Genomic DNA, 54,385 nt, shown 5'->3' on the forward strand with positions numbered 1-54,385 from the left:
CCGTCTGCAAGGCCTGCAAGGCCAGGCTCAGGTCGGTGCGTACCGCATCGAACTTGGCCTCCAGCGCACAGAAGGGATCGACAATAAGGCACTTTTGGGACTGCTTGGCCTGCTCCAGCGCATCCTCGCTTTTCTCCTTGACCGCTTCCAGCCGATCCACTGCCTGATCCACGTAGGCGTTGACCTGGTTGACCGGGCGGTTGATACCGATCTCCACCGCCGCCTTGAACCCCACCGGCAGCAGAACCACGATGAGCAGGGCCCCCATCATGGCCGCCACCCACTTGCCAAACCAGTCTGCCGCCGAGCCCTTGGGGAAGACCAGCAGCGCCGCCGCCAGCGGGAACAGCGCCACCCCCACCTCCACCGTGAACGAGGCCACCACGATCAGGATGAAGAAAAACAGCATCAGCGGAATGAGCAGCAGCGTGGCCCAGTTGAGGTATTGCAGCACCTTGGACGAGCCCGCGCTGGTGCCCGAGGCGACGGATCGGGTCGTAGCGTTCTTGGCCGCATTCTCGGCGGTTTTCGCGGTCATTACCTTGACCGCCCCCACCGCACCCATGAAGGGTACCACCCGCATCGCCAGCGCATCGAGGCTATCCCCCGCATCGGACAGGGTAGCCGCCACCGAGTCGGTGCCCCGCTCCCGCGCTGCGGTCATGGCCGCATCCAGGGTGTTCCCCACGAACCCACTCGTCCACAGCGAGAGCATCAGCCCTGCCACCGCCAGCCGCACGAAGGCCCCCTTGATGGCCTCCAGGCCTCCGCCCAGGATGCCCTGCACGATGCCGTAGACGAAGCCCAGCATCACCAGGGCCAGTGCCAGGGCGGAAATCCCCCGTTCCAGCCGGGCTATGTCGCGGCTGATGCTGTTGAGCCAGCGCGAGATGTCGAAGACGGTCTGAAGCAGGTTTTGCTGCTGTGCCGTGCCGCTGGGGGGCGGCACCTGCGGCTGCTCGGCCAGGGCCGGCCCGCTCACCAGCAGCAGCACCAGGGTCAACAGAACAGGAATCCAGCGCACAAAAGCCCTCCTATGGACGCAAGCAGGTGATGTTCCCATCCGCCCCCGGCCCCAGCACCCCATCCGGGCAGGCCACCGTGCGGGAGAGGGTTGCCAGCATCCGCAGGTTGGCGGTCTGGCTCTCGGCTTCCTCGCTGACCTGGGCCATCGTGCGCTCAACCTCGGCTTTCCAGGATTCGATCTCGTCGGCGCGACGCTCGAGCTCAATCTCAATCAGGTTGGCGATTTGCCGTGTGGTGTAGGCCTGCTGGGCGGCGCTCTGCCGCACCGCCCCCACCACGTCCTGGGTGTTGGTGAGGTTCTGCCGCATGATCTTGGCCTGGGCGTCCACCAGGATCTCCAGCACCTCCCGGGTGGAGTTGGCCTCCCGCGCCCGCCGCACCACCTGCTCGGCCTCCCCCTCCTGCGAAGGCAGGGGGTTGGTCACCTGGAGCGCCTTGGCCAGGTCATCCTGGGTCTGGTTGGTGGCGGCTTCCACCTGCTTCTCCGCTGCGGCGTTGTTGGCCTCTACCTTGGTTCGTAGCTGGAGAAGCTGCTCCTTCCGTTGCAGGCTGCCGAGCTCGGCCATCAGCAGGTTGGGGTTGAGCTTGATGGCCTCCACCGCCCACCACGAGGGGCTGCCGTTGGGGTAGGGGTTGTTCCTGATGGCGTCCACCTGTTTTTCCCGCACCCGGGTCATCCAGTTGGACACCTTCGCCACCATCTGACGGTAGCTGCGCCTGATGGCAAGGAAATCCTGCTCGAGTTGATCCGCCTCGACGTTGCCCCTGGCCAGCCCCATCTCCGCCCCCAGCCCGTTGACCAGGTAGCTCACCCCGGTAATGAAGCCCTCTCGCTTGAGCATGTCAAAGTCTTGCCGTACCTCATCCCACATCCCCACCGCCCGATCCAGCGTGCGGTAGAGGGTGCACACCCAGCGCACGCTCTCCAGGCTGAAAGCATTGACGGTGGCGCAGGCGGTGCTGCCCCACTGCTGCACCTGGTTCCACAGGGCCTCCAGGGCCGGTGGGTTCTGCGAGGGCGGCTCCGCCGCCGGATCTACCACCACGCTGAAGAAGATGGTCTTTGCCCCCACCGTAAGCCGGGCCGGGCTCGAGCCGCTCGGGGTGTTGGCCGCTGCCGTGAACACCACCTCCACCGTGGCGTTTTTCCGGGGGTCGCTCACGGTGATGCTGGTGGGGCTGTAGGTCACCCCGGCAGGCAGGCCGGTGATCCCGATGGCGAGCGTGCCGGTGAAGCCCTCCGACAGCACCGCCAGGGTGGACTTGGCGCTTTTCCCCGGTGCCACGCTCACCGGGGTCGGGGAGAGGTCAATGTAGTAGTTCTGCGCCAGCCCTATCCCCGGAAGAAGGAAAAGCAGGTTCAAAAACAGCCTTCTCATGTTTTCTCCTCCCCATAAGCCAGCGCCCGCACCGCCCGAATCACGTCGCCGTAGCGCTGCACCGCCGCCCGCCGCCGCGCCACCTCGCCCTTGTCCGTGGTGAACATCCAGTAGTCCACCGGGTTGGGCCGCACCACGATCACCTCGCCCTCCCGGCCCTCGCCGGTGCGAATCCAGGCCAGGCCCTCCGAGTAGACCCCCTTCACCCCGGTCAGCCTGGCGTGTACCGCAATGGCCCGGTCGGGCATCCCCAGCACGTCGCGCATCACCGCGTGCTCGGCATCGCTGCCCGAAAGGCGCAGCAGGAAGTGGAAGCTGGTGTTTTGCAAAAGAGCCCTGGGGCCTTCCCCGGCGAAGTCTGCGAGGCTCTGGGTGATGCTCCAGATGCCCCCGCCCAGAAAGCGGAAGCGCCGGTAGAGCTCCTCGACGAGGGCGGAGGCGTAGGGGCTCTGGAAGACCTTCCAGGCCTCGTCCAGCACCACCAGCACCCGCCGCCCCTGCCCCTTCTTGGCCCGCTTCCACACCAGGTCGGCGATCAGGAGCGTGCCGATCACCTCCAGGTCGTCCTTGAGGCCCTCGAGCTCGTAGCACACCACCCGCGCCCGGGCCAGGGGGACGCTGGTAGGCCGGTCGAGAAACTGCCCCTTGGGGCTGTCACCTACCCAGGACTGAAGCCGCAAGGCCAGCTTGCGGGCGACTTCCTTCTCCGAGGGAGAGGCCGGGCGGCTGCCCACCTCGTCCAGCAGCACCAGGGTTTGCACCAGGTCAGAGAGTCGGGCCCCCTGGTAGACCTTGCGGTACGTGCCGTCCGGCTGGGGCAGGTCGGGGCTGGCCCGCTTGTAGGTCTGCTCGATGGCCGCTTCCAGGATGGCGTTCTCCACCGCCTCCTCGGTGCGGTCGTCCCCCGCCGGGAGGATGGCCCGCAAAAAGCGCAGCACGTCCTGGAGCTTCTCCGGGCTGGGGGTGTGTTCGCCCTCGTCCAGGTCGAACATATTGACCGCCGTCTCCCCGCCGGGGCGGATGTCAATGAAGGCCCCTTCAAAGGCCTCCACCAGCGCCTCGTAGTTGCGTCCCCGGTCGAGGATCACCACGTCCACCTCGTTGCGGCGCAGCAGTTCGGAAAGAATGTATTGTGTGAAAAAGGTCTTCCCCGAGCCCGATCCGCCCGCAATAATCCCGTTCCAGTTGTTGGTGGTAGGGGTAAAGGGGTCTATGCGGGTGAGGGAGAGGAAGCGGTTGTGGAAGAGCGCCACCGGCTTCTCGTGCCCCTTCCAGGCCCCGGTGAGGGGGATCAGGTCGGCGGCGTTGGATTCCAGCAGGCTCACCACCTCGTCGCTCATCCCCCCGCTAAACGGGGCCCGGCTCTTCCAGGGCTCGAAGAGGCCGTTCTTGAGCTGCCGGAAAGGGTTGCCGGGGATTTCCGACAGCCGCCCCACCACCTGACTCGCCCGGCGCTCCAGGGCCTCCCGCTCCTTTTCGATCAGGATCAGGGCTACCCCCACCCGGTACACGTGGTCGCCCGTCTGGGAGATGTGCTGGATGGCCCCCTCGGTCTCCCGCTGCCCGACCAGGATGTTGGGATCAACGTAGGTCTCGGTGTTGGCGCTGGCGGCGTAGAACCGCCTGGCCCGCGCTTTGAGGGCTTTCAGGGCCTTCTCGTAGGGCTCGTGGTAGACATCCACCACCAGGTAGAACTCACCCCCTCCGGCCAGGGCCAGCACGTCGCCCATCTCGGTGTAGGTCTCGTCGGGGATGGTGTAGAGGGTGAACATGCTGGCCCACTTGCCCCCGATGTAGAGGGCGTCGCGGTAGGAGTTGTCCACCTCGCTCCGCACCAGTTGGGTGCGTAGGGTGGGGGGCTTGAGTCCCGGCATCTTCTCCACCGCACTGCGGGGGTAGCGCTGCCAGGTGGGGCGGTAGCGGGGCACCCCGGCCTGCCGCATCCCGGGGTTGAGGTAGCGGTAGGCCAGGCCGAAGACCTCCTGGGAGTCCATCTCCTGCACCGCCACCCCCCGCCCCTTGGCGATCATGCGGATTCGCTCGCGGATCTTGGCCCCTTCCTTGACCCGCTCGGCCAGTTCAGCCTTGCCAAACGGCAGCCGCCGGGGGCGCTTGTTGCCGTAGAGCACGGTGAGGAAGGCCCGCCGGGTCATCACCTGCCCTCTGGCCCACAGGTCGCTCCAGAACTTGTAGCGTTCGTTCTGCAAGAAGCGGGCGGTGGGGTGGGATGGGTCGAAGGCCCTCCCATACGCCTCCACGGTTTCCTGGGGAGCCGGGGCCGCCTCCACCACCAGCCGGGCCCGCGCCCCTTGCGGCACCCCGTTCCTGAGCACACTCCGCACCATGTAGAGGAGCCCCTCGAGCTCGTTCTGGGATAGGAGCAGGGTGGGGCGGAGCAACAACTCCACCCCCACCTCGCACCGCCCATCCTCAAGAAACATCGCCCCGTCGTGGATCTCCCAATACGGAAACTCCTCGGTGAGCGAGCGCTCCCGAGGGCGGTTGAAGAGATTTACATTACTCGCGGTCATGGCCAATGACGAGCGGCGTGGTCTCCCGGTCTCTTCCCGGCGTATAGCGGTCGCTCTGGGTGAGCCACAGCGCCTCGTGCAGAAGCGAAGCGCCCGGATAGCGCTCCCGCAGCTTCTCCGCTGCTGTCAGCGCCAGGTAGCCGGTCAGGGCCCCCGAGAGGAGCCCTGCCGCCGGATGCACCCCTTCCATGAGGCGCAGGCCGATCACGAACCCCAGCCCGATGACCGGGAGTTGCCAGAGTTCCAGCCCCACGATGGTGATGGGCTGGTAGAGGCGGTACACCCGACGACGCATCAGGCGCAGCCCGTACCGGAAACGAAAATCCGCGCAAACGAAGGGGCCGCCGCCAGGATCACCCCGCCGATAGCCGCCCCGATCATGAGGGGCACGGCCTTTTTCCCGCCGATCATCAAGCTGATGCCGCCGATGGCGAACATGATGATCACCAGCGCCAGGCCGAAGGGGCCTTTCATCGCGTTGTAGATGTTGCAGATGGCGATGGTCAGGTTGTTGAACGCTTGTTCAGCCTGGGCGTGGGCCACGTTGCCCATCCCCACCAGCACCAACCCCATCAGCAACCCGCGAACCTCCGGCAGAGCCGCCAACCGTTTAGCCAAAATCGCCGCTTTGTGCATTCTCTCACCTCAACGATTTTTTATTACCCATTGTGGGCAATATAATATTACCATATGCGCCTTGACCCAGAGGTAAAAAAGCAGGTGGAGGCTGCGCTGAAAAATCCAGTCCCTCCGCCCACCGACCCGGCCTTCGACGAACTGCTGCTCCGCTTGCGTAAAGAGAATCCTGAACTGGCGGATCTGCTCGAGTCGGGGGTGCTCTTCGACGACCTGCCCACCCCGGAAGAGGAGACCGCCCGGGCGGTGGCACGACGTAGCTTCTTCCTCTCCCTCAAGCACCGGCTGCTGGATCGCTACGACGAGCTCACCGGGGAGTGGGTGCCCTCCCGCCCCAAGCAGATTGCGGTGGGCTTTCTGGGCCTGGTGGTAGCCACCTCCCTGTGGTTTGCCCTCTCCACCCGGGAGACCAAGGCCGCCCAGGGCGGCCTGCCGCTGCCGGTGGCAACCGCACCCAAACCGACCCCCGCTCCAGAGGCTCCCTCCGCACCGGAAACCACCCAGACCCAGGCCGGGAGCACCGCTGCCCAGGACAGCCCCACCGCTCCCGGAAGCGAGCCGGGGAACGCTCAGGGGAACGCTCAGTCGTCCGCCTCGGACTCCTCCAGCGTGCCCCCGCCTCCCTCGGGCTACTCTGAGGTGCCACCCCCTCCTTCAGGGTATCCGGCTTCCACCCCTCCGACGGGTACTTCAACCACCGGCGGCGTAACGCAACCGGCCCCGCCCCAGCCTCTCACCCTCTACGCCGCCAGCCCTGGGGCGGTACAGCCTGCATCCGGTGGTAGCACCACCGCACCCACCACCGGCTCCAACACCAACACCGCCACCCCTGCGTCGTCCCAGCCCCTCACCCTTTACACGGGTGGGGGGAGCCAGGGAGCGCAGCCCCTCACCCTGAGCCGTCCGGCGGCTCCATCCGCCTCCGGGCCCTCCTCCCGCCCCATCACCGGGAGCGTGGCCGAGGATGTGGCGGCCAGCCTGCAAGGCCAGCCGGTGCCGTCCGCCTCTGCCAGCGCCAGCAGCACCGGCGGCAGCCTGACCCTCAAGAAGGAAACCCAATCCACCTTCGCGGTGCGCTCGGTGGAAGGCCAGGGGGGGCAGGGTGGTAGCTTCTACCTGGTGGGAGGGCCCCAGGCCCAGGCCCCGGTGGGGACGCCTCCAAGCGCGGCTGCGCCCTCCTCGGTGCCGGGCTTCCCGGCGCAGGCCCCGGCTTTCCCTCCGGCCCAGCCCTCCGCCCCGGCGGCTGCGGCCACCCCTCCAGCGGCTCCCTACACCCTGGGCACCCGCCTCAAGGGCCGCCTGGGGGTGGGGGTGCTCATCGCCGAGGGGACGCCGGGGGCAGTAGCGATAGACGCCGAGGACGGCTCGACCTGGGTGGGGGAGGTCACTCTGGATGAGACCCGCCGCCTCAAGGGGAAGCTCACCCGGGTCATCAAGGATGGCCGGGAGTACGCGGTCAGCGCAACCCTCCTCGACGCCGAGGGGACGCTAGGGGTGGCAGCTAAAGTGCGTGAGGAAGCCCCCTCCATCGCCGCCGACCTGATCCGGGGGTCGTTGCGCGGGGTCAGCGATTACGTCACCGCCGCCTCCCAGGCCAAGAGCGTGACTGTGCTGCCGGGCGGGGGTGTGGCGCAGTCCTCGCAAACGCCCCCCCTCGAACTATTCATGGCCGGAAGCCTGGCCAACCTGTTTGCCCTTCAGCAGGACAAGAAGGCGGTAGTACGGGTCGCCCAGGCCGAGAAAGGAACGGAGGTGGTGATCCTTGTTGTTCCAGGTCAAGACGCCGCTACGGGGAAGTGAGCGCCGGGAGATCCTCGAGCGCATCCGTGCCGCCATACGCTGCGACCTGGCCCTCAGTGAGGGCCAGTTGGTGCGTCACTACGGGGTGGTGCCCTCGGAAAAGGAAGCCGATGGGATGGGCCTCTTCGTAGTGCGGGCGGTGCTGAACCCCTCGCACCACGCCAACCGACTCATGGAGGTACGCTTCTACACCCCTTACCTCTGGGTCAGCCGCCTGGGGCCGCCCCTGCTGCGCCACCTGGCCGGGGTGGGGGAGATGCGCCACCTCCTGGGGGCTGCGGTGGGCGACTGGCGTACCGACACCCACCGCATCCACTACCGTGAGCAACCCGATGCCTACTGGTACAGCAGGCTGGGCCCCTTTGCGATTGAATACGACGCGGGAAGCTACTCCCTGGGCCTGCTCCAGCGCAAGGTGCAGACCTTTGCCCTGCGCTTCGTGGGGCAGTATTGGGGCGCTCCCACGGAAAGGAAGGCCGCCAGCCTGCGGGAGAGGCTGGCCCCCTTCGGGCTGGATGGACGGTTCGTGCTGGCTGCGCCCTGGTGGTAGTCCCTTGCCCCCTTCGGGAGCCTGGGGTCACGCGGGCGGGGGCAAGATTCAGGCCCCCGCCTCCGCCCACACCAGGGGGCGGGGATCGTCAAAGGCCAGCATCACCGGAATCGGGCCGCCCACGTCCACGACCGCTACCGCCTGGGGGCACTCCCCCTCCTCCTTCCACCGGGTCATGGTCCGCTCCACCACCAGCCGGGCGCTCTCCTCGAGGGTTCGCCCCTGGGCAATGACCCGCAGCCGGGGCGTCACCACCTCCACCAGGCGATGGGGTTCTGGGGGGAGCAGCCTCGGTTCCTCTCGCGGGGTATAGCCCTCGGCTTTCAGTATGTGCACCACCTGCCGCAGGGTCTCGCCCGGCGTGAGCAGGGGGGGTGCATCCCTGAAGCCCTCCTTCAAGGGCCTGCCGCGCACCCACGGCAGGCGCTCCACTTCGAGCATATCGACTATACCGGTGAGCCAGACCAGCGGCTCTTCCAGGCTCCACACCACCAGCGCCGCTTCCGCCCTCTCCTTCTCCAGTACCGATAGACGCCGCCGGTAATAGTCCAGATGTTCCTGCATAAAGCGTTGGTGCGGTGGGGGGACTGCTTCCAGGGCAGCTTCCAGCGTGGGCCGGGTGAGGGCTCCGTCTGCTGCTTCCGCCTCGAGCCCATACCGCTCGGCCACCATCCGCACACCGCTGGACAGGCTGCGATCAAAGAGGTCAGTTAATTCTGCTCGCATCTTTGCTATCATCTTACTTGAGCGGGTCAGCTCGAGCACATTGAAAACCGGTTCTGGCCGTCCGGCGTTCCAGGGAATCCGTCGCCTTCGCGCGAGGGTTCCCTGGGCCAGGGGGAGCTTTTCGCGCAAGAAAGGAGCAACAATGCGCCTTGTCATCCTTGCCGAAGAGCCCCCGGCGGAGCTGCGGGCTCAGTTAACCTTCTTTGAGGTATGCACCGAAGAAAAACTTCTGAGCCTCACCAGCCTCTACCCGGTCAAGGCAGCGCCCCGGGTCCTGCCCTTCCTCCGCCTTTGTGGCATCGAGGCGAGTGAGGTGGGGAAGTCTGTCCGCTCAGGCGACCTCGTTGCCTGGCCCCTGCCAGAGCGCCCTGGCCGGAACTCTCGCTGGATGCTGATGCTGGCCTAGCTCGTCCGTCCTTCCCTTCCGAGGATAGTCCTTATCTTCGGGAGGTTCTTTTTTGCCCTTTCTTGCCCCCCCTCACTCCTCACCATTAACTTCCGGGGGTAAGATTTCGCTCACCGGTCTTACTTCCAGACCCCCCTCCCGCTCCATCCGGTCAAACCGCTTCGGGTAGGGGTGGTAGACCCGCACCCATTCCGCCTCTCCCTGCTTCCTGCGGCTGTACCATCCCATGCGCTTGAGGGTGTTTCTGAGGCTGCGGGTGCTGTACGCTCGCAAGCTCGTTATCAGGATCAACCGTTCTCCGTCCCGGCGCATGAAGGCGATGCGCCCCCTATTTTGCCCGAAGCTCCCGCAGCTCTTCCTTCCCCCAGCCCAGAGCCTCCCGGCTGCGCTCGAGCAGCGCTTCGGGTAGCTCCGGCAGGCGTTCTTTGAGTGCGGCAAAAGCCCGCTCGAAGGGTTCCTGCCGCATTCCCAGGTCGAGCCCTACCCGGCTTCCAAACCGCCAGGCTGCCAGCCAGAAGACCCAGGCGTTCTCCGGGGTGGGTTCGGCGCGGCAGAGCGGGCCGCCATCTTTGGCAGCCCCCAGAAGCCCGGCCCTGTCCAGCAGGCCAAGTCGCGCAAGGTCGGCCTGCCACGCTGCCCACGCCGCCTCGGGAAGTTGCAGGGGCCGCCACAGGTAGAGTGGGGTATCCTCCAGGTCGAACTGGCGGGCTATCTCCTCCCGGGATACCGCCACCCGCACCGGCAGCCCTTCATAGGTTCCTTCGACAACCAGGACACCTTCTTCAAGACCTACCAGCCGCCCTTCCAGAACACCCCCGGCCTCCTCGCCTTTATAAACGGGCAGCCTCACCGGCCTGGGAGAAGGGTCGCTCACAGTGGCCCGGTCAAGTTCCGCCGTGACGCCTCGAGCGAGCCATGCTTCAATCTGGTCACCTGTCAGGAAGCTGGGAAACACTGCCACTCGCACTGTATTCCTCCTATTTAGTAACTCACCTTACGCGGTCAGTTGTGTTTTGATCTGCTGTAGTTCTTGAAAAGCAGCCCGGCTGGCAGCCAGATAGAGCTTGGCCTTGAGATCCTTTGCAACTTGCATTGCCCCTCCTTCTCCGGGGGGTTCTTTTTTGCTGTGCAGGCCTATGCCACCGCCCCTCCCCACACGAGGGGGCGGGGATCGTCAAAGGCCAGCATCACCGGGAGGGGGCCTCCCACGTCCACCACTGCCACCGCCTGCGGGGCCTCCCCCTCCTGCTCCCAGCGGGCCCGGTTACGCTCCACCAGCAGCCGGGCGGTGTCTTCCAGGCTCCGCCCCTCGGCCACCAGCCGCAGCCGGGCCGCTACCTCGACTGCCAATTGGTCGGATTCAGGGGGCAGCAGCACCGGCTCCTCCTGTGGGGTAAAGCCCTCTGCTTGCAGGATATGGGCAATCTGTCGCAGGGCCTCCTGCCGCGTGAGCACCGGCGCATCCCGGAAGTCTTTCCGCAGGGGCCGGCTCCCGACCCAGGGGAGCCGCACGAGGTCAGGCATCTGGCCCAGGCCCATCATCCGAACCAGCGGCTCTTCCAGGCTCCACACCACCAGCACCGCCTCTGCCCCTTCCTTTTCCATGACCGAAAAACGCCGCCGGTAGTAGTCCAGGTGCTCCTGTACGAAACGTTGGTGCGGTAGGGGCAGCACCTCCATCGCCGCCTCGAGGGTGGGGCGGATGATGGCCCCGTCCGCCGCCTCGAGGCCGTACCGCTCACCCATCATCTTCACCCCCTCGTTGAGGGCGTGGTTGTGAAGCTGGTCTAGCTCCCCTCTAGCCATCCAGGTTGATCATCCCGCTCACGTTCTGTCCCTCCCACCGGCCCGCGACCCCTACCAGCCGCAACCCTGCGTGGGTATCCGTCAGGAGCCTTGCCCCTTCCAGGAAGCCTACCGTCTGTCCCTCCTGCACCACCGCCACCGGCGGCAGGGGCTTCCCATCCTCAAACGCCTCGAGCGGAAGCTGCGCTTGCAGCCTGCCCGCCGCCCACTCCTCGGCCTCGGCCCCGCTCATGGGCCGGTCAGGGTACAGGGTTACCAGCACCACCTTATCCGCAACTTGCATTGCCTTTCCTCCTCCTCTTACCATGATAGGCGAGGGATTGCCTCAGCGTACCTTGAAAGCGTGACCTTGGAACGGGTTCTCTCCGCAAGACCCGGCCCAGGCACATCGGCAACAGGTCTCTTGTCCAAAAAGACGAAGAGACCCTGTGCTTGGCGGCCCGGGCCTCTTCGTCGGAAAGGAAACTGCGTGTACAAGGTTACCACGTTCAGGCTGCTCAACGCCAGGGGTGTAAAGGTCATCAGATTTACCGACCTCAGCGACAGCGCTGGCAGGAAACTGCTGGATCGTGGAGCGATCTTTGACCGCTCCACCGCCGACCTTGCAGAGGAAGTGAGCGTCTCCGCCATCGAGCCGGTAATAGTGGAGGAACACGAGTTCCTCCCGGGCGATGAGATTCTCATCCCAACCGCTAGAGGTTGGTTTCTAGGCCGAGTAGCTGAGTAGCCCTCAGTCCTTCTTCTCCTCAGAGACGATCCTTTTCTCTGGGGGGTTCTTTTTTGCCTGCTCTTACCCCTCCCTTACTCCTCAGCATCCACATCCGGGGGCAAGATTTCGCTCAGCGCCCTCACCTCCAGCCCCCCCTCCTTCACCATCCGGTCAAACCGCCTGGGGTAGGGGTGGTACACCCGCACCCCCTCGGCCTCTCCCTGCTTCCTGCGGCTGTACCATCCCATGCGCTTGAGGGTGTTTCTGAGGCTGCGGGTGCTGTACGCCCGCAAGCTGGCAATCAGCATGAGCCGCTCCCCGTTGCGGCCCATGAAGGCGATCCGCCCCCGGGGGTTTCGCCCCACGAAGCGCCAGCCCTCCCGCTCGGCAATCCGAATCGCCCGCCGCAAGAGCACCGCATCCGCCACCGCCGTGGCCCTGGGGCGGTAGAAGCGGGTCATGGAGAGCACTTCGACCCGCCCCCTGGGGCCCACCACCACCGCCCGGCCAATGACCGTAGGGACTATCACCAGATACTTCCGCTTGACCAGATCGTAGAAGGTGGCGCGAGGTATTCGCTCAAGCACCTCCTCCACCAGCATCGGCCCTCGTAGGTGGAGACTACAGATGAACCGCCGGTGCTTCTCGGCCAGACTCATCGCCCCTCGAGCTCGATCCGCGTACCCGCCATCACCGAGCGCTTGAGGGCGAATTGCCGCCCGCTGCCGATCTCCACCAACCCCCACTCCAGCCCGATCTCCCCGGCCCGGGCCCCCTCCAGCGTGATGAGGCCCGAAAGGGCCTCACCGGGGTTGACCAGGGTCTTCAGAGGCTCTCGCTTGAGGCTGTAGGAGAGCCGGTTGCCGCCCTGGGTGATCACCAGCCTTCCGGGGTCCGCCGCCAGCGTGCGGTTTCCCCGGTTCTCCAGGGTGAAGAAGATCGTCACCGTGCCCTTCCCATCCGAGGGCACCTGGGCGGTGGTGGTAAACCGCACCGCCTCCGGGTTCAGAGGTGCGCTCTGCGGCGGCTGTGCGGCCTGCGGGGCCGGGCTGCTCGGGGCCGGGCTCGCCGGTGGGACGTAGGCGCTCGCCGGTGCGCTCACGCTGCTGCGCCGGGAAAGCTCGATCACATAGCGCCGGGGCCCCACCCCCGGCCCGATCTTGAGGGTGAAAAGCAGGGTGCGCCCGGCCACCTCCACCACCAGGTCGGTCTGCCCGGCCTTCTGGGTGGCCGAAACCAGGATGCGCGGCCCGGCGCTCTCCACCCGCAGAAGCTCGCCCTTGGCCGAGGCCAGGGTGCTCACCGTGTCCCAGAAGTCCAGCACCGTGGTAAAGCCGGGGCTGACCTCGATCACCCCCGGAACCCGCGTGAGGTCATCGGCGTAGTAGGTCTTGAGCACCGACTGGCCCATCGCCAGCGGCGTGAGCAGCATGAACACCAGGGCCAGTTGTTTGCAATAACTTATTACCTTCATACAGGCATTATATGACAACATCCTGTTACCGAGAATGCCAACACACTCTGTCACCAAAAAATGAACCGCCCGGCCTCCCGGGGCGGCCTCAGCTTGTTGCGACGTTATCTTAGGATCGCCCGCTAGAACGGCAGGCCATCCTCCGCTTCCCCAACGAACTCCTGGTGGGCCTCATCCGCTGCCCGATCCGCCGCCCAGAAAGCCTCGTCAAAGCTGGCGTAGCTTCCGATCACCGTTTCCCTGCCGTCCTCAGCGCGGTGCACCGCCTGGAAGGTGTGAATATTCGGCTGGCGCACAAACCATTCACCCAGGCCCCGATACGACCGGAACACCTCACGCTCGCCAATCATCCCGTTCAGCTTCAAGATCAAGCCCGTCCACCTCCTTATCGCTCACCCCACGCGGTCGGCCCAGCCGCCACACATAGTAGACCCTGGAACCTTCTTGTATTTTCTCGAACTGCACCCGGCTCTTCAACAGCCGCTCCTCGAACCTGCCCTCGGCCACAAGCTCGTAGAGGGTACGAAAGCCCTCCCGCTCCCGCACCCGCACCTCCCGCCACACCTCCCCCCCGGCCTCCACGGGCCTCGAGAGGAAAAGCTCGGCATCGTGGCAAGCCCTTACCACGATAGCCCCTGGCGGCATCCTGAGCGAGAGCGCCACGATTTTAGCCCGAGGACGGATCAGCATAGCATTCCTCGGAAAGGGAAACCCCCGGCCCCTTTGGGAATACCCGCACCACCCGCTCCAACCGGTCAGGCCAGACCCCCAGGATTTCCACCACCCGGGCCTGGGGCCAGCCCGCCTCGAAGCGCTCGAGCAACTCCCGCAACCAACCCTCCAGGCTGCACTGCGGCATCCCCGGAAACCGGGCGTGGGCCTCCAGGTCGGCCTCCTCCGGCACCAGCAGCGCCCAGTAGACCACCTCCCCGTCCACCAACCACCGCAGCCTGCGACACCCCAGCCCCTTTAGCTTCGCCGTTACCTCCGGCACCATCCGTAGCAGCACCCCCCAAGGACTCATCGCACCCTCCGTTCAGAACTCCCAACACTCCCAACACCTCTTCCCGCCGAACCGCCCTTTCCACTTCCTGAACAGCATTTTCCCACCATCTGCCGATGTAGGGCCAGTCCTCCCCCCACCTCCCACTTCATCAGCCTTTTTTCCCATGCTGGACGTGATTCCGGTGCGTTGGGAGAAAATCGCCGTTTTTGCCTCTGCAAGCGGCCCCTTTTCCCAACGCTTTTTCGTCGTCCAGCACGCAAATCCATCAACCTGTTGGGACTGTTGGGACTCCTGGCGATAGGACACCCCACTAGAGTTCCACCTCATACGCCCCCACCTCCCCCTCGCCGTTGGGACAAACTGAACTCCCAACAGCCGGTTTTCTCCCAACGTCTTTTGTGTCGTCCAGGACAGTATTTTGCCCCATGTTGGGACTGTTGGGAGTTTTGGCGAGGACACCCCCTGGAATTTGCACCACGTCACGGGTCGTGCCCTGAATCCGCACCCCCACCCCGTAGCGCACCCGCCCACCCCGCTGTTGCGAGCGGATCACCCCCCGCTCGCCCAACCGCTTCCACAGGGTGCGGGGGGTAGGAAGCGGCTCCCCGCTCTCCACCGCCAGACGGTTCAGCGCGGCGTAGGCGGCGGTGGGTTCCAGGTATATGCCCTGGGCATCCACCCAGCCCACCAGCGGCCCCTGGGGCACCCACCCGTCCGCCCGGGCCTGCCAGCCCCACCGCTCGGGTTCGGCAGGGGGGGTCTGGGCGTCATGGCGGTTGCCCAGGTGGGCCCGCCCGCTGCTCAGGAGCCCCAGCACCAGCGGGATGAAGCGCTCCACCGGGTTCATGTCGCTCTGGTAGCCCTGCTGCGCCTCCCCCACCTCATGCAGGACGGCCTCCACCTCCCGCGTGAACCGCTCCGCCTCCGCCGGGGAGATGACGCCCACCTCGAGCCAGTAAGCCCGCACGATCTCCCACACTGCCTGAAGCCGGGCCAGGGCGTCGGTGGTGCGTCCGTGGGCGGCTGGATAGCATGAGCGCAGCTCGCCGGTGCGAAGCCGCACCTGCTGCCGCACCCCCTCCAGCCGCCCGGCCAGCCAGCGCACCCAGGCGGCCAGGGCCAGGGGAAACCCCGCCGCCTGGTTTTGCAGCCGGGTGAGCGCCTCCAGGTTCACCTCGCCCGGGGTTAGCTCGAGGATCAGGCACCGCGCCCGCACGCTGTGGCCGGGGGGCAGATCCTCGCCGGTGACCAGCAGGCTGCCCCGGGGGGCCCGGTCGGGCTGCATCCGTCCGTCCGAGCGCATCCGCGCCCGCCCCGTGGCGTTGCCCTGGTTGCGCAGAATCCGGGCGGCCTTACCCTGGAGCTCCTTCTGCTTGCCCTCATGTCCGGTGGGGGCGTAGTCGTCAATCAGCAGCAGGGCATCCTTGGCCGCGAAGGCCAGGGCCTCCAGGGCGTTCGCCGTGCCCTCCCAGTTCGTCGGCGGGTGCGGGGCAGTGTGCCCCCACAACGCCTGCACCAGCAGGGCCAGGCTGGTCTTGCGGGCCCCGGTCAGCCCGGCAACGTACAGGCTGCCCAGCGGGTGGTTGATGGGTGCTCCCAGGGCATAGAGCAAAAGGGGCCAGGTGACCCGCCGGGGGCCTGCCTCCAGCATTGCCAGCAGCCGCCGGTGCGCCTCCGGTTCGGCCTCGCCGGTGGGCGGTTGGGGCAGGGCGAAGCCGCTCAGTTCGGGGGGGAGATCCACCTCGAGGCCCTCCACGCTGCCCTCCGGCCCGATGCCGCCCCCGGCGTGCAGGTACACCCAATCCCCGCCCTGCCGAACCCAGCCGGTGTGGGCGTAGACCGTGGCCTGCTCAGGGGTGCTCAGGTGTTGGATGGCGGCGCGAAGATGGTCTTTGACCCCATGTCCCGGCGTCACGATGGCCCGGGCCCCCCACTCCCGCACCGGCCAGTGCATCGCAGCAAACTCGCTCGAGCGCACCCGGGCGGACGGAAGGGGGCCGGCTGCGGTGGAGCCCTCGAGCTCGAACAGCAGCTCGTCCTGCACCCCATCCGTGTAGCGCACCTCCCGCCGGATGCGACAGGCAAAGTTGCAAAGCGGCACGTAGACAACAGTCCGATGCTCACCCCGCCCTTCCAGCCGGGCCATCTCAATGCGCCCTTGCTGGATGCGGTAGCGGGGATGGCCGGGCAGAACCTCCTCAAGCTCTACCGGGCTTATAAAGTCTTGATGTACGGGTGGTATACTCTTGACCATACAGAACTCCTTTGCATCCCACCTGGCGGGGTGGGGTGTATTTTTTATTCCTGCAACAGTTGCCCGGCCAAACCCTGCTGCCCCCACCGGGCGGCGTATTCACAGGCGTCGAGTCCGCCCTCCAGGGGTTCCAGGACAAACATCGCAACCTTCACGGCCTCCCCTTCCTCCTTCCAGCGCCCTATCGCCCTGCGCCCGCCAGGGTCTCCGTCGGCATAGAGGTAGACCCGGCGGCCTGTCAGGCCCTCCCAGGGCACCCGGCCCTCCACGCCGGGAATGCCCAGCAGGTCGGCCCGACCCTCCAGGGCAAACCAACTGGTGATGGCGTTGAGCTCCCCCTCCATCACGATCACGGGTCGGCCTGCATCCTGCCCGAAACCGGGGGAGTACCAGGCGGGCGCCCCTCGCTCGGGGGTCAGGTAGCGGTAGCGGAAACCCTCCCTGGGCTCGCGCAGCCTGGCCTTGATGGCCTGCACCTCCCCGGTGGGCCCCAGGATGGGGATCACCAGGTCGCCCTGACGGCTCTTGCCCAACCCCACCTGTCGGGCCTGCTCGAGGGTGATGCCCCGTCCGCGTATGGCCTCCTCGTCGAGGCGCTGCTGGGCCGCCTCGAGGGCCCTCTTCTCCGCCGGGGTAAGGCCCCGAACGGGGCGCAGGCTTGCGCGGTGTTTGATGCTGGCCTCATGGGCCACAGTCTCACCGCTACCTGCCCGGTTCTTGAGCAACTCCGCTGCTGCATCCTTGCTCATCCCCGCCTTGAGAAGCAGGTGAAAGGCGTTTCCGCTCTCCCCGCTGCCATGGTCCTTCCAGAACCACATCCCCCGTGCCTGGAATAGCGAAAGCGAGGGGTGCGTGTCGCCTCGCCACACCGCCCGGCATACCCCGGCTCGCCCCGGCCTGGCCCCCGACTCCGGCCAGAGTTCGCACACCAGTGCAGGCAGGTCAACCCTCTCGATGGAGCGCGTCAGGGCGTCCTTCGTCATCGGTGTCTTCCTCCAGCTCATGGCAGAGCACCTCCAGGCTCTCCCCGCGCCAGACCTTGACCTCGAGCCAGGCCAGCCCCCTACCCGCCACCACCAGCCGCCACCCGGCTGCCTCCATGCCGGTAGCCCGCGAGGCGGAACGGGTCCTGCCAGCCATCTCCAGCACGTCCTGGAGCCGGTCGGGCAGCAGGGACAGGGGGTGCAGTAACGCTCCCACCCCCTCCAGGTCGAAGGCGATCTCAGGTTGGGGCCTCTCCTGCGGCAGCAGACTCAGTATCTCCTGGGCAGAGCACAGCAACTCTCCAATCGCGCCCACGGGGAGGCTCAGCACCAGGCTCTTGTGGCGGGGTGTCAGCAAGAACAGGTCTCTCTCCATTTGCATAGTGTTCTGGTGCGCCCTGTGCACCCTGGTTATCTCCTGACGCTAGCACAATTTCCAGGGCTCGCCGGACAAATGATGAGAAATCGTCACTTTCGCTGTAGTGACGCACTAAGCGGATGCGTCGTCGCTGGGCTGGCATTCGAACTCCTCCGCGATCCGTATCAGCAGGCGTTCCTCGCTCACACCCAGCCGCAGTGCCAGCACCCTGGCCAGCTTGCGGCTGCACACCAGCGAGGGCCGTCGCACCTCGCCCCGCTCGTACTTCGTCAGCAGCGAAACGGTGATCCCTGCTTCCACCGCCAGCGCCTCCTGGCTGAGGCCTGCCTGCTTCCTCAACCGGCGAATGATGTTGGGGCGCTCCATAGCTTTGATAGTAATATATTACCTATTATAAGACAATATATTACATGCAATAAAATACTCCCATGCCTAAGAAAAGCTTCCGTACTGCCTCCCTTACCCCTGAGAACGTCACACCTGACTGGGGACGACTATTGCAGTCCAGGCGAGAAAAGCTGGGCCTCTCTCGTGAGGCGTTGGCCCTGGCTGCTGGTGTATCTCCTTCCCTGATCGCCAAACTCGAGCAGGGCAATCACGACCTCAGGGACGTGAGCGTGGGCCGTTTGCACGCGTTGTTGCGCACGCTTCACCTCCCCTCCATAGACTTTTTGTTGGGGGAGGGCCCGACCGAGGAGTTCACCCCTTCCGCCCCCGGCATCACCCCGCTGCCCTACTACTCATCGCTGACCCTGGCCTGTGCTGGGGAGGAAGCGTCCACGCGCAGCCATTTCGACACCCGATTGCTTCCCACCCGGCCCAGCTACACCAACTTCTTCCTGGCCATACTGGAGCAGGACGTACTTCGATCTGAGGATCTCAGCCTGGTCGAGGGCTCGGTGCTGGTGGTGGAGCGGAAACCCGCCCGGGAGAGAGGCATCGCCCTGCTCGGTTTCGTCGAGGAAATCCGACGACCCCTGCTGTACCGCCTACCCCCGGAGCCCCGGCTGGTGCGGCCAGTCAGCGGGATGGGGGCGGTGTACTGGCTCCTGCCGGACGGCTCTCTCCAGCCCCCCTCCGGTAAGAAAGCCGCTATGTACCCTGTCCCGGTGGGTGTCATCCACGGGGAGTTCCGTCACGTATGAAGCTTTGCGCTCTCTATACCCGTGTTTCCACCGAGGAGCAGGTCGAGCGCTACTCCCTCGAGGCTCAGCAGGAGGTGCTCACGCGCTGGGCCGAAGCTCTGGGGTATGAGGTGGTCAAAACCTACACCGACCCCGGCTACTCAGGAGCCCAGGAGGATCGGCCTGCCCTGACCCGCCTGCTCGCGGATGCTCAGGAGAAGCGTTTTATGGTGGTGCTGGTCTATCGCCTTGACCGCCTGGCCCGCAAGGTGCGCCTGGCCTACGACCTCATCGAGCGGCTGGAGCGGTGTGGGGTGGGACTCATGAGCTACTCCGAGCCGAATATCAACACCACCACCCCCATCGGCAAGGCGGTGCTGGGGATCATGGCCGTCTTCGCTGAGTGGGAGCGCGACACCTTTGCCGAACGCAGCCGCCTGGGCATGCACAAAGCTGCCCGGATGGGAAAGTACCTCGGTGGCATCGTGCCCTATGGCTACACCGTCGAAGACGGTCGCCTGGCTCCTTTGCCCGAGGAGGCGGCGGTGGTGCAGCAGATGTTTGCCTGGGTGGCCGAACGGGGCTGGAGCACCGAGCGGGTAGCCCAGGAACTCAATCGACTGGGAATCCCCCCCAAGTACCGTCGAGACGGTCGAGGGGTACGTGGTAAGCGCACTGCCGGAGTCTGGCGCGGTGGTGGGGTACTGAGAATCCTCAAGAACCGCACCTATATTGGCGAGTACACCTATGGTAAGCGCACCACCAAACCCCAGCCAGAGTTGGTGAAGGTGGCAGTGCCTCCCATCGTGGAACCTACCCTTTTCGAAGCTGTACAGGAGCAGCTAACCCGTAACGCTCTCTTCGCTACCCGCAACGCGAGGAGCGTGTACCTGCTAAAGGGGCTTATCCGCTGCGGGATGTGCGGGCGCGCTTACGTCGGATCAGCCGACTACTACGCGTGCGTGGGGCGAACCAACCGTCAGGCGTCTCCCATTCCTGAGATGAGATGTACCGCTCCGCACGTGCGCAGGGCAGACCTGGAAGAGAGGATCTGGCACGACATCCGCTCCTTCCTGCTCAACCCTGGCGAGGCCTTGCAGGCTTTCATAAATGAGGAGTCCCCGGAAAGCCATGAAGTCTCCCTGCTGGAAAGACGCTTGCAGGCCCTCTTCGAAGCCCGGGCCCGCCTGCTGGATCTTTATCTGGAGGGAGGGGTGGAAAAGGAAACCTACTACGCCCGCCTCGAAGATCTGGACGCCCGCGTCCGGGAAGTCCAGGCGAGCGTGGAAACAGCCCGGCAGCGCTCCATCGCCGAGCGCCAGCGCAAGGAAGCCCTCCACTCCCTGGAGAGCCTCTCGGCCCGCCTGCGTGATCGGATAGACCGCCTTACCCCGGAAGAGAAGCAAGCCGTGGCACGAGAGCTGGTGGAGGGAGTAACCGTGCGGCCCGGAAAGGGAGAGGTCGAGGTTGAGGTGCGTTACCGGTTCGGGCAGATTGCACCTCACACGGGCAGGGGTTCATGGCCGCAATCAGCAAAAACCGCGCAGGATAGGTGAAGCTGGCCCGGGCCCGCGAGATGGTCACCACCCCGTCCTCCAGGGGCTGGCGCAGCACCTCCAGGGCATCGCGGGAAAACTCGGGGAACTCGTCCAGGAAGAGCACCCCCCGGTGGGCCAGGGAAATTTCACCCGGTTTGGGAATGGTGCCCCCGCCGATCAGGCCCGCATCGGAGACGGTGTGGTGCGGGCTGCGGAAGGGTGGGGTCTGGATCAGGCCGCGCAAGAGCCGTCCGGCGGCGGAATGAATGCGGGTGACCTCGAGCGCCTCCTGATTTTGCAAGGGTGGGAGCAGCCCCACTATGCGCTTGGCCAGCATGGTCTTGCCCGAGCCAGGGGTACCGGTCATGAGCAGGTGGTGGGCACCGGCTGCGGCAATTTCCAGGGCCCGCTTGGCCTTGGCCTGGCCCTTCACGTCCAGCAGGTCGAGGGCCACTTCAGCAGGTTCAGACTCCGGGCTGGGGCGGGTGGGGGCCAGGTCTTCCTGGCCTTGCAAGAAGCGCACCACCTGGGCCAGGTGGGCTGCTCCGAACACCTTCACCCCCTCGATGAGGGCGGCTTCCTGGGCCGAGGCCTGGGGCATCAGAAGTTGGTAGCCCTCCTGGTAGGCCCCCAAAGCCAGGTTCACCGCACCGGGCACCGCGCGCAGCTCGCCGTCCAGGCCCAGCTCACCCGCCGCCGCAAAACCTTGCAGGGCCTCGAGCGGAATGACCCCCTGCGCGCAGAGCAGCCCCAACGCGATGGGTAGGTCGTAGTGGGTGCCTTCTTTACGCAGCTCGGCCGGGGCCAGGTTGATCACCACCCGCCCCTGGGGGTAGGGAAACCCAGCGTTCTTGAGGGCCGCCCGCACCCGCTCCCGCGACTCCTCCACGGCTTTGTCGGGCAATCCCACCACCGCATAAAAAGGCATGCCCTGCGAAACGTCTACCTCGACCGTGATGGGCTGGGCCTCGAGGCCAAATAAGCTATAGGTTCGTACTTGCGCCAGCATAGCTACCGCCCTCCAGCTTAGCGGGAAGCTTTGCAAATCTTAGGTAATTGCCAAGGTCGAGCGTCCCAAACAGCTTAGGGCTTGGCGTACCCTCCACCCCACAAACCTCTCCCCTCCCGCAAGTGGCTGTTATGCTGTTAGCCAATGAACGACCATCACGACATGGGTGCGGAAGACCAGGACAACGCCATCCCCCGTCGCTTGATTGGGGAAGTACCGTACGTGCTGTTTGTATCGGCACCCAGGGTTATTGCCGAGGGCATCAAGACCCGGTTGGAACAAAGCCGGATTCCGGTTTACCTCGAGACCCCCTTTAGCCTGCCCGAAGCCTACCTGGGCACCTACACCGGGGATGTGAGCCTCTGGGTGCCCGAGGCCCTCTACCACGAGGCCACCCTGATTCTCGAGCGAGACCACCAAGGAGAAGCATCATGAGCGTAGTGGGAATTGACCTAGGCGGAACCAAGATTATGGCGGGGGTGTTCAGCGAGGGCGTGATTAAGGCCAAGGTGACCGTACCCACGCCGGAAGAAGGCGGCCAGGCCGTAATCGAGGCCATGGCCCAGGCCGCCAAGGCCGCCATCGAGGCCGGGGGCGTAGCCGTGCAAGCCATCGGCCTGGGCACGCCGGGGCCCCTCGACTTCAAGCGGGGCCGGATCAAGTTTGCCCCCAACATCGCCAACTTTACCGATTTCCCCATTGTGGAGTTGCTCGAGCAGGCCACCGGCTACAAGGTCTACATGGAAAACGACGCCAACGCCGCAGCCCTGGCCGAGCACAAGCTGGGAGCCGCCCAGGGCGCCGAAAGCACCCTCTACATGACCGTCTCGACCGGGGTGGGGGGCGGCTTTGTCTGGGGCAACAAGGTGCTGCGCGGTGTGAACGGCCAGGGGGGCGAGATTGGGCACATCACCATGCAGCCGGGCGGCCCCCTGTGCGGCTGTGGGCTGGATGGCTGCCTCGAGGCCCTGGCTACCGGCCCGGCCATGGAGCGCATGGCCCTGGCCTCCTTCAAGCGCGAGATGAGCACCCGCGAGCTGTTCGCGCTGTTCCAGCAGGGCGACCCCCGGGCCAGCCGCATCGTGCTGCAGGCCGCAAGCTGGGTGGGCATCGCGCTGGCCTCGCTGGTCAAGTGCTACGACCCCGAAGTTATCGTCCTGGGCGGCGGGGTGGCCCTCAACGCAGGGCCGGCCTACCTCGAGGAGGTGCAGCGCAGCTACCAGCGCTACATGGAGAACTGGATCACCCCACCCCTCCACCTGGCCAAGCTGGGGAGCGAGGCCGGGTTGTTGGGAGCGGCCCTGACCGCGGCCCTCGAGGTGGGCGAGCTCTAACCCGACCCTTCCCCACTGCTCAAAGCATCCAGCCGGGCCATCTGCGCCTCGGAAAGGCAGATTCGCAAAGCCCCAGCGTTTCCCTCGGCCTGGCGCGCGTTTTTTGCACCCGGAATGGGCAGGGTGCCTTTTTGTATGCACCAGCGCAGGGCCACCTGGGCGGGGGTGGCGCCCAGCGACTCGGCGATCTCGTTAAGAGCCTGAAGCAGTGCGGGAATCTGGGCCTTGCGGGTGACATAGCGCTGGGCCCGGTAGCGGCCTGGTGGGGGGTTGTCCAGGCTATACTTGCCGGTTAGCCAGCCCATAGCCAGCGGGCTGTAGGCCATCAGCACGATACCCTCGGCCTGCATGGCACGCAAAAGGCCCGTCTGTTCAGGTTTGCGCTCGAGCAGGTGGTATTCCACCTGGTTGACAGCCAGCGGCACCCGGTGCCGATCGAGTACCTTAGCCACGCGTTCAAGCTGCTGGAGGTTATGGTTGGAGACCCCTACCGCCCGGGTCAGCCCCTGCTCGTAGGCTTCGGCCAGCGAAAGCGCCCATTGCTCGAGCGGAACCGGCTTCCAGGGCCAGTGCAGCAGGTACAGATCTAGCTGCTGCATCTGCAAGCGCTGCAGGCTTTTTTTAAGCGCAGCAAACAGCGTTTTGCGGGAGAAGCGCCAGGGGTAGGGAAACAGTTTGCTCACCACCAGGGGCTTGGGCTCATAAGCGTGGTAGAAGCGCCCGATTAGCCTTTCCGAAAGACCAAAACCATAAAACTCGGCGGTGTCAAAAAGCCGTACCCCACCCTGCAAGGCCGCCCGGTAGGCTGCCTCGGTATCGCCTGCCTGGTAGCCATTGCCGTAGCCCCAGACCAGCCGGTCGCCCCACTGCCAGGTGCCGATACCCATGGGCGGGATGGCCGGAAGTCCCTTGATCTGAATCTGCTCGCTCACCCCTCGAGCCTACCTTGCCCATCCGGCCCGGGTATGTGACGTATGAGCCAGGCTACCCCTGCACCACATCGAAATAGGCCTCTTGCAGCCGGTCTACAATCACCTCGAGGCCTTTTTCAATGGCCCGATCCAGGTTCTCGGCCGGAATAAGGGGAACCCCGGCACCTCGAGCAAGTTCAATCAGGTGCTGCTGGATGAGGCGAATTTCGCCGAAGTGCTGCGCATAAGCCCCACTGGTGCGCGACCCCCCGGTCTCTCGTTCACGCAGGGCAAAGCGGTCGCGGTGCAGGGCCTCGTCCTCGAGCACCAGCATAATGGGAATCTGAATGACCTCGTGCTGGTACTGGTGGGTCATGTAGCCCGGCACCACGTGCACACCCTCCACCACCAGCGAGGTTTTTTCCCGGGCGCTGCGCTCCTGAATGGCCCGCAGACCCACCGCCACCCTCGAGACCTGATCACGAAACCCCTGCATTACCAGCGCTGCGCTGGGTTCGGCTTTCTGAGGCGTGGTCAGCACCCGCCACGACTCAAAACTGCTGGTGTGCAGGGTGGGCAGCAGGTCTTTGGGGATGGTCGCCCGCAGTATTTCCCGTACCGCATCGGTTGAAATCATGCGGGTAATGCCCAGCCGATAGGCCAGGGCCGAGGCCAGCACGCTCTTCCCTACCCCGGCCACCCCTCCAATCAGCAGATGCACCGGCTTAACCGCCCGTCGAATGCTTCGTAGCAGGTGATAGCGGCGGGCTACCTCTTCCCCGGCTTCCTCCATGAGCTCTTCCGAGACCGCTTTACGCAGGTAGTCGCGCTTGACCACAGTCGAACCGCTATCGCGCAAGCGGCGTTCCACATCGCGGGCCAGCCGGTAGGCCGCATCGGGCGATAGCCCCACCGCCATTACCGACTGGGCCAGTACCCCTTTGGAGAAAGGCACCCGCGGCTCACCTTCCCCTTCCTCCACAAAAATTTCTCCGGCCAAGGCCTGCCTTCCGGCATAGCGGTTTTTTGCAGCAGGCCCAAATAGCTCTTCGATCTCGGCTGCAATACGCCGCTCCAGCTCATCGGCATCAATCGAGCGCACCCCACTGCGGCGCAGGCGGTTTTCCAGCGAGCGGGCAATGGTCTGGGCCTCGCGCATAGAGAACCCCGCATCCTCCAGGCTGCGCACCAGCACCCCCTTGGAGAAAGGCCGGCGGCGGTAGCCCTCCCGAACCACAATGTCTTCAAAGGCCTGGGTCTGGCCCCTGAGCCGTTCGGCCATCTCGGGGCCAAAGTTTTTTTCCACCTCTTGAATCAGCATTTTTTTGAGCGCCAGGGCAGTAACTTCTGGCTTTTTGCGGGCCCGCAGTTGTTCCTCGATGGTGTGGGCCACCGACATAGCCGGCTCCATCTTGAGGCCCGCCATCATCATGGACTCCACCAGAAGCCCCTTCGAAAACGGCCAGCGAAACCCTCCCGGCGTCTTGATAAACACTTCGCGCACGGTTCAATCGTACCCGAAAAAGGTTTGACACACCCCATTCGTAGGTGCTAACCTAACGGTTGCTGAACCCCTCGAGGGGCAGCAACTGCGGCGCTGTAGCCAAGTGGTAAGGCAGAGGTCTGCAAAACCTCCATTCACCGGTTCGAATCCGGTCAGCGCCTCCAAAGGTTCTCCGCTTGTTTTAGGCGAGAATACCGGATTGAAGCCTTATGCGGGCGCGTAGCTCAGATGGCTAGAGCACTACCTTGACACGGTAGGGGTCGTTGGTTCGAGTCCAATCGCGCCCACCACGTCCAGCACGATAAACCCCCTTTATGCAAAGAGTGCATAAAGGGGGTTTTGATGCAATAAACAACGCCTAGTCAGCCGATTGAACCCCTAAAAAACGGAAAGGGTATTCGTCGCTCAGCTCGGCCCGGCCTTCGTTGACCAGCTCCTGCATTAGCTTCATCAAACGCCGACGGGACATGGGGAAGCGGGCCTCGAGGTCGTCGTAGGTGAGGGGGCTTTCAATGAGCGCAGCAGCCACCGCTGCTTTTAGCTCGGCCCATTTGCCGGCCCTCGAGCCCCGTTCCTGCCCCAGCAAATGTGACACCGCCCGATCGCGCAGGGCGGTAGCCTCGGTAATGCTCAGGCCCAGGGTAGGGGCCAGATCTGCCAGTGGTTCGCCCTTGGCATAGGCCAGAACCAGCATAGGCTGGGGTTCGGGCAGTTCCTTAACTGCTTCCTCCAGCGGCATTCCCAGGCGCTGCTCAACCGCCAGGCGAAAGCGGCGGCCCTGGGCTTGCGCGGTGATGTCTTCTTCCCGGAGCTTTTTTAGGGCCCGGATCTCAACCTGGCGCACCCCCTCGGGGGTCAGGCTTAGCCGCACACCAATGGCCCGCAAGGTTTCGCCCGCAGCCCTGGCCAGCAGAACCTCGCGCTCGAGCGGATAAAGTTGCTCGAGGTGTTCGGCCAGCTTGGTCGGTGGTACGCCCTTACTGAGGAAGTATTGCCCAGGTGTTTTTTTAGGCATATGTTCTAGGAACTCCTCACCTTTTCGATTATAATGGCATATCAGGTGCTACTGGGCAATTTCTGCACCTAAACCAGCAAGATTGCAGGTCAAAGCGTCTCAACGGCAAAGCATTACAGGCAGGAGCATATGAAACAACAAGCCATTCTCATCCTAACCTCCGAAGGTACCCACCCAGGGCTGCGTACCGCACCCGGCACCGGTTGGACTAAGCTCTTCCAGGCTGCCGACTACTACCTCGACCTCAGCTACAAACAAGACAGCGCGCAAGGTCTCCTGGTCGGTCAGGTGCTGCGCGAAGGTGGGGTTTCGTTTAGCACGGGCAAGGTCACGCTGCTTGACCCCCAGGGCACCCCCCTTCAAACCGCAGAACTGACTCCCAAAGCAGGTTTTCGCCTGACCGTAGACAACCTAGCCAAACACCGGCTCGAGCTAACCCTCGACCAGGCCACCTTCGATGTGGCCCTTTCCTAGAGCGGGCTGAAAAAAGACAGGGTCGCCACGTAACGCCTGGGGGCTTTTTGATGTGCAAAAATCACAGCCTGGCCCCCAAGCAGCCCCTAAGCTAAAGGACGTCTACTTCGGTAGGCAAGGCAAAATTGAGCTGTATTGTAATGTAGGCACATTATAAACCAAGTGCACGTATCCCTGTGTGCGTTGACCACACAGGGAGGGGTGGTGTATTGTCTTGTCCAAGGTTGGAAGTCAAAAAACAAAAGCGCTTCCACGCCGTCTAGGAGGAGGAAACTATGAAAAAGCTCGCCTTCAAGATCGCCACCCTGATCGCCGCCCTGGTTGCCCTGGCCGCAGCCGCTGGTGCTGGTGCGGATTGGCAGTAACTACGTAACGCCTTCGCGGGTGCGGTGGTGCAAACCGCACCTGTTTGCTTTGGTTTTTACCCTAGACTACAGGGGTGAAGGCCCTGTTTCCGCTGCCTCCCCTGCGCGTTCTGATCTTCTTGCTAGTGCTGTTAGGGGCTTTTGTTGGACTGATTTACCTGCTACTACCGCGCCCCAGTGCTCATCTTCCCAGTGCTCTAGATATAACCTTCTGGGTCATCTTGATTATTCTTTCTAAGCGTGTGGCAGTTACGCTGCCTTTTAACGCGTCTATGTCTCATGCATATGTGGTGGCCCTGGCCGCCATCACCCTCTTCCCCCCCGGGCTGGCCGCGGGCCTGGTGTTTGTATTTAGCTTCAACAAGGACTTCGGCCGCCCCGGCTACACCTGGTACAAAGACCTTTTCAACCGCACCCAGTCGGGCCTGGCCACCGGCCTGGCCGGCCTGGCCTGGGGCTGGGCGCAGGCCCACTTTGGCGCCCACCCCTACCTGCAGGAGGCCGCGGGGATTCTGGCCGCCTCGCTGGTGTACTTTTTTGTGAACGTCGGGAGCGTCACCTACATAATCTACCTGGCCAGCGGGGCCAGCCTGCGCAAGGTCTGGTTTGAAAACTTCGGCTGGCTCTGGGTGAGTTACCTGGTGCAGGCCCCCATCGGCCTGCTGCTGGCCAAGGCCTACCAGACCCCCCTCATCTGGGGCTGGGGCGGGTTTACGGTACTCTTTATGATGCTTTTGCTCTACTTCTCGCGCTTCTACTGGGACGAAAAGGTGAAGATCGAGGCGGCCTTCGACGACACCATCGAGGTGCTGGTGGCGGCCCTGGACGCCAAAGACCCCTTCACCCGGCTGCACTCCGAGCGGGTGGCGGCCATCGCCGGCAGCATCGCCAAGCGGATGGGCTTCGACGAGCAGGATGTAAAGCGCATCACCTATGCCGCCCGCATCCACGACATTGGCAAAGTAGCCATCCCAGACTCCATCCTGCTCAAGCCCGGCAAGCTAACCCCAGAGGAGTTTGATCTCATCAAAACCCATCCCACCAAAGGCCTCGAGGTGCTCCACCCCATGCAAAGCCGGTTATCCAAGGAGGTACAGGGTGTCATCGCCCATCACCACGAACGTTGGGATGGTAGCGGCTATCCCAGTCGGCTTAAGGAGGAGCAAATTCCACTCTGGGCGCGCATAGTAGCGCTGGCCGACGCCTACGAGGCCATGACCGCAGGCCGGGCTTACAGCCCGGCCAAAACGCCCCAGGAAGCCCTTAATGAGATAATCATGCAAGCGGGGCGGCAGTTCGACCCGCAGGTGGTCAAGCACTTCGAGGCCCTGTGGCACGAAGACCCCATCTGGAAGGATCGGGAGGAATTCTTACGACGCTATACCTTGCCAGCGCACTTATCGGGATTGCCCTTGCGCTCGGGCTCCGGGCAAGTCTCCGCGATATCGCCAGCCTCGAGCTCAGGTCGGCCTGGGCCTTCGTAGCAGCAGCGCTGCTGGAAGGGGGCCTGGCCTTTGCCACCGTTCGCGGCCTGGTGGCCCCCGAAATTGCCGGCCCAGTCGCCAAAGCCCTGGTGCTGCTGCTGGTGGGCTATGGTGTGTGGGTCAATGCCCATCTGCGCGGGCTGTGGTTTGTGGGGCTGGGGCTTTTGTGTAACGCGCTAGTTATTTTCGCCAATAGAGGGCATATGCCTGTAAGCAGCGAGGCGCTGTATAGGGTGGGGTTGGAGTCCTATATCCCCAAACTCCAGCAGCAGTACGACGCCGTCCATACCCTGATGACCGGCTCCACACAGCTATGGTTTCTGGCCGACATTATTCCGGTGCACGTGCTGGGCTACACCAACGTAATTAGCCTGGGCGACGTGTACCTGATGGTGGGCATCGCACTCACCATCGTGGGTGGGGCGTTGGAAAGCAAAAGAAAGGCACAGGAACCTATAGACATCGATCTGCGCTTCTAGCGCGGTCTGCTAAGAAACAGCGTACAGTTCCGCACCGGCTTGGGGTTCTACAGCACCCTACTGGACAGAGGGCAAGGCTCCAGGCTGTTGCCAGATTCAACCCAGCCACTTCTCCATGAAGATCAGGTCATCGCGGCGGTAGCCGAGCCGCTCGAAGAAATCCTGGGCCCCGGTGTAGGATGGCTCGACTAAAAGGTTTAGCTTCTGGCAGCCCTTAGCTTTGAGGCGGGCCTCGAGCTCCTCCAGCATCCGCTTACCCCAGCCCTGCCCCTGGCCAAAGGGGTGGACAGCCATGTGGTACAGCCAGCCCCGCCGCCCGTCGTAGCCCGCCAGCAAGGCCCCCAGAATCTGGCCGTCCTCCTCCACCACCAAGAACAGATCGGGGTCGCGCTCGAGCTTCTTCTGCAGCCCCTCGAAGCTATCCGAGGGGTTGAGCTCCAGGCCCGCGTCTTGCCAGAGGGCCAGTACACTCGTGTAGTCGGCCATGCGGAACTCACGGATGGGCATACTTTAGAGTAGCGCAAAACCCCACACAGAAAAAAGGCGGCCTCGAAGACAAGCGGGCACCGCGGAAGCAGTTACGGTTTGAACACCACCTTGATGCCCCGCCGGGTGGCCGCGGTTTTGATGGCCTCGGGCCAGGCCTCGAGGCCAAATTTGTGGGTGACCATGGCCTCCACACCCTCCATCTCGGGCAGCAGCCTGACCGCCTCGGCGAAGTCGTCCCAGCTATAGGCATAGCTGCCCACCAGCCTCACCTCGCGGAACCAGTAGGGCGAAAAGTCGTGCAAGGCGGTGGCCGGGGCCCCCAGCAGCAAGACCCGCCCCCCTTCCTGCACAGCCCAGCTAGCCTCCTGTAAACCCCTGGGGGAACCCGAGGCCTCCACCACCCCCTCAAAACCGCCCCGCCAGGAGGTGGCCCCCAAAATACCCCGGTAACGCCGGCCTCCGGCCGCTTGTTGAGCCGCCTGGGTGGAGGGAAAAACCTGATTAGCGCCAAACTGCCGTGCTAACTCGGCCTGGCGGGGATGGCGAGCCACCGCCCACAAAGGCCCCTCAAACCCCAGCACCCGCAGCATTTTGACGGCCAGCAGACCGATGGTTCCGGCCCCAATGACCAGTACCTGAGCAGGCCAGTTCATGCGCCAATTCATGTGATGGATTTCTGGCTTGGTGCGGGGTTTGCTTTCGCCCCAGGCCTGCCGCAGTCCGTGCAGCACCACCGCTGCAGGTTCAGTGAGTACGGCGCGCTCGTCGGGCACGCTTTCGGCAATGGGAAAGATGCGTTCGCGGTGGGCCACCATACGCTGGGCCCAGCCGCCCCCCAGGTCTTTGCAAAAGCCCAGCATACCGGGGCCAAAGTTGCCTTCGGCCACGTTGAGGCAGAGGTGATCGTCGCCCCGGGCACAGGCCGGACAGTCCGGCAGGCCGCGCTCGAGGCAGGCCAGCACCGGATTGACCGCCACCCGCACCCCCCCCAGCTCGGCTAGAATCTCGTGCCCCAGGATCGCCGGGAAGGAGAACATCCCGGAAAGGGTGGGGGCCTGTTTGCCGTAGAGCAGGGCCAGATCACTCCCGCAAATGCCCGATAGCCGCACCTTGAGGCGCTCAAAACCCGCGGGCCGTTCGGGTTCGGGTAGGGTGGCTAGCTGCAAGGAAAGCGCCCGGGCCGGGTAGCGCTTACCCAACAGCTTGGCGGCCGCGTAACGCGGGATGGAGGGAGTAAAGAGCAAACCGCGCATAAGCACCCGCGAACCAGCACCGAGGCGGGTTAGGTTTTGGGTAGCTGGAGCCGTCGCCGAGGTTTGCATGCCCCTCCATTTTGCTCCCAAATAGACTTTGGAGAAAGATCACCTCAGAACTATCTGCAGGTTTTGCATGACCCGCCGGGTGGCTGGCGATTTGTTGAGGGTGTAGAGGTGCAGGCCCGGAACCCCGGCCTCGAGCAGCTCCTGGGCCTGGCGGGTGGTGTGCTCAACCCCGATCTCCAGCACCTCCTCGGGGCTTTGGGCGCGCTCGAGGCGCGAGAGCAGCGGCCCTGGGATGCTGGCCCCGCACAGATCCATGAATCGGCGCACCTGGGCCAGGTCGGTGATGGGCATCAGGCCCGGCACGATGGGCACCCGAATCCCAATGCGGCGAGCCCGCTCCACGAAGCCAAAGTAAAGCGCGTTGTTGAAGAAAAGCTGGGTGACCACGAAGTCGAGACCGGCCTCCACCTTTTGCTTCAGGTGGCGCAGGTCGGCCTCGAGGCTCACCGCCTCTGGGTGTCCCTCGGGGTAGCCGCCCCCAGCCACCGCGAAGCGATCGCCAAACTCGGCCCGGATCAGGGCCACGAGTTCGGAGGCGTAGCGGAAACCCCCGGCCACCGGCTGGAATTCCCGTGCCCCGTGGGGGGGGTCGCCCCGCAGCGCCATGATGTTCTCCACCCCCGCCTGGGCATACTCGTGCAGGCGGGCCAGCAGTTCCTCGCGGGTGCTGCCCACGCAGGTCAGATGGGCCATGGCCGGCAGCCCCACCTCGTTCTGGATGCGGGCGGCCCACTCGGCGGTTTTGTTGCGCTCGCTGCCCCCGGCCCCATAGGTGATAGAGACAAAGGCGGGCTTCAGGGGCTTTAACTCGTGCAGGGTGCGGAACAGGGCGGCCTCGCCCTGGGGGGTTTTGGGCGGAAAGAACTCGAAGGAGAAAAGCGGTCGGCCGCTTTGCAGCAGGGTGCTAATCTTCATGGCCCACCTGCTCCACACTGGCCAACGCCTCCAGGAGCATCTGCTGGAGGTCCTGGGGGCTCTCGAGGCCCACCGAAAGGCGGATGGTCTCCGGGCCCACCCCCGCCGCCCGGCGGGCTGCCTCGGGGATGCGGCTGTGGGTGGTGGTCCAGGGGTGCACCGCCAGGGTGCGGGCATCCCCCACGTTGGGCGCCTGGATGATCTTCAGGTTGGCAAGGAAGCGGCTGGCCCCCTCGAGCCCTCCCCGGATGCCAAAGGTCAGGATGCTGCCAAACCCCCCGCGCAGGTACTGGGCGGCCCGGGGGTGGGCCGGGTCGGTGGGCAGGCCGGGGTAGCGCACCCAGGCCACCTGGGGCTGGGACTCGAGCCAGCGGGCCAGGGTCAGGGCGGTCTGGCTGGCCCGCTCGATGCGCAGCGCCAGGGTCTCGAGGCCCTGAAAAAGCAAATAGGCGTTGAAGGGCGAGAGCACCATCCCGCCCAGCGAGAGCCCCAACTGGCGCACCCGCTCCAGGAAACACCGCGCCCCAAACTGCTCCCAGGGGATTTTGCCCTGGGCATCGGGGCTGGTGAACTGCGGGTAATGCTGCCAGAGGGCGGTTTCCCGCGAGAGCACCGCACCCCCCAGAATTGAGCCGTGGCCGCTGGCCCACTTGGTTAAGCTGTGCACCACCACGTGCGCCCCGTGCTCCAGGGGGCGGGCCAGGGCCCCCACCGCGCCAAAGGTGTTGTCCACCACCAGGGCCACCCGGTGGGCCTCGCACAGCCCGGCCAGCCCTTGCAGGTCGGGGAGCTCGAGCGAGGGGTTGCCCAGCACCTCCACGAAAACCGCCCGGGTCTTCTCGTTCAAAGCCGCCTGCACCGCCGCCACTTCGGGCGCCACAAAGTGCACCCGCACCCCCATCAGGCCAAACACCTGGTTCAAAAGGCCCACCGTGCCGCCAAACAAGCCGGGGCTGGCTATCACCTCGTCGCCCGCGCGCACCAGGGCCAGCAGGCTGGCAAAGCTGGCGGCCTGCCCCGAGGCCAGGCAGACCGCCCCCAAAGCCCCTTCCAGGGCGGTGAGGCGGGCCTCGAGGGCCGCCACCGTGGGGTTCTGGAGGCGGGTATAGGTGTAGCCCTGGTTGGTGGCAAACTTGTGGGCGCCGTCCTCCAGGTCGGCGAAACCATAGGCCGCCGTCGCATAGATCGGCACGCCCACCGCGTTATGGGGATCTTGTGGGGGAAGCCCACTCAAAACAGCCAGACTAGAAAACTCCATCTACCCTCCTTCTGTCCTGCACGAAGAAGGGCTTTGTTCCCTTCTTCCATCTTTCCCCTGGTGCCTTTGCTGTGCCTAGCGACACCGGGGCGGATTTGGCACCAAGCGCGGGGGTTTCTCGGTAATGGGCGATTACCCCCGCAGGTTGCCGCAGCTTCATCGGGCCGTTCCCTCCGCTGCTCTGGATAGAAGAACTGCTTACCCTGGGTGGGTAAGGTTCTATGCAATGGTATGGGCTGGGAGAAGCGTCGTCAAGCTACAGGTAGCCCACCCGCCGGAGCTCCTCCTCCACCGTCGCCAGCACCTTTCGGTAGGCCTCCTCCAGCGTCACCCCCCGCAGGGTGGCCCCCGCCGCCGGCACATGGCCTCCACCGCCCAGCTTGACCGCCACCGCCTGGGCCGAGACCCCCCCACGGCTGCGAATGCTGATTTTCACACCTTCCTCGCGTTCGCGCAGAAAAACCGCAATCTGGCTGCCTTCGGCGTAGCGGATGATACCCACAAAGTCGTCGGAGTCTTCCTCGTTAATCCCGGGGGGCATATGGGCCGTCACCAGCAGCCCCCCAAAGTGAAACTCCACCGTGGAAAGCACCGCCCCCATCACCTTGAAGTAGCCCACCGGCCGCCACTGCAGGCGGTCGGTCAGCTCGGCCAGTTGCACCCCGTGCCCCACCAGCTCGGCGGCGGTGTGCAGCACCTCGGGGGTGGTGTTGGCAAAGCGAAAGTTGCCGGTGTCGGTGATCAGGCCGGTCAGCACCGGGGTGGCAATCTCGGGTGTCCAGGTGACCCCCAGCGCATCAATCAGGTCTTTGACGATCTGGGCGGTGGCAGCCTTGGAGGGATCCACCACCGAAAGGTAGCCAAAGCGCGGGTTGGTGCCGTGGTGGTCAATGTTGATCACGAATCCCTCCACCGGCGCGCCCGCCACCCGGCTGGGCTCCGCCGAGTCCAGCACCACCAGGGTGGCCCCCTCCGGCACCTGCTGGATGGGGTCGCTGTACTCGTCTTCCCGCACCAAAAACCGCAGGAAACGCGGGGGGTTGGCAATCCAGGTCACATTTTTATCCAGGGCTCTGAGGGCTCGAAAGAGCCCCAGCGACGAGCCAATGGCATCGCCATCGGGGTCTACGTGCGAGACCACGATGATGGGGCCCTCGAGCTCGCGCAAGGTGTCGGCCACGGTTCGAATCTTCTCCCAGTAGCGGGGCTCGGGGGCGTTGTGTGCAGCGTCCATAGCATCTCACTATAACGGCAAATCGCCCGGCCAAGTGAGTACGCTATTCGCCAACTCCCCTCCTCACAGCGGAAAAAATCAACGCCCCAATATCTCGGGCCGGTTGCGCGTACAGGCTATAATCCCGGTTGGACTTATGGAACGGCTCATCTCCCCCACCCCCTCCCTCAAGGGCACCCTTCGCGTTCCCGGCGACAAGTCGGTCACCCACCGCGGCCTTATGCTGGGCACGCTGGCCCAGGGCGAAAGCACCCTCTACTACCCGCTTAAGGCCGGCGACACCCTCTCCACCGCGCAGGTGATGCGCCAGCTTGGGGCCGAAATTACCGAGCAGGGCGAGCATTTTCACATCAAGGGGGTGGGCCTTCGGCTCAAAGAACCCGGCGACGTGCTCGACTGCGGCAACGCCGGCACCCTGATGCGGCTGGTGGCGGGGCTTTTGTCGGGGCAGGAAATTTTCGCGGTGCTCACTGGCGATGCCTCGCTCCGGCGGCGGCCCATGGGCCGGGTGACCCTCCCCTTGCGGCAGATGGGTGCCCGCATCGAAGGCCGCGAGAACGGCAGGCTGGCCCCCTTAGCTATCCGGGGCGGCGGGCTGCGGGGCATCCACTACGAGCTGCCGGTAGCCAGCGCCCAGGTCAAGAGTGCCCTTCTGCTGGCGGGGCTTTTTGCCGAAGAAGACACCGAGGTGCTGGAGCCGGCCCCCACCCGCGACCACACCGAGCGGGTCTTCAGGCACTACGGCCTGCCGATCGAGGTGGAAGGACGCCTGATTCGCACCCGCCGGGCCGAACCCTTCGCCGCCAAAGATCTGACCGTACCCGGCGACTTTAGCAGCGCGGCCTTTTTTATTGTGGCTGCCCTGATCACCCCCGATTCCGAGGTGACCTTGGAGGGTGTGGGCCTCAACCCCACCCGCACCGGGCTGCTCACGGTGCTCAAAGAGATGGGGGCCGACCTGAGCTGGGAAGTGACCGAGGGGCAGGACGGCGAGCCGGTGGGCTGGATCCGGGCCCGTTCCTCCCAGCTCCGGGGTGTGGCGGTAGACCCCCAACTCATCCCACTAATGGTGGACGAGGTGCCCATCCTGGCGGCGGCGGCGGCCTGGGCCGAGGGCGAGACCTATATTCCGGGCCTCGAGGAGCTGCGGGTCAAGGAGTCCGACCGGGTGGCGGCCATCGCCAAAAACCTGCAAAACCTGGGCGTGCCGGTCGAGGTAGGCCCCGACTGGCTGCGGATTCGCGGCGGCCGCGTGGCGGGGGGCGGCCTGGTTGAACCCTTCCACGACCACCGCATCGCCATGGCCTTTGCGGTCTGCGGCCTACCCAAAGGGGTCACAGTGCAGGATGCCGAGTGGGCCAGCATCAGCTTCCCGAGCTTCTGGGAAGATTTAGAACGACTCGCAGGTAACAAGTAAGGATTTTAGCCTTGAACACCGCACAAGACCAGCAACCCCACCACCGCATGACTGAGATCATCACCATAGACGGCCCCTCCGCCTCGGGCAAAACCAGCGTGGCCAAACTGGTGGCCCAGCGTCTGGGCATTCCCTACATCTCCAGCGGCCTGCTGTACCGGGCGGTGGCCCTGATGTGCTTGCTCGAGAACGTTTCTGCCGAGGAGATAGAGACGCGCTTGGCAAAGCACCGCCTCGAGCTCCAGCCCACTGCCACCCAGAACCTGGTTTTTCTGGACGGCCACGAGGTGAGCGAGGCCTTGCACAGCCTCGAGGTAGACCAGGTTGTTTCGGCGGTAGCCGTGCGCCCCGCCATCCGGGAATACGTCAACCAGGTGCTGCGCCAGATTCCGCCCCCTTTCGTGGTGGACGGGCGCGACATGGGCAGCACGGTGTTTCCCCAGGCCCGCTACAAGTTCTATCTCACCGCCAACCCCGAGGTACGGGCCCAGCGCCGCGTCCCCGAGCGGGGCGCCGCCTTCGACACGGTGCTGGCCGAAATCATCCGGCGCGACGAGGCCGACAAACGCCAGAGCGCCCCGGCCAAGGATGCCATTATCCTGGACACCAGCTACCTCGACCTCGACGGGGTGGTGCAAAGGGTGCTCGAGCACATCACCCCGCCGTCCGGGGCATCTAGCACTACCCCGTCCTGACAAAGCCAGGACGGGGACTTACCAAATCCTTTGTCTGCAAACTGCACAAAGGGTACGCCTATCCTTCAAACCCCAGCAAGAAGGGATCCTCCAGCAGCTCGGCCACAAAGCGGCAGAAGCGGGCCGCGTCGGCCCCGTCAATCAGGCGGTGGTCGTAGGAAAGCGAGAAGGGCATCATGTTGCGCGGTTCAAAAGTGCCTTTCTCAGCATTCCACACCGGCTCCATGCTGCTGCGCGAGACACCCATAATAGCCACCTCAGGCCAGTTAACAATGGGGGTAAAGCCCGTGCCACCAATACCGCCCAGGTTGGAGATGGTAAAGGTAGCCCCTTGCATCTCCTCCGGGGTCAGCTTGCGGTCGCGGGCTTTGGCGGCAATCTCGCCCAGCTCTTTAGCCAGGGCTATCACCCCCTTCTTGTCCACGTCGCGCACCACCGGCACCAGCAGGCCCGTGGGGGTGTCCACCGCCACTCCGATGTGGATGTAATCTTTGTAGATTATCTCGTTGGTAGCCGTATCAATCGAGGCGTTGAACTTGGGGAACTGCTTGAGGGCCGCCGCAGCTATTTTAAGCAGGATGGCGGTCATGGTGACCTTGGCCCCCCGTTGCTCGGCCCTGGGGGCCATCCGCTTGCGCAGGGCCTCCATCTCGGTGATGTCGGCCTTGTCGAACTGGGTAACCATGGGGATGGTGCTCCAGGCCTGGGCCATGCTACGCACGGTGGCCCGGCGAACCCCCGACATGGCCTCGCGGCGCACCGGGCCAAACTTGCTGAAATCGGGCAGGGCAGGCGCAGGTGTGCTGGAGGGCTGTGGCGCCGAAACCGCCGGAGCTTCCCCCGCCGCAAAACGCTTGAGATCGTTTTCCGAGATGCGGTAGGCCGGGCCGCTGCCCACCACTTCCAGCAGGTTAATGCCCATCTCCCGCGCCAGCCTGCGCACGCTGGGGGCCGCCGGAATCAGCCTGCGCTGGCCCGCCGGTGCCGGCGGAACCGGCGGGCGGGGCGCCGCCGCAGGAGCGGATGGGGTGGCTGCGGGTGCTGGTGAGGGGGCAGGCGCTGGCGCGGCTTTTTCCTCTTTGCGTTCCGGCTCCTTTTTGAGTTCCTGCTTCTCTGCGCTGGAGGCGGCATCCCCCAGCACCGCAATTACCTGTCCGCTCTTAACCTCGTCGCCGGGTTTGACCAAAACCTTGGAAACCGTGCCGCCCTCGGAAGCAGGGGCTTCCATCACGGCTTTATCGGTTTCCAGCTCCAACACCGGCTGGCCTGCCGCAATGGTATCGCCTTCTTTGATCAGCACCCCCACCACCACAGCGGAGGTTACGTTATCGCCCAGATCGGGTAGTTTCAATTCAGCCATGTTTGCTCCCGTATATCGCGCCAACAGTCCAACATTTAGCGTTTGTGCGGATGCTCCCGCTTGGGGTCAATGCCGAGCTTCTTGATGGCTTCGGTAAAGGTACTGGCGCTGACCTTACCCTCACCGCGCAACGCCGAAAGAGCTGTTATCAGTACGTGCCTGGCGTCCACTTCGAAGAAGTCGCGCAAGGCTTCGCGGGTCTCGGAGCGCCCGAAGCCGTCGGTGCCCAGACTGTGGATGGGGCGGTTCAGGAAGCCTGAGACCATTGCGGGCAGAACCTTCATGTAATCGGAGGCTGCCACAATGGGGCCTTCGGTGGGGTTCAGGCACTGGGCCACATAGGGCAGCCTGGCTTTGCTACCAGGGTTAAGGCGGTTGTGGCGGGCCACCTCGATGGCATCGTAGTAGAGGGCCTTGTAGCTGGTAGCACTCCAGACATCGGCCGCGATGCCGTAGTCGCGCTCGAGCATCTCCGCCGCTTTGATCACCTCGTTCAGGATGGTGCCGCTGCCCAGGAGCTGCACCCTGGCCTTGGGCTTCTTAAGCTCACTTTTCTTGAACAAATACAGGCCCTTCAGGATGCCCTGGCGGGTTTCCTCGCGCGGCTCGGGCATGGCCGGCTGGACATAGTTCTCGTTCATCAGGGTGATGTAGTAGAAGATGTCCTCACCGTCCTGGTACATGCGTTTCATCCCATCCTGCAGGATCACCGCCAGCTCGTAGGCAAAGGCCGGGTCGTAGGCCGGCATGTTGGGCACCGGCAGGGCCAGCACGTGAGAGTGGCCGTCTTCGTGTTGCAGACCCTCGCCGTTCAGGGTGGTGCGGCCCGCCGTAGCCCCTAGCAAAAAGCCCTTGGTGCGCTGGTCGCCGGCAGCCCAGACCAGATCACCCACCCGCTGGAGGCCAAACATCGAGTAGTAGATGTAAAAGGGAATGGTGGGAATGCCGTGGTGGGCGTAGGCGGTTCCGGCGGCGATGAAGCTGCTCATGGCCCCGGCCTCGTTGATGCCCTCCTGCAGCAGTTGGCCGGTCTCGGACTCACGGTAGACGGTCACGGTGCCGGCGTCCACCGGGGTGTAGAGCTGGCCCTTGGGCGAGTAGATGCCCACCGTGCTGATCACCCCTTCCATGCCAAAGGTACGGGCCTCGTCGGGCACGATGGGCACGATGTATTTGCCCACCTCGGGGTGGCGCACCAGCTTGGTCAGCATCCGCACGAAGGCCATGGTGGTGGAGATTTCGCGCCCGCCGGAGCCTGCCAGGAACTCCTCGAAGAAGGCCAGATCGGGGGTTTTGAGCCGGTATTCGCGCACCCGCCGCTCGGGAATCAGGCCGCCCAGGGCTTTACGGCGCTCGAGCATGTACCTGACCTCCGGCGAGTCTTTGCCGGGGTGGTAGAAGGGGGTTTTCTCCAGCTCTTCGTCGGGGATGGGAATACCCAGGTGATCCCGCGCCTCCCGCAGGTCTTCCAGGGTGAGCTTCTTGACCTGGTGGGCCACGTTCTTGGCCTGGGCGGTGGGGCCCAGGCAGTAGCCCTTAACCGTGCGGGCGATGATGACGGTGGGTGAGCCGCGGTGCTCCATAGCGGCTTTATAGGCAGCGTAGATCTTGCGGTTGTCGTGGCCCCCGCGCGAAAGGGTCAGGCGGTCGAGGTCTTCGTCGCTCAGGCCCTCAATCAGTTTTTTGAGGGCGGGGGTGTTAAAGAACTTCTCGCGCAGCTCCTTGCCGCCGTAGGCCGCGTAGCGCTGGCTCTCGCCGTCCACGAGCTGCTCCATGCGCTCGAGCAGCACACCTTCGGTATCTTTGGCGAACAGCTCGTCCCAGGCGCTGCCCCAGACCACCTTGATCACGTTCCAGCCGTTGCCCCGGTAGACGCTCTCGAGCTCCTGGATCACCTTGGAGTTACCCCGCACCGGCCCGTCGAGGCGCTGCAGGTTGGCGTTGATCACGAAGATCAGGTTGTCGAGTTCCTCGCTCGCAGCCACCCGCAAAGCCCCCAGGGTTTCGACCTCGTCCTGCTCGCCATCGCCCAGAAAAGCCCAGACCTTGGCGTTGGTTTTTGGCTTGAGGCCCCGGTCTTCCAGGTAGCGCATGAAGCGGGCCTGGTAGATGGCCTGCAGGGGCCCCAGCCCCATGCTGACGGTGGGAAACTCCCAGTAGTCGGGCATCAGCCAGGGGTGGGGGTAGCTGGAAAGGCCCCGGCCCGGCCCACCCAAAAGCTCACGGCGGAACTTGCCCAGGTCGTCCTCGGTCAGGCGGCCCTCCAGGTAGCTGCGGGCATAGATGCCCGGCGACATGTGCCCCTGGTAGAAGACCAGATCGCGGTCGGGGCTATCGTGCCCGCGGAAAAAGTGGTTGAAGCCCATCTCCATCAGCTCGGCAATGCTGGCGTAGGTGGCGATATGCCCGCCGATACCGTCGGATTTTTTGTTGGCCTGCTGCACGATGGCGATGGTGTTCCAGCGCAGGATGTTGGCGATGCGCTGCTCGAGCTCGAGGTCGCCCGGATAGGGGGGCTGGTGCTCCACCGAGATGGTGTTCACGTAGGGGGTGTTGACCTTGTCGTGGATGACCACCCCGTTGCGGTAGGCGTAGTTCTCGAGCATCTCCATGAGCTGCGCCACCCGGTCGCGTCCGGCAGTGCGCAGGACGTACTCGAGGCTCTCGCGCCACTCCTGGTTCTCGAGGTCTTCTAGCCTGATCTGCTCTTCGGCAGATAGCCCGGCACGGGCGGCAATCAGTTCGCGGTCTTCAACCATGGGGGCCTCCTCTGGACCAATCGCCGACAAGACCCGGCTTCAGCGCCCCAGGCATTCGGCATTTGGCGGCTATTCTTTGTCATCAGCCTTACATTACAGCAGATTTTTATTTGTCCAATCGTAAGGAAGTGTTTTTTTTACAGCTTATAAAAAACTTTTATCAAATGGTAAATAAAGACCCGGGCATTCCCGTGGAGTACGCAATTCAGCAATTTTTACTGGCAGGCTATCGCTGGCGCATTTTCCTGTTCCATTTTTTATACATAAAAAATATTTTTATATATTGACAAAATTTCAAAGTACAGCTAGCTTCAAAGCACACGGGGGCCTGCATGCAGTCTAGAGCTAGAAGCATCTGCAAATCTTCCGGGCATGCAAAGGCCAGGGCCGACCGCTGGAGCACTCCATGAGCCCTGCTCTACACGAGCTAGCCCAGCTCTTCCCACCCAGTCGCCTGCTGCACAAACCCGGCGAACTGACCCCTTACGAGTCCGATGCCCTTACGGCCTTCCGGGCCCGGCCCCTGGCGGTGGTACTGCCCGAAAGCCACGAGGAGGTGGTGGCCGCGGTGCGCTGGTGTGCCAGGCACCGGATACCCTATGTGGCCCGTGGCTCCGGCACCAGCCTTTCGGGGGGCTCGCTACCGATTGATGGGGGGCTTTTGATTGGCCTCAACAGGATGAACAAACTGCTGCGGCTGGATCCACAGGAACGCATCGCGGTGGTAGAGCCGGGCTTTATCAACCTCCAGGTCTCAAACGCCGCCGCCCCCTATGGCCTTTACTACGCCCCCGACCCCTCCTCCCAGCCGGTCTCGACCATCGGGGGGAACCTGGCCTTTAACTCGGGCGGGGCCCACTGCCTCAAGTACGGCATGACCTCCAACCACGTGCTGGCGGCCAAGGTGGTGCTGCCCGACGGCGAGACCGTGGTGCTGGGCAGCGAGAGCCTGGAAAACACCGGCCCCGACTGGCTGGGCTTGTTCGTGGGCAGCGAGGGACTGCTGGGCATCGCCACCGAGATCACCCTGCGCCTTTTGCCCAAACCCGAGACCTATCACACCGTGCTGGCCGCCTACGACTCGCTGGAGAAAGCCGGCGACGCGGTGGCCGCAGTGGTGGCCTCCGGGCTTTTGCCCGGCGCGATGGAGATTATGGACTCGCTGGCGATCGAAGCCGCCGAGGCCGCGGTCAAAGCCGGTTATCCAAGGGAGGCCCGGGCCCTGTTGATCGTGGAGCTCGAGGGCGAAACCCCCCAGGTGGAGGCCGAGGCCCGCTACCTGGACGAAGTCATCCGGCGCTCGGGGGCCTACGAGGTGCGGGTGGCCCAGAGCGCCGAGGAGCGCCTGAAAATCTGGAAAGGGCGCAAGGCCGCCTTCTCGGCGGTGGGGCGGCTCTCGCCCGACTACATCGTGCAGGACGGGGTGGTTCCCCGCTCCCGGCTGGGCCAGGCCCTGGCCGAGATCGAGCGGCTCTCCGCGCGGTATGGCCTGCGGGTCGCCAACGTCTTCCACGCCGGAGATGGCAACCTGCACCCCCTGATTCTCTACAACGGGCGGGTGGCCGGGGAGTTCGAGCGGGCCGAGGAGCTGGCGGGGGAGATCCTGCGCCTGTGCGTGGCCCTGGGCGGCTCCATCACCGGCGAGCACGGGGTGGGCATGGAGAAGAAAGCCTACATGCCCGAGATGTTCTCCGAGGCCGACCTGGCCGCCATGCGGCGCATCCGTCTGGCCCTCGATCCCCTCGAGCTTTCCAACCGCGGCAAGATGTTCCCCGGCGGCGAAGCCCCTGCGCTGCACCAGGCCGGGCCCCACCCCCTGGAGCGGGCCGGGGTTATCTCGAGGGAGTAGGCTGCCATGACCGTGCTCTACCCCACCAGCCCCGCCGAGGTGCAGGAGGCCATCCGGGCCCACAGCCGGGTGCGGGCCAGGGGCGGCGGCAGCAAACCGGCCCTTTCCACGCCAACAGAAGACCAGACCGTTCTGGAGATGCGCGGCCTCTCGGGGGTGAAGGAGTACGACCCCGGCGAGTACGTGCTGGTAGCCCGGGCCGGAACCCCCCTGGCCGAGGTGGAGCGGCTTCTGGCCCAGCACGGGCAGTACCTGCCCTTCGACCCGCCCCTGGTGGAACAGGGGGCCACCCTGGGGGGCACGGTGGCCGCCGGGCTTTCCGGCCCCATGCGGCAGCGCTATGGGGGGGTGCGCGACTTCATCCTGGGGGTGCAGTTCGTGGACGGCACGGGCCAACTGGTGCGAGCAGGTGGCAAGGTTGTCAAGAACGCCGCTGGCTTCGACCTGCCCAAGCTGATGGTGGGCAGCCTGGGGCGGCTGGGCCTCCTCACTGAGCTGGCCTTCAAGGTCTTCCCCTACCCCAAAGCCACCGCCACCCTGCGGGTGGCCTTCCCCAAGCTGGAAGCGGCCCTCGAGGCCCTCTACCGGCTGGCGGGCTCGTCCATCGAGCTCTACGCCCTCGACCTCGAGCCCCCCGCCACCCTGGCCCTCCGCCTGGGGGGCCTGCCCGAAGCCCTTCCGGCCCGGCTGGAGCGGCTCACAGCCTTTATGGGCAGGGCCGGCGACCTCCTGCAAGGCGAGGCCGAAGCCCGGTACTGGCGCGACCTGAACCGGCTCGAGCTGGGCGCGGGTTATCTGGTTAAAGTAGCCCCCTCTGCCCGGCAGATCCCCGCCCTGGAACAGGCCCTGGGCAGTGTCCCCCGCCGGTACATGAGCGCAGGCAACCTGCTATACCTGGCCTGGAACGACGAGCTGGCCCAGTTGGATACCCTGTTACGATCTCAGAACTTATCTGGTCTGGTTCTGAGGGGCCACACCGCTCGCCCCCAGATTGGAATAGACTTGGAACAGGTCTTTGGTCAGCGGGTGGCCGCCGCCCTCGATCCTCAAGGCCGGTTCAGCCCTACTCCACCCCAGTAACCCCAGGAAAACCTATGCAGCACAAGATTGACGTCGAAAAGCTCGGCCCCCAGGGTGAAATCATGGCCCACGCCATCGAGGCCTGCGTGCACTGTGGCTTCTGCCTGCCGGCCTGCCCCACCTACCAGGTGCTGGGCGAGGAGATGGACTCCCCCAGAGGGCGGATTTTTCTGATGAAAGAGGTGCTGGAGGGCAACCTGAGCATGGAGGAAGCCCAGCCCTACCTCGATAAGTGCCTGGGCTGCCAGGGCTGCGTGACGGCCTGCCCCAGCGGCGTGCCCTACGGCGAGCTCATCGCCACCTACCGGGGCTGGAGCGAGCCCCAGCGCCACCGCTCCCCTTTCCAGAAGCTCTTTCGCATCGGCCTTCAGGAGACCCTCCCCTACCCCTCGCGCTTCCGTGCTGCGGCCACCCTGGGCCGGCTGGGCAAGCCGATCAAGCCGCTGCTGCCGCCCCTGCTGCAAGCCCCGCTCGAGCTGCTCCCCGACCAACTGCCCAAACACCAGCCCCTGCCCGAGCTGGTTCCCGCCGAGGGCGAACGGCGGGCTCGAGTGGCCTTTCTGGCCGGCTGTGCCCAGCAGGTGTTGCAGCCCAACTTCAACCACGCCACCCTGCGGGTGCTGGCCCGCAACGGGGTGGAGGTGGTGATCCCCAAAGGCCAGGGCTGCTGCGGCGCGCTGGCGATGCACACCGGCGAGCGCGCGCGGGCCCTGCGCTTCGCCCGCACCAACCTCAGTGCCTTTGCCGGTGAGTTCGATGCCATCCTCACCAACGCCGCCGGCTGTGGCTCGGGCCTCAAGGAGTACCCCCTGCTCTTCCACGGGGAACCCGAGCAGGCCCAGGCCAGTCAGATGGCCGCCAAAGTCCGGGATGTCTCGGTTTTCCTGGTCGAGCTGGGCCTGAAAGCCGTGCCCCCGCTGAAGCGACCCCTCAAGGTGGCCTACCACGACGCCTGCCACCTGGCCCACGCCCAGCAGGTGCGGGCCGAGCCGCGCCAACTGCTGAAAAGCATTCCGGGCCTCGAGCTTGTGGAAATTCCCGAAGGCGAGCTGTGCTGTGGCTCGGCGGGTACCTACAACCTCGAGCAACCCGAAATCGCCGCCACCCTGGGCGAGCGCAAAGCCCGTAACATCCTGGCTACGGGGGCCGAGCTGGTGGTCACCGGCAACATCGGCTGCTTCACCCAGATCCAAAGCCACCTGCGCAAGCTGGGCCGGGAGATTCCGGTGCTACACACCCTCGAGCTGCTGGATCGGGCCTACGCCCAAAGCCCCATCCTTCCGGGCCGCTAAAGCAACCCCGCACCCTGGATAAAATGCCTCTTATGCGCGAGCTGCTCATCGCCAGCTTTCGGCAGGCCCTGGAGCAAACCCACCCCGCCCACCTCACCGCCCAGCACCTCCCCCAGGAGACCCCGGCGCTGATCGTTTCGGTGGGGAAAGCCGCCATGAGCATGCTGGCCGCCGCCCAGGAGCGGTTTCCCCAGGTGCCCTTTATAGCGGTGCCCAAAGCCGAGCCGGGCCGGGACTGGCCGCAAGCGGAACGTGGTCAGATCATACCGGCCCGCCACCCCATGCCCGACGAGCAGAGCATGCGGGCCGCGCAAACCATCCTCCAGGCCGTCTCGCGTTTGCAAACCAGCGATCTTCTGCTGGTTCTGGTCTCTGGGGGCGGCAGCGCGCTGTTGTGTGCACCCTGGGGGATTGACCTCCCCACCAAACAGGCCCTGACCCAGGCCCTTTTGCGCTCGGGGGCCGACATTCAGGAGATTAACGCGGTGCGAAAGCACGTCTCCGCCATCAAGGGGGGGCGGCTGGCCGCGGCCACCCCCGCCCGCATCCACGCCCTGTATCTATCGGATGTTCCGGGCGACGACCTCTCGGTGATTGCCTCGGGCCCCACCGTACCCGACGAGACCACCTTCGCCCAGGCCCTGGCGGTGCTCGACAAGTACGGCCTGGACTTCCCCGAGGTGCGCTCCCACCTGGAGCAAGGCGCAAAGGGTGCCCTGCCCGAGTCGCCCAAGCCGGGCCAGGCCCTCTTCCAGCGGGTGGAAAACCGGCTGATTGGCAGCAACCAGGTTCTGCTCGAGGCCGCCCAGCGCTTCTGGCAGGCCCAGGGCTACCCAGCGGTCATCCTCTCCGACCGCTTCCAGGGCGAGGCCCGCGAGCTGGCCCGCTTTCACGCCAACCTGGTGCAGAGCATCCGCACCCACGGGCACCCCTTCCGCCCCCCGGTGGTGCTGCTCTCCGGCGGCGAGGCCAGCGTGATGGTGCGCGGTTCGGGCCAGGGGGGGCGCAACCAGGAGTTTCTGGCCTGGCTGGGCTTTTACCTGGGCCCGGATGGGGTCTGGGCCCTGGCCGCCGACTCCGATGGCATCGACGGCAACACCCCCGCAGCGGGCGCTATCCTGGCGCCCGACACCTGGAGCCGAGCCCAGCAGCAGGGCCTCGACCTCAAGGCCCTGCTGCACGACAACAACGCGCACGGGTTTTTCCAGGCCCTGGGGGGGTTGCTCATCACCGGCGAGACCGCCAACAACCTCAACGATTTTCGGGTGCTGGTGGTGGAGTAAGCCGCACTGCGGTAAGCTAGGGCCGGCCCATGTCGAACGTTCTGGTTTTGCACGGCTTTACCTCCCACCCCACCCTGACCATGGGGCCGCTCCCCGAAACCCTGCGCAAGGCTGGGTTTACCGTGGCCCAGCCCACCCTGCCCGGCCACGGCACCCGGCCCGAAGACCTGCGCGGTGTGCGCTGGCTGGACTGGCTCCAGACCGCTCGAGAAGCCTATCTGGCACTCCCCGAGCCCAGGGCGGTGGTGGGCCTCTCGATGGGGGGGCTGCTGGCCGGCTGGCTGGCCGCCGAGCACAAGACCGCCGCCCTGGTGGCCCTGGCCCCGGCGCTGGGCTTCAAGAACCGCCTGGCCTACCTGGCCCCGCTGCTGCACTACGTCAAACCCTGGGCCCATAGCACCGACCCCGCCGAAGAGGCCCGGCGGCGGGCGCGGAGCCCCAACTACCCCAATTTTCCGACCGTGGCCCTGACCCAGCTAATCGCGCTCCAGCAACGGGTGCCCGAACTTTTACCCAGGGTCTGGGCCCCGGCTTTGGTGCTCGAGGCCGCCCACGACGACACCGTGCCGGAAGCCGCGGTGCGCCGCTATTTCGCCCTGATTGGGGGCCCCCATAAGGAATACCGGGTCTACCAGAGCCAGCACGATATGCTCCTGGATCCGCTGGCCCAGCAGATCTCCGACGATATCGCGGCCTGGCTGAAAGAAAAGCTGGTGTAGCTATCGGTGCACCTCGAGCTCCAGCTTCACATTGCCGCGCTTGGTCTGGCCCAGCACCTTTTTGACCACCAGGCTGCCCAGCCCTTCGGCCATCAGGTGGTCGCCCTCGGTTATCTCGTCCTTGGCCGAGGCGGTCTTGCCCCGGAGTTTGACCTTGCCGGCCTTGACCCCCTGGGCAAAGTAGGTGCGCGAGACCCCAAAACCCTTGGCCCCCACCACGTCCACCCGCAGGCTGGGCACCACCACGCTGCGGGTGCGCTCGCGCGTTCTGGGCAACTGCTCGGGCGCAGCTTCTTTGGCCTGGAGGCCGGCTTCTTGCAGGGTTTTGAGGCCTTTGGGAAGGGTGGCCAGCAGAAAGCCGTCCTGGGTCTCCTCGAGATCCCCCAGCAGCCCCGGCTCCAGCAGCGCGCGCAGCCTGTCTTCCAGGGCCTCGAGGTCGCCCTCGAAGGTCAGGAAGACCACCACGGTGGGGTCGGATACCGCAGGAATGTGTTCGGGGAAGAGCACCGCCACCTTCCTCGAGGCCATGGGCAACCCCCCGAAGGCCTCGAGGCGCAGCCCCTCCTGCTGGGCCTGCCGGCGGAGTTCCTCCAGCGACTCGGCCTCCAGAAAGGGGGTCTGTACCACCCGGCCCCCTCGAGCTTTTTTCAGGTATTCCTGCATGGCGTCCATCCTTTCAATCGTCAACTTTTCCAAAAGTCCGCGTAGAGGCCGGGCAAACCCATCAGCTCGGCGTGGCTGCCCACCTGCACGATCCGGCCCTTTTCCATCACCACGATCTGATCGGCGTGCTGCACGGTGGCTAGGCGGTGCGCCACCACAATCACCGTGCGGCCCGGGCGGGCGGCCTCGAGGGCGGCCATCACCTGCCCCTCGCTGTGGCGGTCGAGGGCGCTGGTAATCTCGTCTAGCAAAAGAATTTTGGCCTCCCGTAGCAGGGCCGCCGCAATCGCCAGGCGCTGCCGCTGCCCCACCGAAAGCCCGCCCCCGTCGTCCTCGAGCGGGGTTTGCAGGCCAATTTCCCGGCCCAGGCCCACGGTGTCCAGGGCTTGCTGCATGGCTTCCGGGCGGGCGCCAGGGGCCAGCGCGGCCAGGTTCTCCTGGACGGTTCCGGCGAACAGCAGGGGCTCCTGCGGAACCCAGGCCATGCGGGCCCGCAACCACCCCGCCTCGTAGCTGTGTAGCTCGAGGCCATCCAGCAAGACCTGCCCCGCACTGGGGCGGTACAGGCCCAGCAGCAAGCGCAGCAGGGTGCTCTTGCCCGCCCCCGAGGGGCCCACAATGGCCGTGAAGGAGCCCGGCGCGATGCGCAGGTTGAGGTTTTGCAGGGTGGCCGGGCTACCGGGGTAGGCGAAGCTAAGGTTGCAGAGCTCGAGGCCCCCCGCCAGGGTCTGGGGTCGGAGCTGCCCCATGGCCGGGGCCGGGGGCAGCTCGAGCAGCTCCACCAGGCGGGCCGCGGCTCCCTCGGCCTGGGCAAACCCAGTGCCGATGCGGCTCAGCAGTTGCAGGGGAGTCACCGCCAGCCCCAGCAAGGTGAGGAACGCGGTCAGATCGCCGGGGGTCATCTGCCCCCGCTGCACCGCCCCAACCCCCAGGGCCAGCAGCAGGCCCAGCAGCAGCGTGGTAGCGAGCTGCCCTAGGGGCAGGTTGAGGGCCGCAATCAGGGCGCGGGTGCGCCCCAAGCGGTACTGCTGCTGGTTGCTGTGTCGGAAGCGCGCCTGGGCAAAGGCCTGCAAGTTCAGGGCCCGGATCAGCTCCAGACGCCCGAACCCCTCGGCCATGCGGGCGGCCAGGCGCTCCATAGCGGCCTGGGTGCGCCGGCTGTAGCGGGTCACCCAGGCCCCAAGCCAGCCCAGCAGCAAGGCCATGAAGGGCAGCACCAGCAGCAGGTACAGGGTGAGCTGGGCGTAGTGCAACAAGAGCTGGGCTAGCAGAGCCAGCAGCAGAATCCCCTGTACCAGCAGCCCCCCCAGGCTGTAGAACAAAAAGCCCTCGAGCTCCTTCAGATCGGCCACCAGCCGCCCGGTCAGCCCGCCGGAGGAGGCCGGAAGGGCCATCAGGTCGGCTTGCAGCAATCGCTCAAACACCCGCTCCCGCCAGACCGCCGGAATTTTGAGGGAAAGGTAGCCTATAAAGGCCTCGAGCACATACCCGCTCACCACCAGCACCGCCAGCAGGCCCGCCCCCACCAGGAGCACCTCTCCGAGCCGCTCCCACTGCCCCGACAGCACCTGATCGAACAGCGGCTTGACCACCAGGGTGGGCAGCCAGGCCTGGGCCGCCGCCGGCAGCAAAGCCAGCCCGGCCGCCAGCAGAATTTGCGGCAAAAAGGGACGCAGTAGCCGGAGAAGGTTCATGGAAGAAAAGTTTCACCGCTGCCGGAATTTCTAAGCCGTCGCCGGGTATCAGCAGTGGGCCAGCACATACTCCACCAGCTTATCGGCTCCGGGCCGGGCGTCCAGGCGCTTTAGCCGGGCCCGGACTTCCTGGGCCCGCTGGGGCTCGAGCAGCTCGAGGCCCGCAGAGGCCACCTCCGTCGGGCTAAAAACCCCGCGCAACTCGGGGAAAACCCGCTCGTTTAGCCACAGGTTGGGCAGGGCCAGGTGGGGCATGCCCGCCACCAGCCGCCAGACGAAGCGCTGCTTGAGGCTGCGGAGGCCCGGCCCGCTCAAAAGCCAGTGCCAGAAGCCCTCCAGCGGTAGCATCTCCGGCTTGTGCAAGGGCAAGAGCACCAGCGAGGGCAGGCCGGCCAGGGCCAGCTCGAGGGTGTTGGTTCCGGGAATGGTAATCGCCAGCTGCGCGCAGCGCATGGCCGCATAGCGCTGGGGCTCATCCAGCACCAGAACCTCGAGGCCCCCGGTGGTTTGCAGGCGATCGCCCACCCAGCGGGCCCCCACCCCGCCCAGATCTTTCACCAACTCTGCTTCCAGCGCCTCGGCCACCACCGCCTCCGGCAGCAAGCGGCTCTTGACCCAGGCAAACCGCAGGTCGGGCCGGGCTTTAGCCATCTGCTCGGCCACCGCCAGCAAAAACCCCAGCAGGTAGCGGGCCGCAAAAGGGCGGCTACCGGCCAGCAGCAGCACCTCGGCGGCGGGGGCAGGCACTATCGACGCCTCTTGGAGGGCATCCACCACCAGATTGCCCACCACCTCGATGCGGGCCGGGTTCACCCCGCGAGCCTGCATGGCCGCCCGGGTGCGCTCGGAATCCACCAGCACCGCCCGCAAGCCGGGGTGATGGGCCTTGGCATCGAAGGTGTAGGAAAAAGCCGGGTAGCCCGTGGCCCGGCCCAGCAGCACCGCGTCGCGGGGCGCCCCTCCCAGCATCAGCACCAGCCCACGGCGGCCCGTCTTGCGCTCCAAGAGCCTGCGGAAAAGCGCGGAGCGGCCCGAGAGGGCGTCCAGTTGCAGTGCTTCGGCCTTGGTCTGCTCGGTTCCGGCGGCAAACTGGTCGCGGATCAGGAACAGCTCGATGCGGGCCCCGGGCACCCGCTGCCGCAGGCGCGTCAACACAGGCGGCACCCAGGTCGAAAGCTCGCCGGGGCCGTTGGTCAATAGCAGAATTTCGTCCAGCATCTTGGGTTCGACTTCAGACCTCAAAATCCGGCTCGCCCCGCACGAAGCCCGAGAGACGGCGCCTGGAAGGCCCCGCCAGGAAGGCTTTGAGCATCTGTACCTCCTCGGTATCGGGCAGGCCCTCGAGGGGGCGGCCCTCGCGCAGCGCCCGGAAGGCTTGCTCGAGGGCCCGGTAGCGCTCGCCGTGGATGCCGGCCCGGCGCAGCCCCACCGTGTTGAGACGGTAGTGCCGGGCCGGACTGCCGTCGGCCAGGGTAAAGGGCAGGATATCGCGGGTGGGCTTGGAGAGGGCCCCTACCATGGCCCGGGTGCCAATCCGCACAAACTGATGGATACCGGCCAGCCCCCCCACCACCGCATAAGGGCCAATCTCTACGTGGCCGGCCACCGCCACGCCCTGGGTCAGAATCACACCGTCGCCCACCTGGGCGTCGTGGCCCACGTGCACATGGCCCATCAGGTAGCAGCCCGCGCCGATCCGGGTGGGCGCTTCTTCCTTGGTGGAGCGGTGCAGGATCACCCCTTCGCGCAAGACTGTGTTTTCCCCGACCTCGAGCCAGGTCTCCTGCCCTTTGAAGCTTAAATCCTGCGGGAGGCCCCCCAGCACCGAGTGGGGCCCCACCCGAACCCCGGCGGCCAGCCGCACATACGGGTGGATGACCACATGGGGCCCTAGCTCCACCCCAGGGCCTATCTCACAGGGGCCTTCCACCACTGCATACGGGCCAATCTTCACGTCCGGGGCCAGATGGGCTTGGGGGGAAACCACCGCGGTGGGGTGGATGGCAACCCGGCTCACGAAACAGCGCCTCCTGTATCGGAGCGCAACACAAAGGTTAGGGTGGCCTCGGCCCGCAACTCGCCCTCTACCCTGGCTTCGACCTTCACCTTCCCCAAACCCCGCCGGTAGGCTAGCAGTTCCCCTTCCAGAATCAGGGTGTCGCCCGGAACCACCGGCTTCTTGAAGCGGGCCTCCTCCACCCCCACCAGAAACACCAGCCCCCCCGGCTTGAATTCCGGCTGTTTGGTCACCACCGCCACCGAACCCTGGGCCATGGCCTCGATCAACAACACCCCGGGCATGATGGGATAGCCAGGAAAATGGCCTTGAAAATGCGGCTCGTTAAACGAAACGTTCTTCAAGGCCCGAAAACGCTTTTCGTCGGCTTCCAGCACCCGATCAATTAGCAAGAACGGGTAACGGTGCGGCAGGAGCTTGAGAATCTCGTAAATGTCCACGGCTTAATACTAAAGGGCCGGGGCCGCCAAGGGGTTTCAGCGGCTCATCACCGGCTGGAGGGCGTTGGAAAGCTCCAGGGCCAGCTCGAGGGCCTGCAGATCGTCCTCGAGGGTCACCAGCGAGGGTTCCCCTTTCTGAATCCGATCCACAAAATGCTTAAGCTGGCGCCGCAGGGGGTTGTCGTTGTGAATGGCGATGCGCTCGGTCTGAACCTGGGTGCGCCCGTTGGGCTCGACGCGGTCGGGGTCGGGTTGCACAGGCGGCGAGCGGTGCAGCGAGAGCTCGGTGTACTCGCTGTTGAAATCCAGCCGCAGCACCTCGCCGGGCTGGGTGATGGTGAGCGAGCGCTCGGCCTGGGGCGAGATTCGACTCGCGGTAAACAGCGCCCGGGCCCCCGAGGGGAAGTCCACCACGGCCTGGGCGTACTCATCCAGCCCCTCCACCTGCCGGCCCACCACGCTGTAGCGCAAAGGCTTCTCCCGCAGCAGCAGGAGAACCAGGTCCAGGTCGTGAATCATCAGGTCGAGTACCACCCCAATGTCGCGTATCCGACGGTTATTGCCTATGCGACGGGCCTCGAGCACCCAGGGGGTTTTGACCATGTTCATCAGGTCGTTCACGGCCCGGTAAAAACGTACGATGTGCCCTACCTGCAAGACCACGCCGCGTTTTTCGGCCAGCCGCACCAGCTCCCGCGCCTCTTGCATGGTGCGGGTCATGGGCTTTTCCAAAAGCACATGTACCCCGGCCTCCAAAAACATGCGGGCCTGCTCGTAGTGAAAAGAGGTAGGGGAAGCAATCGAAACCGCCTGCACCTTACCCAGCAGGTCTTCCGGGCTGGCAAATGCCGGTACCTCCAGGTCCTGCTCGATGGCGGCCTGACGAAACGGGTCGGGGTCGGCCACCCCCACCAACCGAACCCCCGGCAATCCTGCGTATACCTGAGCGTGGTACGTCCCCATCACACCAACACCCACAACGCCTACATTTAGCTCCATAGAATCCTCGTAACGTGATGCACAAACCCTGCGTCCCAAGCAGGATGATACACTTAACACCCATTTGCAACCACTTTTTCATCAGGCTGGGCTTTAGAGAAAGCTCAGAAACGTCACAGCCTGGGTGTTGCCTCGAGCAGCCTGGCCAGCTCCACGTGCAAACGGTGCGAGGCCCGGTGGGCGACGAACTGCCCTTGGTAGGGCCTGCCGGCCAGGTACAGGTCGCCCAGAAAATCCAGGGCCTTGTGGTACACGGGCTCGTGCAGCATGCGGGGCGTATTGACCAGGCCGTACTCGCTAAAAACCAGGGCATTCTCCAAAGAAGCCCCCTGGATGAGGCCCTGGGCCCGCAGGGCTTCTACCTCGTGCAGAAAGCCAAAAGTACGGGCCGGGGCCAGCGCCTCCAGAGGCGTGGGGGGGCACTGCACCTGCTGGTAGCCAATCCTGGGGTGCGGGAAAAGGATGGTGGTGGTGAGGGCAAACCGCTCCCCCGGCTGGGCCAGCACGCTGCTGCGCCCTTCCTCGACGCGGACAGCACCGCTCAACGGCACCGCCTCCGGGCCCAGCGCCGGAACCCCCTCCAAGGCCGCCAGCCATTCCTGGGCACTACCGTCCAGTATGGGAATCTCCGGGCCGGTCACCTCGATGACCAGACCTTCCCAGATGCCCCGGATAAAGAGCGCGGCCAGCAGGTGTTCTACAGTCATCAGCCGCAGGTTATGCCCCCCCAACACCGTGCAGCGAGCGGTATCTACCACGCTCGAGGCCAGCGGGCGCAGCTCGAGCCCCCCAACCCAAAAACGCACCGGCCCTTCGGCCGGGTGAAACCGCACCGTACCCTGTTCGCCGCTGTGGAGGCCTGTTCCTCGAACCATCATAGGTATCTGACGCGTTTGATAAGCATTCCGGCGGAACCGGTATGAGGCTCACTTCTCCGGTGGAATTCCTTTTAGAAGTTGGCGCAAGCTACGCTCAACGCCCACCAGCCAGTCGAGTACGGCCAGACGCCGCCAGTGCTTGCGGATGGGCTGGGCAGGAATTCCGCTGGCCCAGGTTTCGCCGGGGGGAACCTCTTTGGAAACCCCACTACCCCCCGTCAGGCGGGCCCCTTTGCCCACCCGCACATGGTCGGCAATCACCACCCAGCCCCCCATCAACACCCCATCCTCCACCATGGCGCTGCCGCCAATGGCGCTGCTACCCACCATGACCACGTTTTTTCCTATCTGAACGTTGTGGCCGATGTCGGTGAGGTCGCCAATTTTGCTGAAAGCGCCGATACGGGTCTCCCCCACCACGCTGCGCTGCACCACGCAGTTGGCCCCCAGCTCCACCCCATCCTCCAGCACCACCCGGCCGGTATGGGGCAGGCGCCGGTTGTCTTGAAAGCCAAATCCAATAGCGCCCAGCACCGTGCCCGTACCGATGTGGCAGCCCGCCCCCACACGGGTGCGCGGGTAGAGTGTTACACGGGGCTCGAGCACCGTCCGGGGGCCAACCTCCACGTTCTCGCCCACGTAGCAGTAGGGCCCAACCACCGCACCAGCCCCCACTCTGGCCCCCCGGCACACCAGCGCATACGCCCCTATTGCAGCGGTGGGGTCTACTTCCGCCCCCGCCTCGAGGGTAGCGGTGGGGTGCACGCCCACCTCCGCCCAGGTTTCGGGTCGGTTGAAAAGGGCCAGCACCAGCGGCCAGGCTTTTTGCACCGAGGCAACGCGAATCCGGCTGACACCCGATGGGCACTGGGTTGTTTCATCCAGGATCAAAGCCGCTCCCGTCTCCAGAGCCGCCGGCAAAAACCGGGCCTCCCGCACCACCACCAGCTCGCCCGGCCTGGCCCGGTCGGGCGGGGCCAAGTCGGTAATCTCGGTATCGGGGCCCTCGAGGCGACCCCCCAGACGTTGGGCAATTTCAGAGAGCAGCATACGAAGCCAAAATTAAGCTCCCAGTCAACCCCACCCAAGGCCGTATCGGCTTTGAAAAAAACGAAACCGG

General features: G+C 65.1%; 55 protein-coding genes, 2 tRNA genes, 1 pseudogene and 1 riboswitch (1 of these 59 running past the window's edge). Of the genes and pseudogenes, 20 read left to right on the top strand and 38 right to left on the bottom strand.

Features of this window, described 5'->3' with window-relative positions; all coding sequences use genetic code 11:
- The 5 genes in view from Q0X18_RS11900 to Q0X18_RS11920 are tightly spaced (at most 10 nt apart) and all read right to left on the bottom strand, a layout consistent with a single transcriptional unit that may run on beyond the window.
- Positions 1-1,024 carry the 5' portion of a hypothetical protein gene (locus Q0X18_RS11900; protein WP_013012814.1) on the bottom strand. The gene continues 434 nt to the left of window position 1, outside the view, so 1,024 of the gene's 1,458 nt are visible here — the first part of the coding sequence; it begins with the start codon at positions 1,022-1,024; the stop codon falls past the left edge of the window.
- Between the two features lie 10 nt (positions 1,025-1,034).
- On the bottom strand, positions 1,035-2,405 hold the full coding sequence (locus tag Q0X18_RS11905; RefSeq protein WP_297562732.1) for a hypothetical protein: 1,371 nt from the start codon (positions 2,403-2,405) through the stop codon (positions 1,035-1,037).
- Entirely contained in the window at positions 2,402-4,936 is a 2,535-nt protein-coding gene (locus Q0X18_RS11910) for a helicase HerA domain-containing protein (RefSeq protein ID WP_297562735.1), read from the bottom strand. Before Q0X18_RS11910 ends, Q0X18_RS11905 begins: the two co-directional genes overlap by 4 nt.
- Entirely contained in the window at positions 4,923-5,231 is a 309-nt protein-coding gene (locus Q0X18_RS11915) for a hypothetical protein (protein WP_297562738.1), read from the bottom strand. Before Q0X18_RS11915 ends, Q0X18_RS11910 begins: the two co-directional genes overlap by 14 nt.
- On the bottom strand, positions 5,231-5,572 hold the full coding sequence (locus Q0X18_RS11920) for a TrbC/VirB2 family protein (RefSeq protein WP_297562740.1): 342 nt from the start codon (positions 5,570-5,572) through the stop codon (positions 5,231-5,233). Before Q0X18_RS11920 ends, Q0X18_RS11915 begins: the two co-directional genes overlap by 1 nt.
- A gap of 54 nt (positions 5,573-5,626) precedes the next feature.
- Between Q0X18_RS11920 and Q0X18_RS11925 the strand changes: the two genes are divergently transcribed.
- Together Q0X18_RS11925 and Q0X18_RS11930 are read left to right on the top strand one after the other, a co-directional pair.
- Positions 5,627-7,372 carry a hypothetical protein gene (locus tag Q0X18_RS11925; RefSeq protein ID WP_297562743.1) on the top strand — a complete coding sequence of 582 codons (1,746 nt, stop codon included), beginning with the start codon at positions 5,627-5,629 and terminating at the stop codon, positions 7,370-7,372.
- Entirely contained in the window at positions 7,338-7,922 is a 585-nt protein-coding gene (locus Q0X18_RS11930) for a hypothetical protein (protein WP_297562747.1), read from the top strand. Before Q0X18_RS11925 ends, Q0X18_RS11930 begins: the two co-directional genes overlap by 35 nt.
- Positions 7,923-7,970: 48 nt before the next feature.
- Here the strand turns inward: Q0X18_RS11930 and Q0X18_RS11935 are convergent, their stop codons facing one another.
- The gene (locus Q0X18_RS11935; protein WP_013012807.1) at positions 7,971-8,648 is read right to left on the bottom strand and encodes a hypothetical protein; all 678 of its coding nucleotides are present in this window, start codon (positions 8,646-8,648) and stop codon (positions 7,971-7,973) included.
- A gap of 142 nt (positions 8,649-8,790) precedes the next feature.
- On the opposite strand from Q0X18_RS11935, the gene Q0X18_RS11940 reads away from it, so the two are divergent.
- The gene (locus Q0X18_RS11940) at positions 8,791-9,054 is read left to right on the top strand and encodes a hypothetical protein (protein ID WP_013012806.1); all 264 of its coding nucleotides are present in this window, start codon (positions 8,791-8,793) and stop codon (positions 9,052-9,054) included.
- 72 nt (positions 9,055-9,126) lie between these two features.
- On the opposite strand, the gene Q0X18_RS11945 is transcribed toward Q0X18_RS11940, so the two are convergent.
- The 4 genes from Q0X18_RS11945 to Q0X18_RS11960 all read right to left on the bottom strand — a co-directional run bounded on the left by Q0X18_RS11945 (position 9,127) and on the right by Q0X18_RS11960 (position 11,143).
- Positions 9,127-9,366 carry a hypothetical protein gene (locus tag Q0X18_RS11945; RefSeq protein WP_297562751.1) on the bottom strand — a complete coding sequence of 80 codons (240 nt, stop codon included), beginning with the start codon at positions 9,364-9,366 and terminating at the stop codon, positions 9,127-9,129.
- 16 nt (positions 9,367-9,382) lie between these two features.
- Complete coding sequence (locus Q0X18_RS11950) at positions 9,383-10,021, bottom strand: hypothetical protein (RefSeq protein WP_013012804.1); 639 nt, start codon at positions 10,019-10,021, stop codon at positions 9,383-9,385.
- Between the two features lie 167 nt (positions 10,022-10,188).
- Positions 10,189-10,860 (bottom strand): hypothetical protein, encoded by a 672-nt coding sequence (locus Q0X18_RS11955; protein ID WP_013012803.1) that lies wholly within the window; start codon positions 10,858-10,860, stop codon positions 10,189-10,191.
- Positions 10,853-11,143: a hypothetical protein gene (locus Q0X18_RS11960; RefSeq protein ID WP_013012802.1), complete on the bottom strand. Its 291-nt coding sequence runs from the start codon at positions 11,141-11,143 to the stop codon at positions 10,853-10,855. The genes Q0X18_RS11955 and Q0X18_RS11960 overlap by 8 nt, the downstream gene beginning before the upstream one ends.
- A gap of 186 nt (positions 11,144-11,329) precedes the next feature.
- Between Q0X18_RS11960 and Q0X18_RS11965 the strand changes: the two genes are divergently transcribed.
- Positions 11,330-11,587 carry a hypothetical protein gene (locus Q0X18_RS11965; RefSeq protein ID WP_013012801.1) on the top strand — a complete coding sequence of 86 codons (258 nt, stop codon included), beginning with the start codon at positions 11,330-11,332 and terminating at the stop codon, positions 11,585-11,587.
- A 74-nt stretch (positions 11,588-11,661) separates the two neighbouring features.
- On the opposite strand, the gene Q0X18_RS11970 is transcribed toward Q0X18_RS11965, so the two are convergent.
- The 9 genes from Q0X18_RS11970 to Q0X18_RS12010 form a co-directional block, all read right to left on the bottom strand.
- The gene (locus tag Q0X18_RS11970) at positions 11,662-12,228 is read right to left on the bottom strand and encodes a hypothetical protein (protein WP_297562757.1); all 567 of its coding nucleotides are present in this window, start codon (positions 12,226-12,228) and stop codon (positions 11,662-11,664) included.
- Complete coding sequence (locus Q0X18_RS11975; protein ID WP_013012799.1) at positions 12,225-13,043, bottom strand: hypothetical protein; 819 nt, start codon at positions 13,041-13,043, stop codon at positions 12,225-12,227. Before Q0X18_RS11975 ends, Q0X18_RS11970 begins: the two co-directional genes overlap by 4 nt.
- Before the next feature lie 122 nt (positions 13,044-13,165).
- Positions 13,166-13,414, bottom strand: coding sequence for a hypothetical protein (locus Q0X18_RS11980; RefSeq protein WP_013012798.1), 249 nt, complete (start codon positions 13,412-13,414; stop codon positions 13,166-13,168).
- Positions 13,377-13,733, bottom strand: coding sequence for a hypothetical protein (locus Q0X18_RS11985; RefSeq protein ID WP_013012797.1), 357 nt, complete (start codon positions 13,731-13,733; stop codon positions 13,377-13,379). Before Q0X18_RS11985 ends, Q0X18_RS11980 begins: the two co-directional genes overlap by 38 nt.
- A complete protein-coding gene (locus Q0X18_RS11990; RefSeq protein ID WP_297562763.1) occupies positions 13,711-14,067 on the bottom strand; it encodes a hypothetical protein in 357 nt (118 codons plus the stop codon). The genes Q0X18_RS11985 and Q0X18_RS11990 overlap by 23 nt, the downstream gene beginning before the upstream one ends.
- A 292-nt stretch (positions 14,068-14,359) precedes the next feature.
- Positions 14,360-16,303, bottom strand: coding sequence for a DUF927 domain-containing protein (locus Q0X18_RS11995; protein WP_297562765.1), 1,944 nt, complete (start codon positions 16,301-16,303; stop codon positions 14,360-14,362).
- 44 nt (positions 16,304-16,347) lie between these two features.
- On the bottom strand, positions 16,348-17,286 hold the full coding sequence (locus tag Q0X18_RS12000) for a hypothetical protein (RefSeq protein WP_297562768.1): 939 nt from the start codon (positions 17,284-17,286) through the stop codon (positions 16,348-16,350).
- Positions 17,246-17,662 carry a hypothetical protein gene (locus Q0X18_RS12005; RefSeq protein WP_297562771.1) on the bottom strand — a complete coding sequence of 139 codons (417 nt, stop codon included), beginning with the start codon at positions 17,660-17,662 and terminating at the stop codon, positions 17,246-17,248. Before Q0X18_RS12005 ends, Q0X18_RS12000 begins: the two co-directional genes overlap by 41 nt.
- Before the next feature lie 114 nt (positions 17,663-17,776).
- Positions 17,777-18,031, bottom strand: a complete 255-nt coding sequence (locus Q0X18_RS12010) for a helix-turn-helix domain-containing protein (protein ID WP_024049795.1) — start codon at positions 18,029-18,031, stop codon at positions 17,777-17,779.
- Between the two features lie 62 nt (positions 18,032-18,093).
- Between Q0X18_RS12010 and Q0X18_RS12015 the strand changes: the two genes are divergently transcribed.
- Together Q0X18_RS12015 and Q0X18_RS12020 are read left to right on the top strand one after the other, a co-directional pair.
- On the top strand, positions 18,094-18,810 hold the full coding sequence (locus Q0X18_RS12015; protein WP_297562776.1) for a helix-turn-helix domain-containing protein: 717 nt from the start codon (positions 18,094-18,096) through the stop codon (positions 18,808-18,810).
- Positions 18,807-20,345 (top strand): recombinase family protein, encoded by a 1,539-nt coding sequence (locus Q0X18_RS12020; RefSeq protein ID WP_297562779.1) that lies wholly within the window; start codon positions 18,807-18,809, stop codon positions 20,343-20,345. The genes Q0X18_RS12015 and Q0X18_RS12020 overlap by 4 nt, the downstream gene beginning before the upstream one ends.
- Here the strand turns inward: Q0X18_RS12020 and Q0X18_RS12025 are convergent.
- Positions 20,293-21,336, bottom strand: a pseudogene (locus Q0X18_RS12025) (YifB family Mg chelatase-like AAA ATPase); the annotation flags it as partial. The gene Q0X18_RS12020 and the pseudogene Q0X18_RS12025 sit on opposite strands and share 53 nt — an antisense overlap.
- Before the next feature lie 144 nt (positions 21,337-21,480).
- Between Q0X18_RS12025 and Q0X18_RS12030 the strand changes: the two are divergent.
- Together Q0X18_RS12030 and Q0X18_RS12035 are read left to right on the top strand one after the other, a co-directional pair.
- Complete coding sequence (locus tag Q0X18_RS12030; protein WP_297562782.1) at positions 21,481-21,771, top strand: hypothetical protein; 291 nt, start codon at positions 21,481-21,483, stop codon at positions 21,769-21,771.
- The gene (locus Q0X18_RS12035; RefSeq protein WP_297562785.1) at positions 21,768-22,670 is read left to right on the top strand and encodes an ROK family protein; all 903 of its coding nucleotides are present in this window, start codon (positions 21,768-21,770) and stop codon (positions 22,668-22,670) included. Before Q0X18_RS12030 ends, Q0X18_RS12035 begins: the two co-directional genes overlap by 4 nt.
- On the opposite strand, the gene Q0X18_RS12040 is transcribed toward Q0X18_RS12035, so the two are convergent.
- Together Q0X18_RS12040 and Q0X18_RS12045 are read right to left on the bottom strand one after the other, a co-directional pair.
- Complete coding sequence (locus tag Q0X18_RS12040) at positions 22,667-23,602, bottom strand: aldo/keto reductase (protein WP_297562787.1); 936 nt, start codon at positions 23,600-23,602, stop codon at positions 22,667-22,669. The genes Q0X18_RS12035 and Q0X18_RS12040 overlap by 4 nt on opposite strands.
- 52 nt (positions 23,603-23,654) lie before the next feature.
- Entirely contained in the window at positions 23,655-25,085 is a 1,431-nt protein-coding gene (locus tag Q0X18_RS12045) for an ATP cone domain-containing protein (protein WP_297562789.1), read from the bottom strand.
- 89 nt (positions 25,086-25,174) lie between these two features.
- On the opposite strand from Q0X18_RS12045, the gene Q0X18_RS12050 reads away from it, so the two are divergent.
- Both Q0X18_RS12050 and Q0X18_RS12055 read left to right on the top strand, forming a co-directional pair.
- Positions 25,175-25,249 (top strand) — tRNA-Cys (locus tag Q0X18_RS12050).
- Between the two features lie 49 nt (positions 25,250-25,298).
- Positions 25,299-25,375: transfer RNA gene (locus tag Q0X18_RS12055), tRNA-Val, on the top strand.
- Between the two features lie 68 nt (positions 25,376-25,443).
- Here the strand turns inward: Q0X18_RS12055 and Q0X18_RS12060 are convergent.
- The gene (locus tag Q0X18_RS12060) at positions 25,444-26,100 is read right to left on the bottom strand and encodes a sigma factor-like helix-turn-helix DNA-binding protein (RefSeq protein WP_297562793.1); all 657 of its coding nucleotides are present in this window, start codon (positions 26,098-26,100) and stop codon (positions 25,444-25,446) included.
- 129 nt (positions 26,101-26,229) lie between these two features.
- Here Q0X18_RS12060 and Q0X18_RS12065 point away from each other — a divergent pair, with 129 nt between their 5' ends.
- The 3 genes from Q0X18_RS12065 (at position 26,230) to Q0X18_RS12075 (ending at position 28,902) form a co-directional block, all read left to right on the top strand.
- Complete coding sequence (locus Q0X18_RS12065) at positions 26,230-26,574, top strand: hypothetical protein (RefSeq protein WP_297562795.1); 345 nt, start codon at positions 26,230-26,232, stop codon at positions 26,572-26,574.
- A gap of 439 nt (positions 26,575-27,013) precedes the next feature.
- Positions 27,014-28,423, top strand: a complete 1,410-nt coding sequence (locus Q0X18_RS12070; RefSeq protein ID WP_374707515.1) for an HD-GYP domain-containing protein — start codon at positions 27,014-27,016, stop codon at positions 28,421-28,423.
- Positions 28,424-28,446: 23 nt separating this feature from the next.
- Positions 28,447-28,902, top strand: coding sequence for a DUF5317 domain-containing protein (locus Q0X18_RS12075; protein WP_297563080.1), 456 nt, complete (start codon positions 28,447-28,449; stop codon positions 28,900-28,902).
- Positions 28,903-28,998: 96 nt separating this feature from the next.
- Here the strand turns inward: Q0X18_RS12075 and Q0X18_RS12080 are convergent, their stop codons facing one another.
- From Q0X18_RS12080 to Q0X18_RS12100, 5 genes are all read right to left on the bottom strand, one after another.
- Positions 28,999-29,409 carry a GNAT family acetyltransferase gene (locus tag Q0X18_RS12080; RefSeq protein ID WP_297562800.1) on the bottom strand — a complete coding sequence of 137 codons (411 nt, stop codon included), beginning with the start codon at positions 29,407-29,409 and terminating at the stop codon, positions 28,999-29,001.
- Positions 29,410-29,480: 71 nt separating this feature from the next.
- Entirely contained in the window at positions 29,481-30,644 is a 1,164-nt protein-coding gene (locus Q0X18_RS12085) for a zinc-binding dehydrogenase (RefSeq protein WP_297563082.1), read from the bottom strand.
- A 108-nt stretch (positions 30,645-30,752) separates the two neighbouring features.
- Positions 30,753-31,628, bottom strand: a complete 876-nt coding sequence (gene metF, locus Q0X18_RS12090) for a methylenetetrahydrofolate reductase [NAD(P)H] (protein WP_297562803.1) — start codon at positions 31,626-31,628, stop codon at positions 30,753-30,755.
- Positions 31,618-32,886: an O-acetylhomoserine aminocarboxypropyltransferase/cysteine synthase family protein gene (locus tag Q0X18_RS12095; protein WP_297562805.1), complete on the bottom strand. Its 1,269-nt coding sequence runs from the start codon at positions 32,884-32,886 to the stop codon at positions 31,618-31,620. Before Q0X18_RS12095 ends, metF begins: the two co-directional genes overlap by 11 nt.
- A 43-nt stretch (positions 32,887-32,929) precedes the next feature.
- Positions 32,930-33,078: riboswitch (SAM riboswitch) on the bottom strand.
- A 64-nt stretch (positions 33,079-33,142) separates the two neighbouring features.
- On the bottom strand, positions 33,143-34,120 hold the full coding sequence (locus Q0X18_RS12100) for a bifunctional oligoribonuclease/PAP phosphatase NrnA (RefSeq protein WP_297562807.1): 978 nt from the start codon (positions 34,118-34,120) through the stop codon (positions 33,143-33,145).
- A 136-nt stretch (positions 34,121-34,256) separates the two neighbouring features.
- Here Q0X18_RS12100 and aroA point away from each other — a divergent pair, with 136 nt between their 5' ends.
- Positions 34,257-35,537: a 3-phosphoshikimate 1-carboxyvinyltransferase gene (aroA, locus tag Q0X18_RS12105; protein WP_297562810.1), complete on the top strand. Its 1,281-nt coding sequence runs from the start codon at positions 34,257-34,259 to the stop codon at positions 35,535-35,537.
- A gap of 47 nt (positions 35,538-35,584) precedes the next feature.
- Positions 35,585-36,232, top strand: a complete 648-nt coding sequence (gene cmk, locus Q0X18_RS12110; RefSeq protein ID WP_297563084.1) for a (d)CMP kinase — start codon at positions 35,585-35,587, stop codon at positions 36,230-36,232.
- Positions 36,233-36,290: 58 nt separating this feature from the next.
- Here the strand turns inward: cmk and Q0X18_RS12115 are convergent, their stop codons facing one another.
- Together Q0X18_RS12115 and aceE are read right to left on the bottom strand one after the other, a co-directional pair.
- The gene (locus Q0X18_RS12115; RefSeq protein ID WP_297562813.1) at positions 36,291-37,592 is read right to left on the bottom strand and encodes a 2-oxo acid dehydrogenase subunit E2; all 1,302 of its coding nucleotides are present in this window, start codon (positions 37,590-37,592) and stop codon (positions 36,291-36,293) included.
- Between the two features lie 35 nt (positions 37,593-37,627).
- The gene (gene aceE, locus Q0X18_RS12120; protein WP_297562815.1) at positions 37,628-40,351 is read right to left on the bottom strand and encodes a pyruvate dehydrogenase (acetyl-transferring), homodimeric type; all 2,724 of its coding nucleotides are present in this window, start codon (positions 40,349-40,351) and stop codon (positions 37,628-37,630) included.
- A 406-nt stretch (positions 40,352-40,757) separates the two neighbouring features.
- On the opposite strand from aceE, the gene Q0X18_RS12125 reads away from it, so the two are divergent.
- Genes Q0X18_RS12125 through Q0X18_RS12145 form a run of 5 tightly spaced genes read left to right on the top strand, consistent with a single transcriptional unit; the run spans position 40,758 to position 46,574 of the window.
- Positions 40,758-42,200, top strand: a complete 1,443-nt coding sequence (locus Q0X18_RS12125) for an FAD-linked oxidase C-terminal domain-containing protein (protein WP_297562819.1) — start codon at positions 40,758-40,760, stop codon at positions 42,198-42,200.
- Between the two features lie 6 nt (positions 42,201-42,206).
- The gene (locus Q0X18_RS12130; RefSeq protein ID WP_297562822.1) at positions 42,207-43,280 is read left to right on the top strand and encodes an FAD-binding protein; all 1,074 of its coding nucleotides are present in this window, start codon (positions 42,207-42,209) and stop codon (positions 43,278-43,280) included.
- A gap of 14 nt (positions 43,281-43,294) precedes the next feature.
- A complete protein-coding gene (glcF, locus tag Q0X18_RS12135) occupies positions 43,295-44,572 on the top strand; it encodes a glycolate oxidase subunit GlcF (RefSeq protein ID WP_297562826.1) in 1,278 nt (425 codons plus the stop codon).
- Positions 44,573-44,604: 32 nt separating this feature from the next.
- A complete protein-coding gene (locus Q0X18_RS12140) occupies positions 44,605-45,855 on the top strand; it encodes a glycerate kinase (RefSeq protein ID WP_297562829.1) in 1,251 nt (416 codons plus the stop codon).
- Positions 45,856-45,884: 29 nt separating this feature from the next.
- Positions 45,885-46,574, top strand: a complete 690-nt coding sequence (locus Q0X18_RS12145; RefSeq protein ID WP_297562832.1) for a carboxylesterase — start codon at positions 45,885-45,887, stop codon at positions 46,572-46,574.
- Here Q0X18_RS12145 and Q0X18_RS12150 read toward each other — a convergent pair whose 3' ends face one another.
- From Q0X18_RS12150 to Q0X18_RS12185, 8 genes are all read right to left on the bottom strand, one after another.
- Entirely contained in the window at positions 46,575-47,246 is a 672-nt protein-coding gene (locus Q0X18_RS12150) for an RNA-binding protein (protein ID WP_297563086.1), read from the bottom strand. It lies immediately after the preceding gene.
- 11 nt (positions 47,247-47,257) lie between these two features.
- Positions 47,258-48,931, bottom strand: a complete 1,674-nt coding sequence (locus Q0X18_RS12155) for an ABC transporter ATP-binding protein (RefSeq protein ID WP_297562836.1) — start codon at positions 48,929-48,931, stop codon at positions 47,258-47,260.
- 48 nt (positions 48,932-48,979) lie between these two features.
- A complete protein-coding gene (locus Q0X18_RS12160; protein WP_297562839.1) occupies positions 48,980-50,173 on the bottom strand; it encodes a sugar synthetase in 1,194 nt (397 codons plus the stop codon).
- Positions 50,163-50,948, bottom strand: a complete 786-nt coding sequence (gene lpxA, locus Q0X18_RS12165) for an acyl-ACP--UDP-N-acetylglucosamine O-acyltransferase (protein WP_297562842.1) — start codon at positions 50,946-50,948, stop codon at positions 50,163-50,165. The genes Q0X18_RS12160 and lpxA overlap by 11 nt, the downstream gene beginning before the upstream one ends.
- Positions 50,945-51,388, bottom strand: coding sequence for a 3-hydroxyacyl-ACP dehydratase FabZ (fabZ, locus tag Q0X18_RS12170; RefSeq protein ID WP_297562844.1), 444 nt, complete (start codon positions 51,386-51,388; stop codon positions 50,945-50,947). The genes lpxA and fabZ overlap by 4 nt, the downstream gene beginning before the upstream one ends.
- A 36-nt stretch (positions 51,389-51,424) precedes the next feature.
- On the bottom strand, positions 51,425-52,387 hold the full coding sequence (locus tag Q0X18_RS12175) for a Gfo/Idh/MocA family protein (protein ID WP_297562846.1): 963 nt from the start codon (positions 52,385-52,387) through the stop codon (positions 51,425-51,427).
- A gap of 113 nt (positions 52,388-52,500) precedes the next feature.
- Positions 52,501-53,265, bottom strand: coding sequence for a UDP-3-O-acyl-N-acetylglucosamine deacetylase (lpxC, locus tag Q0X18_RS12180; RefSeq protein WP_297562848.1), 765 nt, complete (start codon positions 53,263-53,265; stop codon positions 52,501-52,503).
- Between the two features lie 48 nt (positions 53,266-53,313).
- Positions 53,314-54,315: a UDP-3-O-(3-hydroxymyristoyl)glucosamine N-acyltransferase gene (locus Q0X18_RS12185; protein WP_297562852.1), complete on the bottom strand. Its 1,002-nt coding sequence runs from the start codon at positions 54,313-54,315 to the stop codon at positions 53,314-53,316.
- Between the last annotated feature and the right edge of the window lie 70 nt (positions 54,316-54,385).

It is taken from the genome of Meiothermus sp., from assembly GCF_026004075.1.
GTDB lineage: Bacteria > Deinococcota > Deinococci > Deinococcales > Thermaceae > Meiothermus.

What these genes read in the sequence shown, in the direction of transcription:
- Q0X18_RS11955 (WP_013012803.1), bottom strand. Translation starts at nt 10,860, where the DNA reads ATGGCTAGAGGGGAGCTAGACCAGCTTCACAACCACGCCCTCAACGAG.
- Q0X18_RS11970 (WP_297562757.1), bottom strand. Translation starts at nt 12,228, where the DNA reads ATGAGTCTGGCCGAGAAGCACCGGCGGTTCATCTGTAGTCTCCACCTA.
- Q0X18_RS12150 (WP_297563086.1), bottom strand. Translation starts at nt 47,246, where the DNA reads ATGGACGCCATGCAGGAATACCTGAAAAAAGCTCGAGGGGGCCGGGTG.
- Q0X18_RS12005 (WP_297562771.1), bottom strand. Translation starts at nt 17,662, where the DNA reads ATGGAGAGAGACCTGTTCTTGCTGACACCCCGCCACAAGAGCCTGGTG.
- Q0X18_RS12130 (WP_297562822.1), top strand. Translation starts at nt 42,207, where the DNA reads ATGACCGTGCTCTACCCCACCAGCCCCGCCGAGGTGCAGGAGGCCATC.
- Q0X18_RS11990 (WP_297562763.1), bottom strand. Translation starts at nt 14,067, where the DNA reads ATGAGTCCTTGGGGGGTGCTGCTACGGATGGTGCCGGAGGTAACGGCG.
- Q0X18_RS11960 (WP_013012802.1), bottom strand. Translation starts at nt 11,143, where the DNA reads ATGCAAGTTGCGGATAAGGTGGTGCTGGTAACCCTGTACCCTGACCGG.
- Q0X18_RS11995 (WP_297562765.1), bottom strand. Translation starts at nt 16,303, where the DNA reads ATGGTCAAGAGTATACCACCCGTACATCAAGACTTTATAAGCCCGGTA.
- cmk (WP_297563084.1), top strand. Translation starts at nt 35,585, where the DNA reads ATGACTGAGATCATCACCATAGACGGCCCCTCCGCCTCGGGCAAAACC.
- Q0X18_RS12035 (WP_297562785.1), top strand. Translation starts at nt 21,768, where the DNA reads ATGAGCGTAGTGGGAATTGACCTAGGCGGAACCAAGATTATGGCGGGG.
- Q0X18_RS12010 (WP_024049795.1), bottom strand. Translation starts at nt 18,031, where the DNA reads ATGGAGCGCCCCAACATCATTCGCCGGTTGAGGAAGCAGGCAGGCCTC.
- Q0X18_RS12145 (WP_297562832.1), top strand. Translation starts at nt 45,885, where the DNA reads ATGTCGAACGTTCTGGTTTTGCACGGCTTTACCTCCCACCCCACCCTG.
- Q0X18_RS11910 (WP_297562735.1), bottom strand. Translation starts at nt 4,936, where the DNA reads ATGACCGCGAGTAATGTAAATCTCTTCAACCGCCCTCGGGAGCGCTCG.
- Q0X18_RS12185 (WP_297562852.1), bottom strand. Translation starts at nt 54,315, where the DNA reads ATGCTGCTCTCTGAAATTGCCCAACGTCTGGGGGGTCGCCTCGAGGGC.
- Q0X18_RS12175 (WP_297562846.1), bottom strand. Translation starts at nt 52,387, where the DNA reads ATGGAGCTAAATGTAGGCGTTGTGGGTGTTGGTGTGATGGGGACGTAC.
- Q0X18_RS12000 (WP_297562768.1), bottom strand. Translation starts at nt 17,286, where the DNA reads ATGACGAAGGACGCCCTGACGCGCTCCATCGAGAGGGTTGACCTGCCT.
- Q0X18_RS11945 (WP_297562751.1), bottom strand. Translation starts at nt 9,366, where the DNA reads ATGCGCCGGGACGGAGAACGGTTGATCCTGATAACGAGCTTGCGAGCG.
- Q0X18_RS12095 (WP_297562805.1), bottom strand. Translation starts at nt 32,886, where the DNA reads ATGGAGTTTTCTAGTCTGGCTGTTTTGAGTGGGCTTCCCCCACAAGAT.
- Q0X18_RS11935 (WP_013012807.1), bottom strand. Translation starts at nt 8,648, where the DNA reads ATGCGAGCAGAATTAACTGACCTCTTTGATCGCAGCCTGTCCAGCGGT.
- glcF (WP_297562826.1), top strand. Translation starts at nt 43,295, where the DNA reads ATGCAGCACAAGATTGACGTCGAAAAGCTCGGCCCCCAGGGTGAAATC.
- Q0X18_RS12060 (WP_297562793.1), bottom strand. Translation starts at nt 26,100, where the DNA reads ATGCCTAAAAAAACACCTGGGCAATACTTCCTCAGTAAGGGCGTACCA.
- Q0X18_RS12015 (WP_297562776.1), top strand. Translation starts at nt 18,094, where the DNA reads ATGCCTAAGAAAAGCTTCCGTACTGCCTCCCTTACCCCTGAGAACGTC.
- Q0X18_RS12125 (WP_297562819.1), top strand. Translation starts at nt 40,758, where the DNA reads ATGAGCCCTGCTCTACACGAGCTAGCCCAGCTCTTCCCACCCAGTCGC.
- Q0X18_RS12080 (WP_297562800.1), bottom strand. Translation starts at nt 29,409, where the DNA reads ATGCCCATCCGTGAGTTCCGCATGGCCGACTACACGAGTGTACTGGCC.
- Q0X18_RS11905 (WP_297562732.1), bottom strand. Translation starts at nt 2,405, where the DNA reads ATGAGAAGGCTGTTTTTGAACCTGCTTTTCCTTCTTCCGGGGATAGGG.
- Q0X18_RS12115 (WP_297562813.1), bottom strand. Translation starts at nt 37,592, where the DNA reads ATGGCTGAATTGAAACTACCCGATCTGGGCGATAACGTAACCTCCGCT.
- Q0X18_RS12155 (WP_297562836.1), bottom strand. Translation starts at nt 48,931, where the DNA reads ATGAACCTTCTCCGGCTACTGCGTCCCTTTTTGCCGCAAATTCTGCTG.
- Q0X18_RS12140 (WP_297562829.1), top strand. Translation starts at nt 44,605, where the DNA reads ATGCGCGAGCTGCTCATCGCCAGCTTTCGGCAGGCCCTGGAGCAAACC.
- Q0X18_RS12100 (WP_297562807.1), bottom strand. Translation starts at nt 34,120, where the DNA reads ATGGACGCTGCACACAACGCCCCCGAGCCCCGCTACTGGGAGAAGATT.
- Q0X18_RS11940 (WP_013012806.1), top strand. Translation starts at nt 8,791, where the DNA reads ATGCGCCTTGTCATCCTTGCCGAAGAGCCCCCGGCGGAGCTGCGGGCT.
- Q0X18_RS11920 (WP_297562740.1), bottom strand. Translation starts at nt 5,572, where the DNA reads ATGCACAAAGCGGCGATTTTGGCTAAACGGTTGGCGGCTCTGCCGGAG.
- Q0X18_RS12065 (WP_297562795.1), top strand. Translation starts at nt 26,230, where the DNA reads ATGAAACAACAAGCCATTCTCATCCTAACCTCCGAAGGTACCCACCCA.
- aroA (WP_297562810.1), top strand. Translation starts at nt 34,257, where the DNA reads ATGGAACGGCTCATCTCCCCCACCCCCTCCCTCAAGGGCACCCTTCGC.
- Q0X18_RS11985 (WP_013012797.1), bottom strand. Translation starts at nt 13,733, where the DNA reads ATGCTGATCCGTCCTCGGGCTAAAATCGTGGCGCTCTCGCTCAGGATG.
- Q0X18_RS11975 (WP_013012799.1), bottom strand. Translation starts at nt 13,043, where the DNA reads ATGAAGGTAATAAGTTATTGCAAACAACTGGCCCTGGTGTTCATGCTG.
- Q0X18_RS11915 (WP_297562738.1), bottom strand. Translation starts at nt 5,231, where the DNA reads ATGCGTCGTCGGGTGTACCGCCTCTACCAGCCCATCACCATCGTGGGG.
- Q0X18_RS11925 (WP_297562743.1), top strand. Translation starts at nt 5,627, where the DNA reads ATGCGCCTTGACCCAGAGGTAAAAAAGCAGGTGGAGGCTGCGCTGAAA.
- metF (WP_297562803.1), bottom strand. Translation starts at nt 31,628, where the DNA reads ATGAAGATTAGCACCCTGCTGCAAAGCGGCCGACCGCTTTTCTCCTTC.
- aceE (WP_297562815.1), bottom strand. Translation starts at nt 40,351, where the DNA reads ATGGTTGAAGACCGCGAACTGATTGCCGCCCGTGCCGGGCTATCTGCC.
- Q0X18_RS12020 (WP_297562779.1), top strand. Translation starts at nt 18,807, where the DNA reads ATGAAGCTTTGCGCTCTCTATACCCGTGTTTCCACCGAGGAGCAGGTC.
- lpxC (WP_297562848.1), bottom strand. Translation starts at nt 53,265, where the DNA reads ATGATGGTTCGAGGAACAGGCCTCCACAGCGGCGAACAGGGTACGGTG.
- Q0X18_RS12085 (WP_297563082.1), bottom strand. Translation starts at nt 30,644, where the DNA reads ATGCGCGGTTTGCTCTTTACTCCCTCCATCCCGCGTTACGCGGCCGCC.
- Q0X18_RS12030 (WP_297562782.1), top strand. Translation starts at nt 21,481, where the DNA reads ATGAACGACCATCACGACATGGGTGCGGAAGACCAGGACAACGCCATC.